At 74.9% G+C, this 42287-nt stretch carries 38 protein-coding genes and 1 pseudogene; 14 read left to right on the plus strand and 25 right to left on the minus strand.

Annotation, left to right across the window (positions count from 1 at the left end; all coding sequences use genetic code 11):
* Positions 1 to 556: NUDIX hydrolase (locus tag ACSNN9_RS12855; protein WP_436673276.1), on the minus strand; the 556-nt coding region annotated here is incomplete at its 3' end.
* 144 nt (positions 557 to 700) lie between these two features.
* On the opposite strand from ACSNN9_RS12855, the gene ACSNN9_RS12860 reads away from it, so the two are divergent.
* Complete coding sequence (locus ACSNN9_RS12860) at positions 701 to 1018, plus strand: PspC domain-containing protein (RefSeq protein WP_436673277.1); 318 nt, start codon at positions 701 to 703, stop codon at positions 1016 to 1018.
* Between the two features lie 7 nt (positions 1019 to 1025).
* Here the strand turns inward: ACSNN9_RS12860 and guaA are convergent, their stop codons facing one another.
* Positions 1026 to 2579: a glutamine-hydrolyzing GMP synthase gene (gene guaA, locus ACSNN9_RS12865; protein ID WP_436673278.1), complete on the minus strand. Its 1554-nt coding sequence runs from the start codon at positions 2577 to 2579 to the stop codon at positions 1026 to 1028.
* 149 nt (positions 2580 to 2728) lie between these two features.
* On the opposite strand from guaA, the gene ACSNN9_RS12870 reads away from it, so the two are divergent.
* Positions 2729 to 3427: a bacteriorhodopsin gene (locus tag ACSNN9_RS12870; protein ID WP_436673279.1), complete on the plus strand. Its 699-nt coding sequence runs from the start codon at positions 2729 to 2731 to the stop codon at positions 3425 to 3427.
* Positions 3405 to 4517, plus strand: coding sequence for a Brp/Blh family beta-carotene 15,15'-dioxygenase (locus ACSNN9_RS12875; protein ID WP_436673280.1), 1113 nt, complete (start codon positions 3405 to 3407; stop codon positions 4515 to 4517). The genes ACSNN9_RS12870 and ACSNN9_RS12875 overlap by 23 nt, the downstream gene beginning before the upstream one ends.
* Positions 4518 to 4533: 16 nt before the next feature.
* Here the strand turns inward: ACSNN9_RS12875 and ACSNN9_RS12880 are convergent, their stop codons facing one another.
* Positions 4534 to 6231, minus strand: a complete 1698-nt coding sequence (locus ACSNN9_RS12880) for an FAD-dependent oxidoreductase (RefSeq protein ID WP_436673281.1) — start codon at positions 6229 to 6231, stop codon at positions 4534 to 4536.
* A gap of 134 nt (positions 6232 to 6365) precedes the next feature.
* Between ACSNN9_RS12880 and ACSNN9_RS12885 the strand changes: the two genes are divergently transcribed.
* Positions 6366 to 7496: an LCP family protein gene (locus ACSNN9_RS12885; RefSeq protein WP_436673282.1), complete on the plus strand. Its 1131-nt coding sequence runs from the start codon at positions 6366 to 6368 to the stop codon at positions 7494 to 7496.
* A 66-nt stretch (positions 7497 to 7562) separates the two neighbouring features.
* Here the strand turns inward: ACSNN9_RS12885 and ACSNN9_RS12890 are convergent, their stop codons facing one another.
* From ACSNN9_RS12890 to guaB, 4 genes are all read right to left on the minus strand, one after another.
* On the minus strand, positions 7563 to 9020 hold the full coding sequence (locus tag ACSNN9_RS12890; protein WP_436673283.1) for a M1 family metallopeptidase: 1458 nt from the start codon (positions 9018 to 9020) through the stop codon (positions 7563 to 7565).
* Positions 9021 to 9185: 165 nt separating this feature from the next.
* Positions 9186 to 10595 carry a M1 family metallopeptidase gene (locus ACSNN9_RS12895; protein WP_436673284.1) on the minus strand — a complete coding sequence of 470 codons (1410 nt, stop codon included), beginning with the start codon at positions 10593 to 10595 and terminating at the stop codon, positions 9186 to 9188.
* A 49-nt stretch (positions 10596 to 10644) separates the two neighbouring features.
* On the minus strand, positions 10645 to 11763 hold the full coding sequence (locus ACSNN9_RS12900) for a GuaB3 family IMP dehydrogenase-related protein (RefSeq protein ID WP_358080843.1): 1119 nt from the start codon (positions 11761 to 11763) through the stop codon (positions 10645 to 10647).
* 30 nt (positions 11764 to 11793) lie between these two features.
* The gene (guaB, locus tag ACSNN9_RS12905) at positions 11794 to 13356 is read right to left on the minus strand and encodes an IMP dehydrogenase (protein WP_436673285.1); all 1563 of its coding nucleotides are present in this window, start codon (positions 13354 to 13356) and stop codon (positions 11794 to 11796) included.
* Positions 13357 to 13542: 186 nt separating this feature from the next.
* Here guaB and ACSNN9_RS12910 point away from each other — a divergent pair, with 186 nt between their 5' ends.
* Positions 13543 to 13953 (plus strand): DUF5319 domain-containing protein, encoded by a 411-nt coding sequence (locus ACSNN9_RS12910; RefSeq protein WP_357876117.1) that lies wholly within the window; start codon positions 13543 to 13545, stop codon positions 13951 to 13953.
* A gap of 131 nt (positions 13954 to 14084) precedes the next feature.
* Here ACSNN9_RS12910 and ACSNN9_RS12915 read toward each other — a convergent pair whose 3' ends face one another.
* On the minus strand, positions 14085 to 14909 hold the full coding sequence (locus ACSNN9_RS12915) for a response regulator transcription factor (protein ID WP_436673286.1): 825 nt from the start codon (positions 14907 to 14909) through the stop codon (positions 14085 to 14087).
* 252 nt (positions 14910 to 15161) lie between these two features.
* Between ACSNN9_RS12915 and ACSNN9_RS12920 the strand changes: the two genes are divergently transcribed.
* Positions 15162 to 15545 carry a WhiB family transcriptional regulator gene (locus tag ACSNN9_RS12920; protein ID WP_089003203.1) on the plus strand — a complete coding sequence of 128 codons (384 nt, stop codon included), beginning with the start codon at positions 15162 to 15164 and terminating at the stop codon, positions 15543 to 15545.
* Between the two features lie 105 nt (positions 15546 to 15650).
* On the opposite strand, the gene ACSNN9_RS12925 is transcribed toward ACSNN9_RS12920, so the two are convergent.
* The 3 genes from ACSNN9_RS12925 to groES form a co-directional block, all read right to left on the minus strand.
* Complete coding sequence (locus ACSNN9_RS12925) at positions 15651 to 17321, minus strand: molybdopterin-dependent oxidoreductase (protein WP_436673287.1); 1671 nt, start codon at positions 17319 to 17321, stop codon at positions 15651 to 15653.
* 78 nt (positions 17322 to 17399) lie between these two features.
* On the minus strand, positions 17400 to 19046 hold the full coding sequence (groL, locus tag ACSNN9_RS12930) for a chaperonin GroEL (protein ID WP_436673288.1): 1647 nt from the start codon (positions 19044 to 19046) through the stop codon (positions 17400 to 17402).
* A 70-nt stretch (positions 19047 to 19116) separates the two neighbouring features.
* Positions 19117 to 19431, minus strand: coding sequence for a co-chaperone GroES (gene groES, locus ACSNN9_RS12935; RefSeq protein WP_088998427.1), 315 nt, complete (start codon positions 19429 to 19431; stop codon positions 19117 to 19119).
* 249 nt (positions 19432 to 19680) lie between these two features.
* On the opposite strand from groES, the gene ACSNN9_RS12940 reads away from it, so the two are divergent.
* From ACSNN9_RS12940 to ACSNN9_RS12965, 6 genes are all read left to right on the plus strand, one after another.
* On the plus strand, positions 19681 to 20919 hold the full coding sequence (locus ACSNN9_RS12940; RefSeq protein ID WP_436673289.1) for a THUMP-like domain-containing protein: 1239 nt from the start codon (positions 19681 to 19683) through the stop codon (positions 20917 to 20919).
* A gap of 84 nt (positions 20920 to 21003) precedes the next feature.
* Complete coding sequence (gene ybaK, locus ACSNN9_RS12945; RefSeq protein WP_436673290.1) at positions 21004 to 21483, plus strand: Cys-tRNA(Pro) deacylase; 480 nt, start codon at positions 21004 to 21006, stop codon at positions 21481 to 21483.
* A gap of 193 nt (positions 21484 to 21676) precedes the next feature.
* Positions 21677 to 22774 carry a sugar ABC transporter substrate-binding protein gene (locus ACSNN9_RS12950; RefSeq protein ID WP_436673291.1) on the plus strand — a complete coding sequence of 366 codons (1098 nt, stop codon included), beginning with the start codon at positions 21677 to 21679 and terminating at the stop codon, positions 22772 to 22774.
* 107 nt (positions 22775 to 22881) lie between these two features.
* Positions 22882 to 23706 (plus strand): ATP-binding cassette domain-containing protein, encoded by an 825-nt coding sequence (locus tag ACSNN9_RS12955; RefSeq protein ID WP_436673292.1) that lies wholly within the window; start codon positions 22882 to 22884, stop codon positions 23704 to 23706.
* Complete coding sequence (locus ACSNN9_RS12960; protein WP_436673293.1) at positions 23703 to 24962, plus strand: sugar ABC transporter permease; 1260 nt, start codon at positions 23703 to 23705, stop codon at positions 24960 to 24962. The genes ACSNN9_RS12955 and ACSNN9_RS12960 overlap by 4 nt, the downstream gene beginning before the upstream one ends.
* A gap of 28 nt (positions 24963 to 24990) precedes the next feature.
* Positions 24991 to 26172: an ROK family protein gene (locus tag ACSNN9_RS12965; protein ID WP_436673294.1), complete on the plus strand. Its 1182-nt coding sequence runs from the start codon at positions 24991 to 24993 to the stop codon at positions 26170 to 26172.
* A 669-nt stretch (positions 26173 to 26841) separates the two neighbouring features.
* Here ACSNN9_RS12965 and ACSNN9_RS12970 read toward each other — a convergent pair.
* From ACSNN9_RS12970 to ACSNN9_RS13035, 14 genes are all read right to left on the minus strand, one after another.
* Positions 26842 to 28419 carry a Na+/H+ antiporter gene (locus ACSNN9_RS12970; RefSeq protein WP_436673295.1) on the minus strand — a complete coding sequence of 526 codons (1578 nt, stop codon included), beginning with the start codon at positions 28417 to 28419 and terminating at the stop codon, positions 26842 to 26844.
* A 166-nt stretch (positions 28420 to 28585) separates the two neighbouring features.
* Positions 28586 to 30370, minus strand: coding sequence for an ABC transporter ATP-binding protein (locus ACSNN9_RS12975; protein WP_436673296.1), 1785 nt, complete (start codon positions 30368 to 30370; stop codon positions 28586 to 28588).
* Positions 30370 to 32070: an ABC transporter transmembrane domain-containing protein gene (locus ACSNN9_RS12980; protein WP_436673297.1), complete on the minus strand. Its 1701-nt coding sequence runs from the start codon at positions 32068 to 32070 to the stop codon at positions 30370 to 30372. The genes ACSNN9_RS12975 and ACSNN9_RS12980 overlap by 1 nt, the downstream gene beginning before the upstream one ends.
* A 123-nt stretch (positions 32071 to 32193) precedes the next feature.
* The gene (locus ACSNN9_RS12985) at positions 32194 to 32448 is read right to left on the minus strand and encodes a hypothetical protein (protein ID WP_358093553.1); all 255 of its coding nucleotides are present in this window, start codon (positions 32446 to 32448) and stop codon (positions 32194 to 32196) included.
* 18 nt (positions 32449 to 32466) lie between these two features.
* On the minus strand, positions 32467 to 33513 hold the full coding sequence (tsaD, locus tag ACSNN9_RS12990) for a tRNA (adenosine(37)-N6)-threonylcarbamoyltransferase complex transferase subunit TsaD (protein ID WP_436673298.1): 1047 nt from the start codon (positions 33511 to 33513) through the stop codon (positions 32467 to 32469).
* Positions 33510 to 33968, minus strand: a complete 459-nt coding sequence (gene rimI / locus ACSNN9_RS12995) for a ribosomal protein S18-alanine N-acetyltransferase (protein WP_436673299.1) — start codon at positions 33966 to 33968, stop codon at positions 33510 to 33512. The genes tsaD and rimI overlap by 4 nt, the downstream gene beginning before the upstream one ends.
* 114 nt (positions 33969 to 34082) lie before the next feature.
* The gene (gene tsaB / locus ACSNN9_RS13000; protein WP_436673300.1) at positions 34083 to 34760 is read right to left on the minus strand and encodes a tRNA (adenosine(37)-N6)-threonylcarbamoyltransferase complex dimerization subunit type 1 TsaB; all 678 of its coding nucleotides are present in this window, start codon (positions 34758 to 34760) and stop codon (positions 34083 to 34085) included.
* Positions 34761 to 34958: 198 nt separating this feature from the next.
* Positions 34959 to 35810: a maleylpyruvate isomerase family mycothiol-dependent enzyme gene (locus ACSNN9_RS13005; protein ID WP_436673301.1), complete on the minus strand. Its 852-nt coding sequence runs from the start codon at positions 35808 to 35810 to the stop codon at positions 34959 to 34961.
* An 83-nt stretch (positions 35811 to 35893) separates the two neighbouring features.
* Entirely contained in the window at positions 35894 to 36595 is a 702-nt protein-coding gene (gene ung / locus ACSNN9_RS13010) for a uracil-DNA glycosylase (protein WP_436673302.1), read from the minus strand.
* Between the two features lie 60 nt (positions 36596 to 36655).
* Positions 36656 to 37138 carry a tRNA (adenosine(37)-N6)-threonylcarbamoyltransferase complex ATPase subunit type 1 TsaE gene (gene tsaE / locus ACSNN9_RS13015; RefSeq protein ID WP_436673303.1) on the minus strand — a complete coding sequence of 161 codons (483 nt, stop codon included), beginning with the start codon at positions 37136 to 37138 and terminating at the stop codon, positions 36656 to 36658.
* Positions 37135 to 38226 carry an alpha/beta fold hydrolase gene (locus ACSNN9_RS13020; protein ID WP_436673304.1) on the minus strand — a complete coding sequence of 364 codons (1092 nt, stop codon included), beginning with the start codon at positions 38224 to 38226 and terminating at the stop codon, positions 37135 to 37137. The genes tsaE and ACSNN9_RS13020 overlap by 4 nt, the downstream gene beginning before the upstream one ends.
* Positions 38223 to 39341 (minus strand): alanine racemase, encoded by a 1119-nt coding sequence (alr, locus tag ACSNN9_RS13025; RefSeq protein WP_436673305.1) that lies wholly within the window; start codon positions 39339 to 39341, stop codon positions 38223 to 38225. The genes ACSNN9_RS13020 and alr overlap by 4 nt, the downstream gene beginning before the upstream one ends.
* Before the next feature lie 83 nt (positions 39342 to 39424).
* On the minus strand, positions 39425 to 40894 hold the full coding sequence (locus tag ACSNN9_RS13030; RefSeq protein WP_436673306.1) for an NAD(P)H-hydrate dehydratase: 1470 nt from the start codon (positions 40892 to 40894) through the stop codon (positions 39425 to 39427).
* A 50-nt stretch (positions 40895 to 40944) separates the two neighbouring features.
* The gene (locus ACSNN9_RS13035; protein WP_357883942.1) at positions 40945 to 41313 is read right to left on the minus strand and encodes a holo-ACP synthase; all 369 of its coding nucleotides are present in this window, start codon (positions 41311 to 41313) and stop codon (positions 40945 to 40947) included.
* 175 nt (positions 41314 to 41488) lie between these two features.
* On the opposite strand from ACSNN9_RS13035, the gene ACSNN9_RS13040 reads away from it, so the two are divergent.
* Together ACSNN9_RS13040 and ACSNN9_RS13045 are read left to right on the plus strand one after the other, a co-directional pair.
* A complete protein-coding gene (locus tag ACSNN9_RS13040) occupies positions 41489 to 41785 on the plus strand; it encodes a type VII secretion target (RefSeq protein ID WP_436673307.1) in 297 nt (98 codons plus the stop codon).
* A pseudogene (locus ACSNN9_RS13045) lies at positions 41782 to 42287 on the plus strand (hypothetical protein); the annotation flags it as partial. The gene ACSNN9_RS13040 and the pseudogene ACSNN9_RS13045, both read left to right, overlap by 4 nt.

Consider the following 42287-nt stretch of genomic DNA (forward strand, 5'->3'; position numbering starts at 1 on the left):
CCCGCCCGTCCGGGTCGGTCACCACGGCGTACGCGGCGAAGCGCTGGGCCCGGTGCAGCCCGTCGGGGCCGGGCACGGCGTAGAAGGAGGGGAACTCCGGCGCCTCGTCCGGAACGATGTCGGCGGACGAGGCGGGCAGGCCCAGGGCCCGCGCGGTGAACGACCGCAGCGGCAGCTCGCGTGCCTCCTCCGGGGTGAACCAGCGGGCCAGGTCGGTCGGCCGGTCGACCCGGTCGGCGAGCGTCCCGCCCCGCACGGAGACCTGGAAGATCAGGCGGTCGGTGTGGATGGTGATGCCCCGCTCCGGTAGCGCCCGCATGTCGGCGAGCACGTCGTGCAGGCCGGCGACGGTGACGGAGAGGCCGGTCTCGGCGGCGGTCTCCCGGACGACGGTGTGGTGCGGGTCCTCACCGTGGTCGACCGCCCCGCCGGGCAGCGACCACGTGCCGGGGGTGCCGGAGCGCTCCGATGCGCGGACCAGCAACACCCGGCCGACTGAATCAGCACAAACTGCGTATGCCGCGATCCTGCGGAGCGGCTCCAGCATGGTGGTCACGGGGCCAAATTCTCCCCGGCCCGGGTTACCTCCATCGAAAAGAGTCAGATTCCTGACTGAAAGCTCGCGTCTCAGGGGCAGGTCAGGGTAGGGATCCGGGCGGTCACCGAGGCCGGCCCGCCGACCGGGGCGGACCGTGGAGGCATGACCTACACCACCCCTCCCCGGCCCCCGTACAAGCAGCTCCGTCGCCCCGTGACGGACCGGATGATCGCCGGGGTCGCCAGCGGCCTCGGCCGGTACTTCGCCGTCGACCCCACCCTGGTCCGGGTGGTCTTCGCGGTCTCCGGCCTGCTCACCGGCGGGCTCGCGCTGCTCGCGTACCCGATCATGTGGTTCCTGATGCCCGAGGAGCCGGCCGACGCGCCCGCCTGGCCGCACCCGGCGCAGGCCGCGCCGCCCACGGTGGCACAGCCGACCGTGGCCCAGCCCACGCCGCCGACCTACCCGCCGGCGGCGTGAGGCGGGATCACTCCCACTCGATGGTGCCCGGCGGCTTGCTCGTCACGTCCAGCACGACGCGGTTGACCTCGGCGACCTCGTTGGTGATCCGGGTGGAGATCCGCGCCACCACCTCGTAGGGCAGCCGGGACCAGTCGGCGGTCATCGCGTCCTCGCTGGAGACCGGCCGCAGCACCACGGGATGCCCGTAGCTGCGGCCGTCGCCCTGCACCCCGACGCTGCGCACGTCGGCCAGGAGCACCACCGGGAACTGCCATACGCCCCGGTCCAGGCCGGCGGCGGTGAGCTCCTCCCGGGCGATCAGGTCGGCCTGGCGCAGCAGGTCGAGCCGCTCCCGGTCGACCGCGCCGATGATCCGGATGGCCAGGCCGGGACCCGGGAACGGGTGCCGCCAGACCATCGCCTCCGGCAGGCCCAGCTCCAGGCCGAGCGCCCGGACCTCGTCCTTGAACAGCGTGCGCAGCGGCTCGACCAGCGCGAACCTCAGGTCCTCGGGCAGTCCGCCGACGTTGTGGTGGCTCTTGATGTTGGCGGTGCCGGTGCCGCCGCCGGACTCCACCACGTCCGGGTAGAGGGTGCCCTGGACGAGGAACTCGACATCGCCGTGGGCGGCGATCTCCCGCGCCGCGGCCTCGAAGACCCGGATGAACTCCCGGCCGATGATCTTGCGCTTCTGCTCCGGGTCGGTCACCCCGGCCAGGGCGCCGAGGAAGCGCTCCTGCGCGTCGACCACCTTGAGCTTGATGCCCGTGGCGGCGACGTAGTCCTTCTCCACCTGCTCGGCCTCGCCGGCGCGCAGCAGGCCGTGGTCGACGAAGACGCAGGTCAACTGGTCGCCGACGGCCTTGTGCACCAGCGCGGCGGCGACGGCCGAGTCGACCCCGCCGCTCAGGCCGCAGATGACCTCCTTGTCGCCGACCTGCTCGCGGATCCGGGCGACCTGCTCGTCGATGATGTTCTCGGGCGTCCAGGTCGGCTCGATGCCGGCGATGTCGTACAGGAAGCGGCGCAGCATCTCCTGGCCGTGCGCGGTGTGCCCGACCTCCGGGTGGAACTGCACGCCGGCCCGGCGGCCGGCCACGTCCTCGAACGCGGCGACCGGCGCGCCCGCCGACTCGGCGGTCACCGTGAAGCCCGCCGGAGCCTCGGTCACGCAGTCGCCGTGGCTCATCCAGACCGGCAGGTCGTCCGGCAGTTCGCGCAGCAGCACCCCGGCCTCCGGGCGGGCGCGCAGGGGGGTGCCGCCGTACTCGCGGTTGCCGGTGCGGGCCACCGTGCCGCCGAGCGCCTGGGCCATCGCCTGAAAGCCGTAGCAGATGCCGAAGACCGGCACCCCGGAGGAGAACATGCCGGCGTCGATCTGCGGGGCGCCCGGCGCGTAGACGCTGGACGGGCCGCCGGAGAGGATGATCGCGGCCGGGTCCTTCGCCAGCATCTCGGCGACCGGCATCGAGTGCGGCACGATCTCCGAATAGACCTTGGCCTCACGCACCCGACGCGCGATGAGCTGGGCGTACTGGGCTCCGAAGTCCACCACGAGGACGGGGCGAGGCGTGCTCATGGCAGCAAATCCTACCGACGACGCCGCCGGGCCCCCCGCCGGTCCGCCAGGTGCCGGGGATCTGCCGCGCCAGCACCCGCCGCGGCGTCATTTGGCACGTATGCAGCTTTTAGCCCATATACGGTGGGGAAGTCGGCCGAGGAGTCAGCATGACCGAATGGTGGCTGTGGATGTACGTCGCCGCCATGGCGGGTGGGGTCGTCCTGTTCACCCGGTGGCGAGCGGACCCGCGGGGAGTCCCGCGCAGCGAGTACCGGGTCGCGATCGCGATCCCGCTCTGGTCCGGCTCCTGGTACCTGATGATGGCGCTGGGCGGCGGCCGGGCGGAGGTGGCCGGTCACACGCTCTACTGGGCGCGGTACGTCGACTGGGCCGTCACCTCCCCCCTGTTGCTGGTGGCCCTGATGCTGACCGCGACGCACTCCCTGCCCGGGCGCTGCTGGGGATTGACGAACATCCTCGTCGGGACGAACCTGGTGGTCTTCCTCTGCGGGCTGACCGCCGAGATCACGACGGACACCACGATCCGCTACACCCTGTTCACGGTCGGGGTGCTGGCCCTCATCGGGCTCTACGGCCTGATCTGGGGACCGCTGCGCGCCCACGCCCACCGCCAGCCGGAAGGGATCGCGGCGGTCTACACGGAGGCCGCCCTGCTGCTCAGCGTGCTCTGGGTGGGCTACCCACTGTTCTGGATGATCGGCCCAACCGGTGTCGGCCTGGTCAGCTCCGCCACCACCAGCCTGCTCTTCGTCCTGCTGTCCATCCTCACGAAGGTGGGCTGGAGCATCCTCGATCTCGGCCGGCTACGCGCACTGTCCGACCGTGGTCACCTCACCGTCGTCTGACCCGGCCACCGGGGCCGGCGCCCGAGTGCCGGCGGCGGACGGCCGCGCACCCGCCCGGACCCGACGGCCGCCGTCGCCCACGAACGGCGCGGCGGAGGGCCCGGGGCGGCCGGACCGGCTGCTGCGGCGTGCCGGGACCGCCTCGCAGCTCGCGCTCGGCGGGCTCCTGGCGACGTCGCCGCTGATCGGCGCCGCCGGGCTGGGCGACGCGCCCGCCTTCCTGGTCGCGGGGCTGCTCCTCGGGCTCCCGCACGGCGCGGTCGACCACCTCGTGCCCGCCTGGCTGTCGGCGCGCGCCCGGCCGCCGTCGGCGCGCGTGGCGCTGCTGGTGGCCTACACCGCCCTGGCCGGCGCCGGGCTGGCGGCCTTCCGGGCCGCGCCGGGCCCGGCGCTGGTCGGGTTCCTCGTCGTGTCGGTCGTCCACTTCGGCACCGCCGACGTGGCGTTTAAGGCCGAGCGGGACCGCCGGCCGGTCCGGGCGGGGGTGGCGGCCGTGCTCGCGTACGGCGGGCCGCCCGTGGTCGTCCCGTTGGCGCTGTGGCGGGACCAGGTCGACCCGCTGCTGGCGGCGGTGGCCCCTCGGGCACCGGCGCTGCTCACCGTCGAGGTACGGACGCTGGCGCTGGCCGCCGTGTTGTGCGCGGTCGCGGTCACCGCGGTCCGGGCCGTCCGCGCCGGCCGCGCCCGCGACGCCGTCGAACCCGTCCTCCTCGCCGGGCTGTTCGGCACGGTGCCGCCGGCCCTGGCCGTGGGGGCGTACTTCGCGGGCTGGCACTCGTGTCGCCACGTCGCCCGGTTGCTGCGGCACGACCCGCGCAACACGGTTGACCTGGCGGCCGGGCGGGTCGGACCGCCGCTGCGCCGCTTCGCCCGGCAGGCGGCGGCTCCGACGGTGGCGGCCGTCGCCGCCCTGGTCGCCCTGGTCACCTGGCCCGGCCACGGGGCGGACCCGCTGTCCGCGACGTTCGCCGTGCTGGCCGCGCTGACCGTCCCGCACGCGGTGCTGGTCGCCTGGACGGACCGACGCGGGCCCGGGCCCGCCCGCCGGACGGATCGACCCCGCCGGGGTCACCCGCACCGGACCGGCTGACCCCGCCGGGCCCTGGTCACATCCGCAGGGCGCCGGGGGCGTCGGCCGGCACCGCCGGGTGGCGCGGTGGCACCGGCTCCAGCCGGCGGTACGGCTCGCCGAGCGGCGGTCTCGGGTCCTCGTCGCCCTTGTTGGGCCAGAAGGACATCGCGCGTTCCGCCTGGGCGGTGATGGTCAGCGACGGGTTCACCCCGAGGTTCGCCGAGACCGCCGCGCCGTCGACCACGTGCAGCCCCGGATGGCCGAACACCCGGTGCCACGGGTCGATCACACCGTCGGCCGGGGTGGCGCCGATCACCGCCCCGCCGAGGAGGTGCGCGGTCATCGGGATGTCGAACGGCTCGGTCAGCGCGCCGCCGGGCGTACCGCCGATCTCCTCGGCCAGCAGGCGGGCCGCCTGGTTGCCGGCCGGGATCCAGGTCGGGTTGGGCGTGCCGTGCCCCGGCCCGGAGACCAGGCGCCGGCCGAACGGGCCGCGCCGCAGCCGGGTGGTCAACGAGTTGTCCGCCGACTGCATGACCAGGGCGATCACCGTCCGCTCGGACCAGCCGCGCACCGACAGCAGCCGGGCCGCCGTGCCGGGCTGGCGCAGCAGGGTTCCCAGCCAGCGACGGACCCGGTGCGGCCCACCGTCGACCAGCAGCGACTGGAGCAGCCCCATCGCGTTCGAGCCCCGGCCGTAGCGGACCGGCTCGACGTGGGTCTGCGGGTCGGGGTGGAACGAGCTGGTGATCGCCACCCCCTCGGTGAAGTCGAGACCGTCCGCGCGGGCCCGCCGGCGGGGCACCGCGGCGCCCAGGATGGCCTCGGAGTTGGTCCGGGTCAGCTCGCCGAGGCGGGGCGAGAGCGCGGGCAGCGCCCCCTCCGCCTTCATCGTGTGCAGCAGCCGCTGGGTGCCGAGCGCGCCGGCCGCGAAGACCACCTGGTCGGCGTGGAACACCTGCCGCCGCGCGCGCAGCCAGGCCCCGGTGCGCACGGTGTGCACCGCGTACCCGCCGCCGTCGGTGGGGCGGACCGCGGTGACCGTGGTCAACGGGTGCACCCGCGCGCCGAGCCGCTCGGCCAGCCAGAGGTAGTTCTTGACCAGCGTGTTCTTCGCGCCGTGCCGGCAGCCGGTCATGCACGCGCCGCAGTGCGTGCAGCCGGTGCGCTCCGGCCCCGCGCCGCCGAAGTACGGGTCGGCGGCCCGCTGGCCGGGGCGGCCGATGAACACGCCGACCGGGGTGGCGTGGTAGGTGTGGCCCACCCCCATCCGGTCGGCCACCGCCCGCATCGCCCGGTCCGCACGCGTGACGAGCGGGTACGTGGTCGCGCCGAGCATCCGCTTCGCCTGGTCGTAGTGGCGGGCCAGCTCGTCGCGCCAGTCGGTGACGTCGCGCCACTGCGGGTCGGTGTAGAAGGCGTCCAGCGGCTCGTAGAGGGTGTTGGCGTAGACCAGCGAGCCGCCGCCGACCCCGGCGCCGGAGAGCACCAGCACCCCGCCGCCGGCCTTCCGGTCGGCCGGGCGCAGCAGGGTGAGCCGTTGGAGGCCGTAGCAGCCGAGGCGGGGCGCCCACAGGAACCGCCGCAGCCGCCAGGAGGTCTGCGGGAACTCGTCGTCGGCGAAGCGCCGCCCGGCCTCCAGCACCCCGACCGAGTAGCCCTTCTCGGCCAGCCGGAGCGCGGTGACGCTGCCGCCGAAGCCGGACCCGATGACGAGCACGTCGTACCGCATGACCGCATCATTACCGCTCGGTAGCCATCGCGCCAGCGCCCGATTTTGCGGGATCATGCTCCGGTCCGCGATCCGGAGGCGCCCGCCCGCAACTCGGCGCCCCCGTCGGGACGTTGTCATCACGGGGGTGTCGCATGACTCAGCGGACAGGGGCGCCACGCCCACGATGGGTGCTGGGGCTGGCCGCCCTCGCGGCCGTGATCCTGGTGGCCGTGGGCGCCCTGGTGGTGACCCGGCTGGTCGGCGACGACGGGCCGCCGCGCGGGGTCGGGCCGACGGGCGCCACCGGGACGCCGCAGGCGAGCCCCACCCCGAGCCCGAGTCCGAGCCCGACCGTGCCGCCGGGCGCCGGCATCACCGGCCCGCTCAACCTCCTGCTCGTCGGGGTGGACACCCGGGTCAGCGTGCCGGGCTGGGAGCCGCACGGTGACGCGGTGCTGGTGCTGCACGTGCCGAAGGGCCTCGACCGGGCGTACCTCTTCTCCCTCCCCCGCGACCTGCTGGTCGACGTCCCCGCCTTCCCGAAGGCCGGCTACCGCGGCGCGAAGACCAAGCTCACCCACGCGATGAGCTACGGCAGCCGGGTGCCCGGCAAGCCCAAGCAGCCGAGCACCGCCCAGGGGTACGAGCTGCTGCGCAGCACGGTCAGCGGCTACACCGGGCTGCGCTTCGACGCCGGCGCGGTGCTCACCTTCAACGGCTTCGACCGGCTGGTCGACTCCCTCGGCGGCGTGGACCTCTACGTCGACCAGCGGGTGGTCTCGCTGCACCGCCGTCCCGACGGTCGGCACCGGGAGCCCGCGCCGGGCGGCGGGGGCTACGTCGGGCCGCAGATGGTGTACGAGAAGGGCGAGCGGCACCTCACCGGCTGGCAGGCGCTGGACTACGCGCGGCAGCGCTACATCACCGGCGGCGGCTACGCCCGGCAGCGCCACCAGCAGCAGCTGATCAAGGCGCTGGCCACGAAGATCCTCGACGAGGACCTGGCCCGGCAGCCGGAGCGCGTCCAGCAGGTGGTCGACGCGCTCGGCGACACCCTGGTCTACGCGGGCGGGCCGCGCGTCGTGGACGTCGCGTACGCCCTCGGCGGGCTCACGCCGGAGAAGTTCGTGCTGGTCGAGCTGCCCGGCGCGGGCGTCGGCCGGGGCAGCGCCTACCGGGGCGAGCAACTCACGCCGACCGGCCGGAAGTTCCTCACCGAGCTGCGCGCGGGCCGGGCGGACGCCTACCTCGCCGCCAACCCGAAGCTGCGCCTCACGCGCTGAGCGCCGTCGGCGTCACCGCGCCGAGCGCGTCGGCGGTGCCGCAAGGGCGGGGGCGCTGAGCGCCCGTCAGAGGCGCTCGGGGCGGGCGGGGCGCTCCGTGCCGTACAGCCACGCCTCGAAGAGGTCGTCGAGCTGCGCGCCCGAGACCCGCTCGGCCAGCGCGACGAACTCGGCCGTGGTCGCGTTTCCGTCGCGCTTCTGCGCCGCCCAGGTCTTCAGGATCTCGAAGAACACCCGGTCGCCGACGGCCACCCGCAGCGCGTGCACGGTCATCCCGCCGCGCTGGTAGACCGACTCGCTGAACAGGTTCGCCGCCCCCGGCTCGCCCGGCGGCGTCCGCCACACCTGGCCGGACGAGCCGGCGTACCGGGCGTCGAACTCCTGCTGGGCGGTGCGCCCGCCGTCGTGCTCGGCCCAAAGCCACTCGGCGTACGTGGCCAGGCCCTCGTTGAGCCAGATGTCCTGCCACCTCGCCAGCGACACGCTGTTGCCGAACCACTGGTGCGCCAGCTCGTGGGCGACCACGCCGGTGTTCTCGCCGCCGGAGAAGAAGCTCGCGGAGTAGACCGGGCGGCTCTGCGTCTCCAGGGCGTACCGGATGCGGGCGTCGGAGATCACCACGCCGCCGTACGCCCCGAACGGGTACGGCCCGAACACGCTCTCCAGGTAGTCGGCCACCTCGACCGTGTCGGCGATCGACCGGTCCGCCGCGCCCTCGGGCAGGTCGGCGGTGACCGCGTGGAACACCGGCCGCCCCTTGTGCTCGCCCTCGGTGATCCGGAATTTCCCGACGACCAGCGTGCTCAGGTAGCTCGCCATCGGGCTGCGCTCGGACCACTTCCAGGTGGTCCAGTCGCCGGCCGTGCTCTTTCCCGCCGGCACCCCGTTGCTGACCGCCGTCAGTCCCTTCGGCACGGTGATCTCGAAGTCGTAGGCGGCCTTGTCCGAGGGGTGGTCGTTGACCGGGAACCACGTGCTCGCCGACTCGGGCTGGCCGAGCGCGATGGCCCCCTCGTCGGTGTGCAGGAAGCCCCCGAGGCCGAGGGCCTCGTTGCGCAGCGGCTCCGGCTCGCCCTCGTACGCGATCTCGGCGACGAAGCCGTTGCCGGCGATCAGGCCGCGGGCCGGCGTGACCACCAGTTCGTCGCCCTTGCGGCCGTGCTTCGCCGGGGCCCCGTCCACCGTCACGGACCGCACGGTCAGCCCGGCCAGGTCCAGGTTGAACGCCGACAGGTCGCTGGTCGCCGCCGCCTGCACGGTGGTGGTCCCGGTGAGCCGGTCCTCCGCCGGGTCGTACCGCACCTTCACGGTGTAGCGGCTGACGTCGTACCCGCCGTTGCCGTAGGTCGGGAAGTACTCGTCGCCGGCGCCGGCCGCACCCGCCTTGAACTGGCGGCCGGGCGAGGCGGCGGCGGGGGTCGGGCCCGCGGCCGGCTCGTCGGCCGACCCGCAGCCGGCCAGCCCGAGCGTCCCGGCCAGCAGCAGGCCGGTGCCCGCGCACAGCGTCCGCCGCGACAGCGTCATCGCCTCGTCCCCTCCCTGCGCCACCGGCTGCCCCACCGGCGACCGTGGTGGACCGCTCGCGACCGGCCGGTGCCGCCCGCCCGGGTGCGCACGGAGGCGACGGGGCGGGCGGGCGGTGCGGTGCCGCGTCCGGCCGCAGCCTACCGAGCGCCGACGGAGGCCGCGTCAGGGCAGTGCGGGGGCGCTCCCGCCGACGAGCCAGGCGTCGAAGAGCGGGCGCAGGGGCTTCCCGGCGACCCGCTCGGCCAGCGCGACCAGGTCGTCGGTGGTGGCGTTGCCGCCGCGCCGCTCGGCGGTCCAGGTCCGCAGGATGCGGAAGAAGGTGTCGTCGCCGACCGTGCGGCGCAGCGCGTGCACGGCGAGCGCGCCGCGCTTGTAGACGGCCGACCCGAACAACCGGGACCGTCCGGGGTCGACGGACGGTCGGGACCAGTCGGTCGCCGCGTACTCCGACTCGAAGTTGCGCTGCGCGGTGCGACCGCCGTCGTGCTCCTCCCACAGCCACTCCGCGTAGCTGGCGAAGCCCTCGTTGAGCCAGATGTCGCTCCACCGGCTCAGCGCCACGCTGTTGCCGAACCACTGGTGGGCCAGCTCGTGCGCGACCACGCCCAGGTTGGGCCGCCCGCTCCGGAAGAAGCCCGGCCCGTAGACCGGTCGGGACTGGGTCTCCAGCGCGTAGCCGATCCGGCCGTCGGTGACCACCACGCCGCCGTAGGAGTCGAACGGGTACGGCCCGAACCGGCTGGCCAGGAAGTCGGCGATCTCGCCGGTGCGGGCCAGCGAGGCGGCCTCCGGCCCGGTCGCCGGGAGGCTCGCCGGCACCGCCGTGACCATCGGCCTGCCGGCGTGCGTGCCGCTGTGCACCCGGTAGTCGCCGATCACCAGGGTGGTCAGGTAGCTGGCCATCGGCGCCCGCTCGGCCCAGCGCCAGGTGGTCCAGCCGTCGGTGCTGGACCTCTCCCCCGGCACCCCGTTGCTCAGCGCGGCCAGCCCGTCCGGGACGGTCACCTCGATGTCGTACGTGGCCTTGTCGGACGGGTGGTCGTTGACCGGGAACCAGGTGGCCGCCGACCAGGGCTGGCCCAGCGCGATCGCGCCGTCGTCGGTGTGCAGGAAGCCGCCGCTGCCGAGCTGCCCGTCGGCCCTCGCCGCCGGCACGCCGGAGTAGTCCACCTCGACGGTGAACCGGGCGCCCCGGGACAGGCCGTCGCGCGGGGTGACCACCAGCTCGTCGCCGTCGCGGGCGGACCCGGCCGGCCGGCCGTCGACGGCCACCCGTGACACGTCCAGCCCGGCGAGGTCCAGGTTGAACCGGGACAGCCCGGTGGTCGCGGTGGCCGTGAGCGTGGCCCGCCCGGCGAGCCGGTCGGTCGCCGGGTCGTAGCGGACGGCGAGCCGGTAGCCCGCGACGTCGTAGCCGCCGTTGCCGGCCCCCGGCACGTACGGGTCGGCCAGGTCGGCCGCCCCCGGCCGGAAGCCGCCCGGCTCGTCGCCGTCGGTGCAGGCCGCGAACGCCAGGGCCGCGACGACGGCGACGGCGAGCGCGGGGCGGAACCGACGGTGGGTACGACGCACCGGCCGAGCCTATCGGCGCGGCCGGTGCGGGTGGTGCCGCTTGCGCAGGTCAGCGGTCGAGGACCAGGCCGACCTTCTGGAACTCCTTGAGGTCGCGGTAGCCGCACTTGGCCATCGCGCGGCGCAGCCCGCCGAAGAGGTTGAGCTGGCCGTCCGGCTCGTCCGCCGGGCCGAAGAGCAGCTGCTCCATCGAGCCGAGCGGCTCGCCGGCGGTCTCGAACGCGCCCCGGGGCAGCGACGGGTGGCTGGCGGCGGAGTGCCACCAGGCGCCACCGGCCGGCGCCTCCGCGCAGAGCGACAGCGGCTCGCCGAGCATCACCGCGTCGGCGCCGCAGCCGAGGGCCTTGGCGATGTCGCCCGAGGTCTGGATGTCGCCGTCGGCGATCAGGTGCACGTAGCGGCCGCCGGTCTCGTCGAGGTAGTCCCGGCGGGCCGCCGCGGCGTCGGCGATCGCGGTCGCCATCGGCACCCGGATGCCCAGCACCGACTCGGTGGTGGACCACTCGTCGCCCCCGATGCCGACGATCACGCCCGCCGCGCCCGTGCGCATCAGGTGCAGCGCGGTCTTGTAGTCGGTGCAGCCGCCGACGACGACCGGGAGGTCCAGGTCGGCGATGAACTCCTTGAGGTTGAGCGGCTCGTCGGTGGTCGAGACGTGCTCGGCGGAGACGATGGTGCCCTGGATGACCAGGATGTCCACGCCGGCGTCGAGGATCACCGGGGCCAGCGCCAGGGTGTGCTGCGGGGAGACCCGCACCGCCACCGTGCCGCCGCCGGCGCGCAGCTCGCGGACCCGCTCGGCGATCAGGTCGGGGCGGATCGGCTCCGCGTACACCTCCTGGAGGCGCTTGGTGGTGCGGGCGTCCTCGTCGAGCCCGGACAGCTCCTCCAGGACCTTGGTCGGGTTCTCGTAGCGCGTCCACAGGCCCTCGACGTTGAGCACGCCGAGGCCGCCCAGCTGGCCGAGCCGGACGGCGGAGGCCGGGCTCATCGTCGCGTCCGAGGGGTGCCCGACGCAGGGGATGCCGAACTGGTAGGCGTCGAGCTGCCAGGTGGTGGAGACGTCGTCGACGTCCCGGGTCCGGCGGCTCGGCACGATGGCGATGTCGTCCAGGTGGTAGCCGCGCTGCGCGGTCTTGCCCAGCCCGATCTCGACCACGTCACGCATGGGGGACTCCAGTTGTCGCAGGGGGGATGGTCAGCGGGAGTGGTAGTTGGGCGCCTCGACCGTCATCTGGATGTCGTGCGGGTGGCTCTCCTTGAGCCCGGCCGCCGTGATCCGGATGAGCTGACCGCGGCGGTGCAGCTCGGGGATGCTCTCCGCGCCGACGTACCCCATCGCCGCGCGCAGCCCGCCGGTGAGCTGGTGGGCGACCGCGGACAGCGGGCCCCGGTAGGGCACCTGGCCCTCCACGCCCTCGGGGACCAGCTTGTCCTCGGCCAGCACGTCCTGCTGGAAGTAGCGGTCCTTGGAGTAGGACTTGCCCTGGCCCCGGGACTGCATCGCGCCGAGCGAGCCCATGCCCCGGTATGCCTTGTACTGCTTGCCGTTGATGAAGATCAGCTCGCCGGGGCTCTCCTCGCAGCCGGCCAGCAGGCTGCCCAGCATCACCGTGTCGGCGCCCGCGACGAGCGCCTTGGCGATGTCGCCCGAGTACTGGATGCCACCGTCGCCGATCACCGGGACGCCCGCCGGCCGCGCGGCGCGCGCGGCCTCCATGATCGCGGTGATCTGCGGTACGCCCACCCCGGCGACGATCCGGGTGGTGCAGATCGCGCCCGGCCCGACGCCGACCTTCACGCCGTCGGCGCCCGCCTCGACCAGCGCCCTGGCGCCGGCGTAGGTGGCGACGTTGCCGCCGACGATGTCGATCGTCACGTCCTTCTTGAGCTGGCGGACCATGTCCAGCACGGCCCGCTGGTGGCCGTGCGCGGTGTCCACGATCAGCACGTCGACGCCCGCGTCGACCAGCGCCCGGGCCCGCTTGTAGGCGTCGTCGCCGACCCCGACGGCGGCGGCGACCCGCAGCCGGCCGGCGTCGTCCTTGGTGGCGTTCGGGTACTGCTCGCTCTTGGTGAAGTCCTTGACCGTGATCAGCCCGCGCAGCCGGCCCGAGTCGTCGACGATGGGCAGCTTCTCGACCTTGTGCCGGCGCAGCAGGTCGAGGGCGTCGTCCTTGCGCACCCCGACCGGGGCGGTGACCAGCGGGGTGCGGGTCATGATCTGGTGGACCGGGGTGGCCGGGTCGGAGACGAACCGCATGTCGCGGTTGGTGACGATGCCGACCAGCTGACCCTCGCCGTCCACGACGGGCACGCCGGAGATGCGGTAGCGCCCGCAGAGGGCGTCGACGTCCCGCAGGGTGTCGTCGGGGCTGGCCGTCACCGGGTTGGTGATCATGCCGGACTCGGAGCGCTTCACCAGGTCGACCTGGAGCGCCTGGTCCTCCAGGGAGAGGTTGCGGTGCAGCACGCCGATGCCGCCCTGGCGGGCCATGGCGATCGCCATCCGGGCCTCGGTCACCGTGTCCATCGCGCTGGAGAGCAGCGGGATCGACAGTTCGATGTTGCGGGTCAGCTTCGTCACGGTGTTGACCCGGCTGGGCACCACGTCCGACTCGCCCGGCTGGAGCAGCACGTCGTCGAAGGTCAACCCGAGCGGGACCACCCGGGCGGAGCCGGCGGGCAGCTCCGGCAGGTGGCCGCCCAGTTCGCCGCTGTCGGCGCCGGTCGGAAGATCGGTGCTGGGCGAAAATTCCACGATTGCTCCCCTGAGCTGCTCGGACGGGCTTCAGCGAGGTGGCGCGGGCGGGCACCGGCACACGCCGGGTGACGGGCGCGTCGTCCCATCGTACCCACCGACCTGGGCCGCCCCCGGCCGGTGGCGGCCCAGGTCACCGGTGGCCGGGGGCGGACGCGGCACCGGCGTTGGGTCTACGGTGAGGGGGTGCACGACGAGCCCATCGACCCCTTCAACGGCGACCCGGCCGATCCGGCCGCCGGCCTGCACGATCCGGGCGACGACGCCCCGCTCGACCCGCTGACCGACGTCGAGCGGCAGGACGTGCTGGAGGATCTCGCCGACCTGGAGATCTACCAGGCGCTGCTGGCACCGATCGGGGTGCGCGGGCTGGTCATCGAGTGCGAGGACTGCCGGGAGCCGCACTACTTCGACTGGGACCTGCTGCGGGGCAACCTGCGTCACCTGCTCAGCTCGGGCCGCCCCCGGGTGCACGAGCCGGCCTACGACCCCGACCCGGACCACTACGTCACCTGGGACTACGCCCGCGGCTACGCCGACGGGGTGCACGACACCCTGACCGAGGGCGCCGACGAGGAGCCCGAGCCCGAACGCTGAGCCGGGCCGGGTGCGGCTCGGGCCACCCCGCCCGGCTCCGCCCGTCGGTGCCGCTCCGGGTGCGGCACGCGGTTGCCCGCCCGGCTCCGCGCGCCGAGGGCTCTCGGCGCCCGCGTCCGGAGGGGTACGGCTCAGGCCACCAGGCCGGCGCGGAAGCCGGCCGCCACGGCGTGCGCGCGGTCCCGGGCGCCGAGCTTGCGGAACAGCCGCCGGGCGTGGGTCTTCACCGTGTCCTCGGAGACGAACAGCTCCCGGCCGATCTCGGCGTTGCTCTTGCCCTCCGCCATGCCCAGCAGCACCTGGAGTTCGCGTTCGGTCAGCCCGACCTGGGACCGGCCGCCGCGCGGGCCCGACCCGCCCCGCCGCCCCGGGGGCGCGGCCTCCGCCGGCTCGTCGGCGGGCTCGGCGGGGTCGTCGCCGCGCTGCGCCGGCACCACCGTCGGGGCACCGCCCGCGCCGTCGGGGGTCGCCGTCGACCAGGTGGGACCCGGCTCGGCCGGCGACCGGCCGGCCTGGGTGGTACGGACGGGACCGCCGACCGCCGCGGTGTCCCGGGCCGGGTCGGTGATCGGGCGCCGGGCCGCCCGGCCGGGTGCGGAGAGCAGCAGCAGGGCCTTGGCGACCGCGCTGGTCAGGTCGTGGTCGACGCCCTGGATGAGACCCCGGGCGCCCGCGCTGATGGTGGCGGCGGCCGCCTCCGACTCCTCCGTGCCGAGCAGCAGCACGGAGGCCTGCGGCGCGCGGGCGAGCACCCGCCGGACGAAGCCCGCGCTGTCCGGCCGGGTGAGGGCCGTGTCCGCGAGCACCACGTCGGCCGGGCGCTCGGCCAGTCGCAGCATCACCTCGGGATCGGAGACGGCCGTCCGCACCGCGGCGGACAACCCGAGCCGTGCCGCCGCGGATGCCAGATGCTGCGCCGCGAGCGGTGTCCGAACGCACACGAGAACCGTACGCACAGTGGTCTCCTCTCCGCCCAGAAGCAGACCATGACCGGGTCGGGTCGCGAGGGGGTTCGGGCAATCCCCCGAACTTTTCCGACAAGTGGGGCATATGCCGCCACTTGCCGGAAGTTTTCGATCACAGGTGTGTGAGCGGGCGACGGCCCGGGTACGGAGGTGCCAGGCCGGAAACGGCGCGCCTGCGCGGACCGTCGCCCGGACGCCGATTCACCAGGATCTGCGCGGTGCCGCGCGGGAGGAGGGGTGCTGATGTCGAACGTACGCAGACTGCCCGGACCCATCGTCGACCTCTGGGACTGGCAGCGGCTCGGTGCCTGCCGGGGCCGGGACAGCGCGCAGTTCTTCCACCCGGACGGCGAGCGCGGCTCGTCCCGCCTGCGCCGGGAGTCCGGCGCCAAGGCCGTCTGCCGCGCCTGCCCGGTCCGGGCCGAGTGCGCCGCCCACGCCCTGGCCGTCCGCGAGCCGTACGGCGTGTGGGGCGGATTCAGCGAGTCGGAGCGGCTGCGGCTGCTCGCCGTCGGCTGGGAGGACCTCGCCGACCGCCGCCAGAGCCGGGTCGACGTGGCTCGCCTGGAGGCCCGCCTGGGCCAGCCGCACCGGTCGACCGTCCCCGCCCAGCGCAAGATCGCCTGAGCCGGCCGCCCTCGAAGACCACACCGACGCCGCGTCCCCGCCCGGGGACGCGGCGTCGCGGCGTTCCCGGGCGTGGCACCGCTCCCTGCAACGCGGTAGGGGCATTCAGCGCACCGTCACGGTGACGCGGTGCCAGCCGGTGGCGCCGTCCGGGGCGACCGCCTGCCGTCGCCCGGTCTGCGTCTCGCCGGTGGCGTCGGTCGCCCGGACGGAGAGGGTGTGCTCGCCCGGGGTGGCGTCCCACCGCCAGGACCACTGCACCCAGGTGTCCACCGAGACCACCGCGGCCAGCTCCGCCTCGCGCCACGGCCCGTCGTCGACGCGTACCTCGACGCGGCGGATGCCGCGGTGCTGCGCCCAGGCCACCCCGGCCACCGTCACGGCGCCGGCGGTGAGCCGGTTGCGCGGGCGGGGCGTGTCGATCCGCGACTGGGTCTTCACCGGCCCCTGCGCCGACCAGCCGCGCGGCACCCAGTACGCGTCGAAGTCCGCGAAGCTGGTCAGCTCCAGCTCGGTCACCCACTTGCAGGCCGACACGTACCCGTAGAGGCCGGGCACCACCATCCGCGCGGGGAAGCCGTGCTCCACGGGCAGCGGCTCGCCGTTCATCCCCACCGCCAGCAGCGCGTCCCGCCCGTCCCGGAGCACGGCGGTCGGCGTGCCGCAGGTCCACCCGTCCACCGAGCGGCCGACGACCTGGTCGGCGCCGTCCTCCGGCCCGGCCTCGTCGAGCAGCTCCCGGATCGGCACGCCCAGCCAGCGCGCGTTGCCGACGAGGTCCCCGCCCACCTCGTTGGAGACGCAGGCGAGGGTGACGTACCGCTCGACCATCGGGCGGGCGAGCAGGTCGGCGAGGCTCAGCTCGATCTCGTTGCGCACCCGGCCGTGGATGCGCAGCCGCCAGGTCTCCGGGTCCACCTGGGGCACCACCAGCGCGGTGTCGATCCGGTAGAAGCCGAAATTCGGCGTGACGTACGGGGCGAGCTGGGTCAGCGACAGGTCCGCCCCGGCCGGCACCGCCGGCGCGGGCGCCGCCGGCGCGGGCAGCACGACCGCCTCCCGGGCCGCCGACACCCCCCGCCGGCCGGCGAGCCAGCGACCGCCGAGCCCGGCCACCCCCGCCGCGCCGACCAGGAGTCCGGCCCCGGTCAGGAACCGGCGCCGCGACGCCGGGTCGCTGGACTCCAACGGCTGCGGGGTCGCTGCGACGGCCGGCGACGTGGGCGCTTCGGCGAGCGGCTGCGGCGACGCCTCGGCGACCGGCGACGTGGGCGCCTCGGCGGCCGGCGACGCGGTCCGTCGGGCGGGCGGTGGCGTGGGCGGGGTCCAGGGCCACGGGTCGAGTTCGAGCGGGCCGGCGACGAAGGCCCAGAGCACCGCCGCCCCGAGCCCGGCGCCGACCAGCGAGGGCAGCGCGTCGGTGGGGCCGGCGCCGGCCCGGGTCACGGCGGCTGCCACACCCAGGGCGGCGAAGGCCGCGATGCCGGCGAGGCCGATCGCCAACCGGCGCAGCGACAGCACGCCGAGCAGCGCGGCGAAGGCGGCGAGCAGCAGGCCCGTCCCGACCAGCAGCGCGATCTTGTCGTACGTGCCGAAGAGGGCGATGCCGAGCTTCTTGAGCGGCTCGGGCACCGTGTCGACCACGAGCCCTCCGACGGCCACCAGCGGCGCCGAACGGGGGCCGGTCAGCACCGCCACCAGTTCGGCGGAGCCGATCGCCACCGCCGCGGCGGTGACCCCGGCCAGGGCGGCGTAGCCGCGCGTCGTGCTGCTCATCGGGCCAGTGTTTCCGATGCGCCGGCCGGCCGGTAGTCGCGCCGGCGCCCGGAAAGGCGTCGGGGCGTACGGCGAGGGTCAGAAGCCCGGGCCGTGCTGGTGGCCGTGGCCGTGGCTGTGGCCGTGACCACCGGCGGCGGCCGGCTCGGCCTTCTCCGGCTTCTCCACCACGAGGCTCTCCGTGGTGAGCAGCAGGCCGGCGATCGACGCGGCGTTGGTGACCGCGTTGCGGGTCACCTTCACCGGGTCGAGGATGCCGGCCTTCGCCAGGTCGACGTACTCGCCGGTGGCGGCGTCGAGGCCGTGGCCCCACTCCTTGCCGGCGACCTTGTTCACGACGACGTAGCCGTCGTGGCCGGCGTTCTGCGCGATCCAGCGCAGCGGCTCGACCAGCGCCTTGCGCACGATCGAGACGCCGACCTTCTCGTCACCGGTGAAGCCCAGGTCGTCGTCGAGCGCCGGCAGGATCTGCACCAGGGCGGCGCCGCCGCCGGGGACGGTGCCCTCCTCGACCGCGGCCTTGGTCGCGGCGATCGCGTCCTCGATGCGGTGCTTGCGCTCCTTCATCTCGACCTCGGTCGCGGCGCCGACCTTGATGACCGCGATGCCGCCGGAGAGCTTGGCCAGCCGCTCGGCGAGCTTCTCCCGGTCCCAGTCGGAGTCCGAGGCCTCGATCTCCTTGCGGATCTGCGCGACCCGGTCGGCGACCTCGCTGGACTTGCCGCCGCCGTCGACGACCGTGGTGTTCTCCTTGTCGACCACCACGCGCCGGGCGGTGCCGAGCACCTCCAGGCCCACCTGGTCGAGCTTGTAGCCCAGCTCGGGCGCGACCAGCTCGGCGCCGGTGAGGATCGCCATGTCCTGGAGCATCGCCTTGCGCCGGTCGCCGAAGCCGGGGGCCTTCACCGCGCAGACCTTGAGGGTCTTGCGGATCGAGTTGACCACCAGCGTCGACAGCGCCTGGCCGTCGACGTCCTCGGCGATGATCAGCAGCGGCTTGCTGTTCTGGAGGACCTTCTCCAGCAGCGGCAGCAGCTCCTCGATCGCCGAGATCTTCTGGGTCGTGATCAGGATGTACGGGTCCTCCAGGACCGACTCCTGCGACTCCATGTCGGTGACGAAGTTGGGCGAGATGAAGCCCTTGTCGAACTGGAGACCCTCGGTCACGTCCAGCTCGGTGTGCAGGGCGGAGCCCTCCTCGACGGTGATGACGCCGTCGCGGCCGACCTTCTCCATCGCCTCGGCGATCAGCTCGCCGATCGTGGCGTCCTGCGCGGAGATCGTCGCGACGTGCGCGATCGACTTCTTGTCGGCGACCTCGACCGCGCGGCCGAGCAGCGCCTCGGAGACCTTGGCGGCCGCCGCGTCGATGCCCCGCTTGAGGCCGGCCGGGTTGGCGCCGGCCGTCACGTTGCGCAGGCCCTCGCGGACCATCGCCTGGGCCAGCACGGTGGCGGTGGTGGTCCCGTCGCCGGCGACGTCGTTGGTCTTGGTCGCCACCTCCTTGACCAGCTGCGCACCGAGGTTCTCGTAGGGGTTGGTGAGCTCGATCTCCTTGGCGATGGTCACGCCGTCGTTGGTGATCGTGGGCACACCGAACTTCTTGTCCAGGACGACGTTGCGCCCGCGCGGGCCGAGGGTGACCTTGACCGCGTCCGCGAGGGCGTTGACACCGTGCTCGAGCAGGTGCCGGGCGTCGTCCGAGAAGCTCAGGATCTTCGCCATGAATGTCCCTTCGAAGCGACGTCGCCCCGGCCCGGCGAGCCGGACCGGGGCCACGACACTGATCGGTTGCTTACTTCTCGATGACCGCGAGGACGTCGCGGGCGGAGAGCACCAGGTACTCCTCGCCGGCGTACTTGACCTCGGTGCCGCCGTACTTCGAGTAGAGGACGGTGTCGCCGACCTTCACGTCGACCGGCACGCGGTTGCCCTTGTCGTCGATCCGGCCCGGGCCGACAGCGAGGACGGTGCCCTCCTGCGGCTTCTCCTTGGCGGTGTCGGGGATCACGATGCCGGAGGCGGTGGTGGTCTCGGCCTCGTTCGCCTGGACCACGATGCGGTCCTCGAGCGGCTTGATCGCAACCTTGGTCGCGGTAGTCACGGGCATACCCTCCTGGGGTACTGGTTTCGTTACCGGTCGGCGAGCCGACCGGCGTCAATCTGCCACATGCCACCGGGCGGGGCCGTCGTCGCGGGTGCCGGTCCGCCTGGCGTTCAGCGCCCGGGCCACGAGGCCCGGAAGCTGGCACCCTCAGGGCGAGAGTGCTAATCGCAGGTTATTCCTCGGCTAGCACTCCGTCAAGGAGAGTGCCAACCCGCCGCCCGGCGCGTCGGGTCCGCGGACCACAATGACCGGGTGGATCTCGACCAGCTCGCCGCCCTGCGTACGCCCGAGGGGTCGGCCGCGCTCGACGCGGCCGCGCGGGTGGCCGGTGGCGACCCGCTGACCGCGGCGGCCGCGCTCCGCTCGGCCGGACTGCCGGCCGGGCTGGCGTCGGCCGCGCTCACCCAGGCCGAGCTGCGGCGCCGGGCGGTCGGCAAGTTCGGGCCGGCGGCGGCCGGGATGTTCCTCACCCGGGCCGGGCTGGAGCAGGCCACGCGCGGCGTCGTCGCGGCGCGGCGGGCCGACCGGCTGCGGGCCGCCGGGGTACGCACCCTCGCCGACCTCGGTTGTGGCCTCGGCGCGGACGCGCTCGCCGCCGCCCGCGCCGGCATCCGGGTGTACGGCGTGGAGGCCGACCCGGTGACCGCCGCGATGGCCGCCGCGAACGCCGAGGCGGCCGGGCTGGCCGAACTGTTCACGGTGGAGTGCGGCGACGCCACGGCGTTCGACGTGAGCCGGGTCGACGGGGTGTTCTGCGACCCGGCGCGCCGCAGGGCGGGCACCGGGCGGCGCATCTTCGACCCGAACGCCTACTCGCCGCCCTGGGACTTCGTGGTCGCGCTGGCCGAGCGGGTGCCGCACACCGTCGTGAAGGTGGCGCCCGGCATCGACCACGCGCTGATTCCGGCGGGTGCCGAGGCGGAGTGGGTGAGCGTCGACGGCGACCTGGTCGAGGCGGCCCTGTGGTGCGGCGAGCTGGCGCAGGTGCCCCGTCGGGCCACCGTGCTGCGGGGCAGGGAAGCGCCCCCGGGCGACGCCTCCGGCCACGCCGGGGACCCGACCGGCTCCGGCGGCTGCCATCAGTTGACCGGCTCCGGCGACGCCGAGGCCCCCGTCGGCCCGACGCGCCGCTTCCTGTACGACCCGGACCCCGCGGTGGTCCGCGCGCACCTGGTCGCGGAGCTGGCCGACACCCTGGGCGCGACGCTGGCCGACCCGAGCATCGCCTACCTCCACGCGGACGCCCCCGTGCCGACGCCGTTCGCCCGTTGCCTGGAGGTCACCGACGTGCTGCCGTTCTCGCTCAAGCGGCTGCGGGCGCTGCTGCGGGAGCGCCGCGTCGGGCGGGTGGAGATCCTCAAGCGCGGGTCCGCGCTGGAGCCGGAGCAGCTCCGGCGGGACCTGCGGCTGGCCGGGGGCGAGGCGGCCAGCCTGGTGCTGACCCGGGTCGCCGGGGCGCCGACGGTGCTGCTCTGCCGACCCCTCGGGTAGCGCGCGGGACCGTTGCGCGCCGGCGTCGGCCGTCCGGCCCTTTTCGCCTCGCGGGTCGCGCGGGGCCGGGTTAGCTTGACGGTCATGGCGGGACAGGGCACTCCGGCGACCGCGCTGCTGACGAAGCGGAAGATCGCCCACAGCACCCATCCGTACGACGTCTCCCCGGACGCGCCGAACTACGGCGCGCTGGTCGCGGCGGCGCTGGGGGTGCCGCCGGAGCGGGTGTTCAAGTCGCTGGTCGCCGAGGTCGACGGCGCGCTGACGGTGGCGGTCGTGCCGGTCACCGGCGAGCTGGACCTCAAGGCGCTCGCCGCGGCGGTCGGCGGCAAGCGGGCCGCGATGGCCGACCGGGCGGCGGCCGAGCGGGCGACCGGGTACGTGCGCGGCGGGATCAGCCCGCTGGGCCAACGTCGGCGGCTGCCCACCGTGCTCGACTCGTCGGCGCTCGGCCATCCCACCGTCTACGTCTCGGCGGGGCGGCGCGGCCTCCAGCTCCAGCTCGCCCCACAGGATCTGGTGACGCTCACCGGGGCGGCCACGGCCCCGCTCTCCGCCCGCTGAGCTGCACCGCTCCCGCCCACGCCCAGAGAGCGCTCCCTCGCGGCCGACGGCCGGGTGTCAGGGACGTTGCTGAATTGTTACTGCCGACAACAAACTCGCGACCTCGGCGCTCTTGTGCCCACGGCGCGAAGCGGAATACGTTGCCGGACACAACAAACCAACATCATCCCCCACCCCCGAAAGGACCCTGCTGATGCGCAAGGGCTTCCTCACCTTCGCCGCCGTGGGCCTGCTGGCCACCGGCGGCCTGACCGCCTGCGGCGACGACTCCGGTTCCGAGGCCGGCGGCTCCACCGAGAAGAAGCCGAAGATCGGCGTGATCCTGCCGGACAGCAAGTCCTCCGCCCGCTGGGAGGGCGCGGACCGCAAGTTCCTGGAGGAGGCGTTCAAGGCCGCCGGCGTCGACTACGACATCCAGAACGCCCAGGGCGACAAGACGGCGTTCCAGACCATCGCCGACCAGATGATCACCAAGGGCGTCACCGCCCTGATGATCGTCAACCTGGACTCCGGCACCGGCAAGGCCGTGCTCGACAAGGCCAAGTCCCAGGGTGTGGCGACCATCGACTACGACCGGCTCACGCTGGGCGGCTCGGCCACCTACTACGTCAGCTTCGACAACGAGGTCGTCGGCAAGCTCCAGGGCGAGGGCCTGAGCAAGTGCCTGACCGACAAGGGCGCCAAGAACCCGGTCGTGGCCTACCTCAACGGCTCCCCGACCGACAACAACGCCACGCTGTTCAAGAACGGGTACGACTCGGTGCTCAAGCCGAAGTTCGACTCGAAGGAGTACACCAAGGGCCCGGACCAGAACGTTCCGGAGTGGGACAACACCCAGGCCGCCACGATCTTCGAACAGATGCTGACCCAGACCGGCGGCAAGATCGACGGCGTGCTCGCCGCCAACGACGGCCTCGGCAACGCGGCCATCTCGGTGCTGAAGAAGAACAAGCTCAACGGCAAGGTCCCGGTGACCGGCCAGGACGCCACCCCGCAGGGCCTGCAGAACATCCTCGCCGGTGACCAGTGCATGACCGTCTACAAGGCGATCAAGGAGGAGGCGAAGGCCGCCTCGGACCTGGCCATCGCGGTGGCCAAGGGCGAGAAGAAGGAGACCGGTCAGACGGTCAAGGACCCGCAGAACGGCCGGGACGTCCCGGCGGTGCTGCTGACCCCGAAGCTGATCTTCAAGGAGAACGTCAAGGACGTCATCGCCGACGGCTTCGTCACCAAGGACGAGGTCTGCGCCGGGGCGTACGCCAAGCTCTGCGCCGACGCCGGCATCAGCTGACCCGTACCCGATTCCACGCGCACGCCGCCCGGCACGGACCCTGTGCCGGGCGGCGGTTCGCGCCGGACGGGATCCGAGACCTCCCCTCCACCTGAAGGAGACCCCCCGTGTCCGCAACCCCCCTGCTGGAACTACGCGGGATCGACAAGAGCTTCGGTCCCGTCCAGGTCCTGCGCGACGTCGCCTTCTCCGCCCACCCGGGCGAGGTGACCGCGCTGGTCGGCGACAACGGCGCCGGCAAGTCGACCCTCGTCAAGTGCATCAGCGGCATCTACCCCACCGACGCCGGCGAGTTCCGCTTCGACGGCCGGCCGGTGACCATCAACAGCCCCCGCGACGCCGCCGCGCTCGGCATCGAGGTCGTCTACCAGGACCTCGCGCTCTGCGACAACCTCGACATCGTGCAGAACATGTTCCTCGGCCGGGAGAAGCGCAGCGGCATCGTGCTCGACGAGCCGACCATGGAGCAGATGGCCGCCGACACCCTCGCCGGGCTGAGCGTGCGGACCGTGAAGTCGCTGCGGCAGCACGTCTCCAGCCTCTCCGGCGGCCAGCGCCAGACCGTGGCGATCGCCAAGGCCGTGCTCTGGAACAGCAGGCTCGTCATCCTCGACGAGCCGACCGCCGCGCTCGGCGTCGCGCAGACCGCCCAGGTGCTCGAACTGGTCCGCCGGCTCGCCGACAACGGCCTCGCCGTGGTGCTCATCTCGCACAACATGAACGACGTCTTCGCCGTCTCCGACCGGATCGCCGCTCTCTACCTCGGCCAGATGGTCGCCCAGGTGAAGACCACCGACATCACCCACTCGCAGGTGGTCGAGCTGATCACCGCCGGCCGCTCCGGCGGGCTCGGGCTCGCCACCGAGCCGGCCAACGGCGGCAACGGGCACGGCGCGGAGCCGGCCGACAGCAACTCAGGAGGCGTCCGATGATCACCACCGTCGTGCACAAGGACGGCCCGGCGGCCGTCACACCGCCGCCCACCCTCGGCAGTCACGTCCGCAACTACGTCAGCCGGGTCCGCGGCGGCGACATCGGGGCGCTGCCCGCCGTGCTCGGTCTGGTCGTGCTCTGCACGGTCTTCTCGATCATGCAGCCGACGTTCCTCAGCGCCGGCAACTTCGCCAACCTCTTCACCCAGGGCGCCGCGGTCACGCTTATCGCGATGGGGCTGGTATTCGTCCTGCTGCTCGGCGAGATCGACCTCTCCGCCGGCTTCGCCAGCGGCGTCTGCGCCGCCATCCTCGCCAACGTCGTCACCGTCCTCGGCTACCCGTGGTACGTGGCCGTGCTCGCCGCGATCGTCACCGGCATGGTGATCGGCACCACTCTCGGCTTCCTGGTCGCGAAGATCGGCATCCCGTCCTTCGTGGTGACCCTCGCCGGGTTCCTCGCCTTCCAGGGCATCGTGCTGATGCTGATGGAGGAGGGCGCCAACATCCCGGTCCGCGACGAGGTGCTGGTGGCCATCGCCAACCGCAACCTCCCGCCCGTCCTGGGTTGGCTGCTGACCGCGGTGGCGGTCGCCGGTTACGCGGCCGTGCAACTGCTCCGGCACCGTACGCGGGCCGCCCGGGGCCTGGTGACCGACCCGATCGCGGTGGTCCTCGCCCGCATCGGCGGGCTGGCGCTCGTCCTCGGCCTCGCGGTCTTCATCCTCAACCTGGAGCGCAGCCGCAACGTCGTGGTCAGTTCGCTCAAGGGCGTGCCGATCGTGGTGCCGATCATCGCGGCGCTGCTGGTCTTCTGGACCTTCGTGCTCCAGCGCACCACCTACGGCCGGCACGTCTACGCTGTGGGCGGCAACAAGGAGGCGGCGCGCCGGGCCGGCATCAACGTGGACCGCATCCGCATCTCGGTCTTCGTCATCTGCTCCTCGATGGCGGCCGTCGGTGGCATCGTCGCCGCCAGCCGGGCCAACTCGGTGGACCCCAACACGGGCGGCAGTGACGTACTGCTCTACGCGGTCGGCGCGGCGGTCATCGGGGGCACCAGCCTCTTCGGCGGCAAGGGCCGGGTGCTCGACGCCGTCCTCGGTGGCGCGGTCGTCGCGGTCATCGACAACGGGATGGGCCTGATGGAATACAGCTCGGGGGTGAAGTACGTGGTCACCGGCGTGGTGCTGCTGCTCGCCGCGAGCGTGGACGCGTTCTCCCGCCGGCGTTCCACCTCCACCGGCAACCGTTGACCGCGCGGCACCGGAAGTGACGACAGCGATGCGCACAGGACCCAGCCAGGACGAGATCCGTCGGCAGAACCTGGGCGCGTTGCTGCGCTACGTGCACCTGCACGGGGCGACCACCCGTGCCGAGCTCACCACCACGCTGGGCCTCAACCGCAGCACCATCGGCGCGCTGACCGCCGACCTGGCCGGCGCCGGGCTGGTCAGCGAGGGGACGCCGAAGGAGACCGGCCGGGCCGGGCGACCGTCGCTGGTCGTCCGGCCCGAGTCGGACCGGGTGCACGCGTACGCGTACAGCATCGAGGTGGACCGGCTGCGGGCCGCGCGGGTCGGTCTCGGCGGGGCGGTGCTCGACCGCCGGGAGCTGGACCGCCCCCGGGGCCTGACCGCCGCGGAGGCCGCCCCGCTGCTGGCCGGGGCGGTCAAGGAGATGCAGCAGAGCGCGCCGACCGACGCCGTCTGCGTCGGCGCGGGCGTCGCGGTCTGCGGCATGGTCCGGCGCGCCGACGGGCTGGTCCGGCTGGGCCCGACCACCGGGTGGGTCGACGAGCCGATCGGCGCGGCGCTCGGCGCCGAGCTGGGCTGCGGCGTGCCGGTCACGGTCGGCAACGTGGCCGACGTGGCGGCCTTCGCCGAGCACGCCCGGGGCGCGGCGGCCGGCTGCGACAACGTCATCTACCTGTACGGGGACGTGGGCGTCGGCGCCGGCATCATCGCCGGCGGGCGCCGGCTGACCGGGCACGGCGGCTACGGCGGCGAGGTCGGCCACATGGTGGTCGTCCGGGACGGCGCGCCCTGCGAGTGCGGCTCCCGGGGCTGCTGGGAGACCGAGATCGGCGAGTACGCGCTGCTGCGCGCGGCCGGCCGCTCCGACGCGCGGGGCCGCGACGCGCTGCTGGCCGTCTTCGACGCCGCCGACCGGGGCGACCTGCGGGCGCAGACGGCGGTACGCCAGGCCGGCGACTGGCTCGGCTTCGGGGTGGCCAACCTGGTCAACATCTTCAACCCGGAGATGGTCATCTTCGGCGGCGGCATGCGGGACCTCTACCTCGCGGCGGCGGCCCAGGTGCGCAGCCGGCTCAACTCGGTCGCCCTGCCGGCGTGCCTGGAGCACGTGCGGCTGCGTACCCCGAAACTCGGCGACGACGCGGCGCTGATCGGCGCCGCCGAGCTGGCCTTCGAACGCCTGCTCGCCGACCCCCTCGACGCCGGCTGACCGGTCCCGCCCTCGTCGGGCGCCGACCGTGGGCAGGCGCGGGGACCGGGCCGCTGAGCCGATCGGTGGGCGGCTCACGGTCGGGCCGCCCACCGCCCGCCGCCTGCGGCCCGCCGTCGGTCGTCGGTCGTCGGTCGTCGGTCGTCGGCGTGACTCTGGGTGATAATCGAGGGCTGTCAGCCACCGCCACCGGTCACTCGTCTCGGCCCCTTTGCTCTGCAGCCATCCACGCACCGGCTACGGACGGTGGCTGGTGCGTCGGCGGCTGCAGAGCAAAGTGCCGGGGAGGAGAATCCGCTGGCCCAGCGACCGCGAGACGAAACCGCTGGTCAGCCGGCTTGGCGCTGAAAACGAGGGCGACGCCGGCGGAAAGCCGGACAGACATGACTACCGTGTGTGACGCCGCCGCTTTCCCGCCAGCATCGTCACCGAGAGTATCGGCGGCGGGCGTTTGTTCAGCGATCGCCCCGAGTCCCGGCAGCCCTCGGCACGCCGGCACACGCGGCACGGCCGCCCGTACGCCCGCCCCGCGCACCGGCCACGTCCGGCCGCCCGCGCACGCCCGGCACGTCCGTCCGCCCGCACACGCGGCACGGCCGGCCGCCCGCCCGGCACGGCCGCCCGCCCGCACGGCTGACCCCCGCGCGCCCGGCACGGCGGCCGGGGCCGTCACTCGTTGAGTTCCGGGCCCAGCAGCCGGATCTCCTCGATGTCGAGGACGGCCTGCAACTCCCGCAGGACGATGTCGTCGATCTCGTTCGTGTCCCGCAGCCTGGTGATCTCGCGGCGCTTGTGTTCGAGCACGGCGAGCCGCAGCCGCCGGTCGAGTTCCCGGGCCCGCTCCGCCGACCGGCCCTCGTCGGTGGAGCGGACGTCGTCGAGGTGCTGCTCGTAGTCCGCCCGGATCCGGTCCACCGCCTCCGGCGCGGCGCCGATCCGTTCGGCGACCTCGGGCAGCACCGCCAGCGCGGCCTCGGTGGCGCGCATCCGGGCCAGCCGCAGCTCGCCGACCCGCCGGGTGTCGCCGACCAGGCCCGCCCACCCGACGACGGCGGGCAGCGTGGTGCCCTGGATCAGCATCGTCAGCAGGATGACCACGGCGGTGGCGAAGATGATCAGGTCACGCTCGCGCACGGGGGTGCCGGTGGGCGTGGTCACGGGCACCGCGAGGGCCGCCGCGAGGGAGACGGCGCCCCGGAACCCCGCCCACCCGGCCGCCGTCCGCACCCGCCAGTTGACCCGCTCGTCCTGCTGCGCCGCCCGGCGGTCGACGACCAGGAAGGCGAACGCCGCCAGGTGGATCCAGAGCATCCGGGTCAGCACGACCACGCCGGTCACCACCACCGCGATGACCACCGCCCGCATCACCGACAGGCTGGTCACCCCGCGCAGGGCGCGCGGGATCTGCATCCCGAGGAGCACGAAGAGCCCGCCGTTGATCAGGAACGTGGCGAGGTCCCAGAAGCCGTACGCCAGCACCCGGGAGCGGGCCCGGATGACCCGGGGGGCGGCGTACGACAGCATGAGGCCCGCGACCACCACCGCCAGGACGCCGCTGGCGTGCACCAGCTCGGCGAGAAGGAAGGCGACGAACGGCGTGAGGACGCTCAACGCGCCCTCGCGCAGCGGGTCGTCGAGCCGTCGCCGGACCAGGATCACCGCCCCGCCGACCAGCAGGCCGGCGGCGACGCCGCCGACCGACGCGAGGACGAACCGCTCGCTCAGCCCGAGCAACCCCGGCTCGGTGCCGCCCACGATCAGGCCCACCCCGACGGAGAAGAGCACCAGCGCGGTGCCGTCGTTGATCAGGCTCTCCGCGTGCAGGGTGGTCAGGATCCGGCGCGGCATCCGCTTCGCCAGGCCGGCGACCGCCGCGGCGTCGGTCGGCGCGAGCACCGCGCCGAGCACCCAGGCGGCGGCCGGGTCGACGCCGAACCGCTGCACGACGAGTGACACCGCGACCATCGTCGCCACCACCAGCCCCACCGCGAGCAGCGCGATCGCGAGAAGGTTGGTGCGGATCTCGCGCAGGCTGGTGGTGATGCTCTCCTTGTAGAGGATCGCCGGCAGGAACAGCAGCAGCACCACGTCGGGCTCCAGCACCACGTGGGACAGCGGCGGCAGGAGCGCGAGCAGCGCGCCCATCGTGATCAGCAGGACCGGGGGCGCCACGCTGTACCGTCCGCCGAGGGTGGTGCCGACCAGCACCGTGACGCCCAGCACCACGATCAGTTCGAGACCGCCCACGCCGCACCCCCGTCACCGGCCGGCGCCGCGGTGACGGGCACGCCGGTCGCCTGCCGCCCCACCATCGTGGTACGGCGGTCGGACGCGGCAGCCTCGAACCCGGAAACAGGCACCCCTGCCCGCCAGCGTCCGACGGCAAGCCCTCAGGGCGACGCCGCGCGGCGGGTCAGGAGCCGGCGGTGCCGTGCCAGGAGCGCCAGAGGGCGGCGTAGGAGCCGTCGGCCGCGACCAGCTCGTCGTGCGAACCGATCTCGGAGATCCGTCCGTCCTCCACCACCGCCACCCGGTCGGCGTCGTGCGCCGAGAAGAGGCGGTGCGCGATGGCCACGACCGTACGGCCCTGGAGGACGGCCGCGAGGGACCGTTCCAGGTGCCGGGCGGCGCGGGGGTCGATCAGCGAGGTGGCCTCGTCCAGCACCAGGGTGTGCGGATCGGCCAGCACCAGCCGGGCCAGCGCCAGCTGCTGCGCCTGGGCGGGCGACAGCGGGTGCCCGCCGGCGCCGACCACCGTGTCCAGCCCGTCCGGCAGCCCGTCGGCCCAGTCCAGCGCGTCGACGGCGGCCAGCGCAGCCCGGACGGCCGACTCGTCGGCACCCGGTCGCACCATCGCCACGTTCTCCCGCAGCGTGCCGATGAAGACGTGGTGCTCCTGGGTGACCAGGGCGACGTGCGTCCGCAGCTCCGCCAGGGGCAGCTCGTCGAGCCGCCGACCGCCCACGGTGACCGAACCGGTGCGGGGCGCGTGCACCCCGGCGAGCAGCCGGCCGAGGGTGGACTTGCCGGCGCCCGAGGGGCCCACCATGGCCAGCTTCTCCCCCGGCTCCGGCACCAGGGTCACCCCGTGCAGCACGTCCCGGCCCTCCCGGTAGGCGTACCGGACGTCCCGGGCGGCGAGCCGACGGTCCCCTGCGGCCGCAGGATCGGCCGGGCCCTGGGCGCCCGCGGCGGGCGGGGTCGGGGCTCCGGCCGGCGGGCCGGCGTCGGCCACCCCGAGCAGGCGGGCCATCGAGGCCCCGCCGACCTGCAGCTCGTCCAGCCAGGAGAGCAGCCGGTCGACCGGATCGATCAACTGCTGCACGTAGAGCGTGGCGGCGGTGACCTCGCCGAGGCTCACCCAGCCCTTCAGGTAGAACCAGCCGCCGATGATCAGCGTCGCCACCACCGGCAGCACGTAGCCGATCTCGGCGATCGGGAAGAACACCGTGCGCAGCCGCAGGGTGTAGCGCTCGGCCGCGTACGACCGGCGGATGTCGGCGTCGGTGCGGGCCCGGCGGCGCGCCTGCTGCCGCAGCGCCTCCGTGGTCCGCGAACCCTCGACGGTCTCGCTGATGCCGTCGGTGATGTCGGAGTAGGCGGCGTTCTCCCGCAGGTAGCCGTCCGGGGCGCGGCGCAGGTACCAGCGGGTGCCGGCCCACAGCAGCGGCACCGCGAGCAGGCAGGGCAGCGCGAAGAGCGGGTCGACCAGGAGCAGCGCGCCGACGATGAAGCAGCCGGTGACGACCGCGATCAGCGTCTCCGGCACCGCGAACCGGACCGTCCGCGACAGCGCGGAGACGTCCCGGGACGTCCTGGTGAGCAGGTCGCCCGTGCCGGCCCGCTCCACGGTGGCCAGCGGCAGCGCCAGGATCCGGTCGACGAACTCCTCGCGCAGCTCGGCCAGCACCCGCTCGCCGAGCCGGGCCGAGGCCAGGTGGGCGAACCGGACCAGCACCGACTGCACCAGCACGAACCCGGCGATCAGCAGGGCGATCCGGTCGACGGTGACGCCGGACGTGCCGCGGGAGATCCCCTCGACCAGGTCGCCGAGCAGCCACGGCGCGACCAGGCCGGCCGCGGCGGCCAGCGCGTGCAGGCCGAGCGCCACCCCGAGCGCCCTCGGGTGCCGGCGGGCCAGCCTGCGGGCGTAGCGGCGCACCTGGCGCCCGTCGGCGACCGGCAGGGCGGTGGCCATCAGTCCTCCCCCCGGCTGACGGTCGCCCGGTAGCGCGGCTCGCCGTCGAGCAGTGCGGTGTGCGATCCCTCGGCCACCACCTTGCCGTCCTCCACGAAGATCACGTGGTCGGCGCGGTGCAGCACGAGCGGGCTGGTGGTGCAGACCAGGGTGGTGCGGCCCCGCCGGGCCGCGCCGAGGCGGTCCGCGATGCGGGCCTCGGTGTGCGCGTCCACGGCGCTGGTCGGCTCGACCAACAGCAGGATCTCCGGGTCGGCGACCAGCGCCCGGGCCAGCCGCAGCCGCTGCTGCTGGCCGCCGGAGAACTCCCGACCGCGCTCGGCGACCGCGCTGTCCAGCCCTTCCGGCAGGGCCTCGACGATGTCGGTCGCGCTCGCCGCCGTCAGCGCCGCCGTGATCGTCGCGTCGTCGGCCCGGTCGTGCGGGTCCAGCTCCGCGCGCAGCGGGCCGGTGAAGAGGTGCGCGTCGTTGTCGGCCACCAGGATCCGCTCCCGCACCGTCGCCAGCGCCGCCTCCCGCAGCGGTACGCCGTGCAGCGTCGCGTCCGAGTCGACGTACCGGCCGAGGCGGTCCACGATCGCCGCCGCGTCCTCGGGCGCGGTCGCGGCGAGCGCGGTGAACCGGCCCGGTCGCACCGTCACGCCGGAGGCCGCGTCGGCCAGCTCGCCGGGGCCGTTCGGCAGGGTGGCCGGGCGGGCCGGGTCGAGCAGTTCCGGGGTGAGCCGCAGCAGCCGCACCACCCGCCGGGCGGCGACGTGCCCCCGGGTCAGCTTGTCCACCGCCTCGGTGAGCTGCCGCAGCGGGCTGACCAGGAACGCGGTGTAGCCGTAGAACGCCACGAGCTGACCGGCGCTGATCTCGCCGCGCAGCGCGAACCGGGCGCCGAGCCAGGTCACCAGCACCAGGAACGCCCCCGGGAGCAGCACCTGGGCCGCCTCCAGCAGCGACTCGATCCGGGCCACCCGCAGGCCGTCGGCGCGCAGGGCCTGCGACCGCGTCCGGTAGCGGGCGGAGAGCACCGGCTCGCCGCCGACGCCGCGCAGCACCCGCAGCCCGGAGACGATGTCACCGGCCCGGGCGGTCAGGGCCCCCTCCGAGTCCCGGTACGCCTGCTGCTGCCGGTGCAGGGGCCGGATGAGCAGCCCGACGACCGCCATCAGCAGCGGCACGCCGAGCACCACGACCAGCCCGAGCGGCACCGAGGCGCCGAGCAGGATCACCCCGACGGTCACGATCGCCACGACCGCGCCGGCGCCCCGGGCGGTGATGTCGATGGCCGAGCCGATCTGGCTGATGTCGGCCGTACCGATGCTCACCACCTCGCCGGCGGAGACCCGGCGGGGCAGCGCGGCGCCGAGCCGGTTGGCCGCGCCCACGGTCAGCTGCACGGTGCGGTACGCCCCGCCGAGGAAGTTGTGCAGCGCGCACCGGTGCCGCAGGATCCCCGCGACGGCCTGGAGCACGCCCAGCCCGAGCAGCGCCAGCCCCCAGGTGAGCAGCGCGTCCTCGTCCCGGCGCGTGAGCCCGTCGACGGCCCGGCCGACGGCCGCCGGCACCAGCGCCTGGGCGACCATCCACACGACGCCCAGCAGGATGCCGGCGGTGAGCAGCGCCTTGTGCCGCCCGGCCAGCCACACGAGGTAGCGGGTCGCCGAGCGGACGTCGGGTACGCCGGGGTCCCCGGCCGGTGGGAAGCGCATGGCCCACCGACGCTAGGTGGCGGGCCGACCGTTCCGCCAACCAATTACCGCCGCGGCGTGCCGCAGCTCACGTCCCCGCCCGCCGAAGGGCCCCTGGCGCGGCAGCCGCCGCCCGCCCCGGCCTCAGCGGTCGACCTGGGTGAAGTCCCAGGAGTGCGGCGGGCGGGCCAGCAGCATCGCCGGCGGCTCCGGCAGCGGGCGCGGGTTGCTACGCCACTTGGAGATGACCACCACCCGGTGGTCGGTGGAGGAGAACACCTCGCTGGACAGGTGCATCGGATCGTGTTCGAACTCCGGCAGCGCGGTGTCGCAGACCCAGGTGATGAGGTCCGCGGCGCCGTACGGCTCCGCCCGCGCCTCCCACATCCGCACGATCACGTCAGCCGTCCTCGGGGTTCACACGCTGACCGTGGTCAGCGGCATGGCGGAATCGGCGGGCAGGTCCAGCCGGCTCGGCGCGACTCCCGAGGCGACCAGGTGCGAGCCGAGGGCGGCGACCATCGCGCCGTTGTCCGTGCAGAGGCCGGGCCGGGGCACCCGGACCCGGATGCCGTGCGCGGCGGCCCGGTCCTCGGCCATCGCCCGCAGCCGGGAGTTGGCCGCCACGCCCCCGCCGATCACCAGCGTCCCGACGCCGTTGGTCCGGCAGGCGTCCAGCGCCTTGCGTACCAGCACGTCGCAGACCGCCTCCTGGAAGGACGCGGCCACGTCGGCGACCGGCACCGGCTCGCCGGCGCGCTGCCGCGCCTCGACCCACCGGGCCACCGCCGTCTTCAACCCGGAGAAGGAGAAGTCGTAGCGGTGCGCGGCGAGGTCCTTGGCGGCGGTCAGGCCGCGCGGGAAACCGATGGCGCCCGGATCGCCGGCCCGGGCCTCCCGGTCGATGTACGGGCCGCCGGGAAACGGCAGCCCGAGCAGCCGGGCCACCTTGTCGAACGCCTCGCCGGCCGCGTCGTCGATGGTGGCGCCGAGCGGGGTGACGCCCCGCGCCAGGTCGTCGACGCGCAGCAGGGAGGAGTGCCCGCCGGAGACCAGCAGGGCGATCGCCGGCTCGGGCAGCGGGCCGTGCTCCAGGGTGTCCACGGCGACGTGCGCGGCCAGGTGGTTGACCCCGTACACCGGCTTCTCGGCGGCGATCGCGTAGCCCTTCGCGGCGGCCACCCCGACCAGCAGCGCGCCGGCCAGCCCTGGGCCGGAGGTGACCGCGATCGCGTCGATGTCGGCGAGCGTCACCCCCGCCTCCTTCAGGGCCCGCTCCATGGTCGGCACGATGGCCTCCAGGTGGGCCCGGCTGGCCACCTCGGGCACCACGCCGCCGAAGCGGGCGTGCTGCTCGACGCTGGAGGCGAGCGCGTCGGCCAGCAGGGTGTGCCCGCGCACGATGCCGACCCCGGTCTCGTCGCAGGAGGTCTCGATGCCGAGGATCAGGGGTTCGTCAGTCATCGCTCACATCCCGCGTTGCGCTGCATGACCAGCGCGTCGGTGTTGCTCGGTTGGTAGTAGCCGCGCCGCACGCCGATCGGCTCGAAGCCGTACGCCGCGTAGAGCTTCTGGGCGGGGGCATTGTCCGCCGCGACCTCCAGCAGGGCGCTGCGGGCGCCGAGCCGGGCGGCCTCGGCCAGCAGCGCCTCCAGCAGGAGCCGGCCGACGCCGCGCCGCTGGGCGTCCCGGCGCACCGCGACGTTCTGCACCCAGGCCTCGTCGGGTGGGGCCACGGCGAGCCCGGCGTAGCCGAGCACGGCGCCGTCGTCGTCGGTGGCGACCAGGTAGAAGTGCCCGTTGGCCAGCTCGTTCCAGAACATCGCCGCCGACCACTGCTCGGCGCCGAACAGGTCCGCCTCGATCGGCAGCACCTCGTCGACGTGCCACCACCGGAACCGCCCCAGGTGGACACTCATGGCGTCACCTCGGTTCGCGACCGCGGGGCTCGCAAGACCGGCTCACTCCTCGCGCTCACGGCGTCACCTCGGTTCGCGACTGCGGGGCTCGCAAGACCGGCTCACTCCTCGCGCTCACGGCAGGACCGGCTTGCGGGCGGTCGCCGCCACGGCGTCCGGGCGGCGCAGGTAGAGCGGGGTGAGCGCCTCGGAGGGGGCGCCGGCCCGGATGCGCTCGGCGGCCAGGGTCGCCAGCACGCCCGCGTCCGGGTAGCGGGGCTCGTCCCGCACGGGCAGGGCGAGCGCGTCCGCGTACCGGTGCGCGCCGTCGCCGACCGCGGCCGTGACCGCCAGGTCGCGGGCGCGCTCGGCGGCGACCGCCGGCACGGACACCTCCGGCCCGACGATCCGCTGGCCCGCGCCGTCGTAGACCGCCCAGTAGATCTCCCGGCGGCGCGCGTCGCTCGCCGCCAGCACCGGCTCGCCGGCGGCCGCCGGGTGGCCGATGGCGTCCAGCGAGCAGACACCGTACGTGGGGACGCCCAGCACCTGGCCGATGGTGGCGGCGGTGACCAGCCCCACCCGCAGCCCGGTGAACGGGCCGGGGCCGAGCCCGGCGACGATCGCGCCCACATCGGCCGGGCGCGCACCGGCCTCGGCGAGCACGGCGTCGACCTGCGGCGCGAGCAGCTCGCCGTGGGCGCGGGCGTCGACCGTGCAGCGGTGCGCGCGGGTCACCACGCCGTCCGCCGCGACCTCCACCAGCGCCGCGGTCACCGCGGGGGTCGAGCTGTCCACCACCAGTACGAGCACGGTAAGCCAGCCTAGTCGCCCCCGTCGTCACCCCCGGTCACGCCCCGGCCGGCGGCCGACGGGGCCGGCGGCCGACGGGGCCGGCGGCCGACGGGGCCTGCGGCCGGCGGAGGGCTACGGCCGACGGGGTCCGCGGCCGCCGGGATTACGGCGACGGGTCCGCCGCCGGCAGGGCGGTGGCCGGCAGGCAGGCGGGGGTCAGCTCGGCGTGCGGAACTTCCGCAGGAAGGCCGGCAGCAGCCAGGGACGCCGCCCGCTGACGCGCACCTTGCCGGTGAGCACCGCCCGGGCCCGGCTGACCCGGCCGAACATCATCAGGTTGAGCGTGCCGGGGTCGTGGTCGATCCGGGCGTCGGGCCGGGCGTCGGGGTCGGCGAACGTCATCCGCCCACGGTGCAGCAGGAGCCGGACCGGGTCCGCGTACGCCGAGCGGAACTCGACCACGACCGGGCGTTCGCTCGGCGGCGCGCCGCCGTCGATCAGCCGCCCGTAGCCGTGCCGGACCACCCCGGCCAGGAACAGCTCCATGAACAGCGCGGCGTCCCGGCCGGGGAGCGACCACGGCCGCCCGGTGGCGCGGGCGACGTCGTGACCGTGGATGAGCAGCTCGTTGACCAGGTGCGCGCAGAGGCCGGCGAGGGGCACCCGGGCCCCGCCGAGCCAGGGCACCGTCTCGTCGGGGCGCCGGTCCTCGCAGGCGAGCAGGAGCTGCCCGACGTCGGCCCGCAGCCGGTCGGCCAGGGCCTGCGGCTCGCGCTCGGTGAGGTGCCGGAGCAGCACGTCGTTGAAGTCCGCCACCGTGTCGACGGTGATGTCGGGGAGCTGCCGGTGCAGGCCCGGCACCGGCAGGGGTGGATGCTCCGGGTCCACCAGGCACACGTAGTACCACGCGAGGGAGCCCACGTGGGCCAGCGTGTCGGCCACCGACCAGTGGGCGGTGGCCATCGTCTCCGGCGGGGTGGCGCGGACCAGGTCGAGGAAGCGGTCCGTCTGGTCCGCCAACGCCGTCCGCGCCACCCGCCACCGATGTTCGCTGACCGTCGCCGCCATCGTCGCCTCCCGGCTCGCCGACCGCTCGAGGCACAGGCTACAACGGACGGTCACCACGCGATGACCGCGAAAGTGCGGAGCTGTCAGCCGGCGGAGCGCTCCCAGTCGACCGTGGGCAGGCCGGCGTCGGCGAGCGCCTTGTTGGCCGCGCTGAACGGGCGGCTGCCCAGGAAGCCGCGCGGGTTCATCGGGCTGGGGTGCCCGGCCTCCAGCACCACGTGCCGGGGGTTGGTGACCAGGGCGGCCTTCTTGCGCGCGTAGCCGCCCCAGAGCAGGAAGACCACCCGGGAGTCCATCGCGTCGAGCGCGCGGATGGTGGCGTCGGTGAACTCCTCCCAGCCGCGGTTGGCGTGCGAGCCGGGCGTGGCCTCGCGGACGGTGAGGACGGAGTTGAGCAGCAGCACGCCCTGCGCCGCCCAGCCGCTGAGGTTGCCGCCGCGCGGCTTCGGCACGCCGAGGTCCTCGCCCAGCTCCTTGAAGACGTTGCGCAGCGAGGGCGGCACGCTCACGCCCTCCCGCACGCTGAAGCTGAGCCCGTGCGCCTGCCCCGCCTTGTGGTAGGGGTCCTGCCCGAGGATCAGCACCCGGCAGTCGGCCGGCGCGCAGAGCCGGTAGGCCGAGAAGAGGTCCTCGACCGGCGGGAAGACGGTGTGGGTCGCGTACTCCCCCGCGACGAACTCGGCCAGCGCGGCGGTGCGGGCCGGGTCGAGGTGCGGGGTGAGCACGGCACGCCAGTCCTCCGGCAGCAGCGCCAGCAGGTCCAGGGTGGGGGCGTCGTCGGGCATCGGCAACCTTTCGCCTGTCGGGTCCGTCCCGCGAACTCTAGGCAGCCGGTACGACAGCGCTCACCCGAGGGCCGCCAGGCGCCCCTCCCAGTCGCCGCCGACCGGCTCCAGCTCGACCACCCGGGTGTCGTCGTCGCGCCGGTCGACGCGTACCCGCAGGTGGGCGTCGACCAGCTGCTCGACCAGGCCCTCGCCCCACTCCACCACGGTCACCGACTCGTCCACCGAGGCGTCCAGGTCGAGGTCGTCGATCTCGGCGCGCGGGTCGGCGGCGTCCCCCAGCCGGTACGCGTCGGCGTGCACCAGCGCCACCGTGCCGCCCCGGGCGGGGTCGGGCCGGTGCACCCGGGCGATCACGAAGGTGGGCGAGGTGACGGCCCCGAGCACCCCGAGCCCGGCCCCGATGCCCCGGGTCAGCGCGGTCTTGCCGGCGCCGAGCGGCCCGGTCAGCAGCAGCAGGTCGCCGGCGCGCAGCAGCCCGGCCAGCCGCCGCCCGAACTCGTGGGTGTCGTCGACCGTCGGCAGCTTCACGACGTGGCTCACAACGCCTCCAGGAAGCGGACCAGCGCCTCGTTGACCTCGTCGGCGTGCTCCAGCATCACCACGTGCCCGCTGTCGGTGATCTTGACGAACTCGGCGTGCGGCAGCCGCCGGACGATCTCCTCGGAGTGCGTCACGGGGGTGATCATGTCCTTGTCGCCGACGACCACCAGCACGGGGGTGTCCGCCAGCGCGGCGAGCGCCGGGAACCGGGAGTGCGTGGCCAGCGTCCGCAGGTAGCGCGTCACCGTGTCGGCCGAGGTGCGGGAGTTCATCGTCTCGACGTACGACACCAGGGCCGGGCTGGGATGGCGGGTGCCGAAGCCGTACTTGCGGGTGAGCAGCCAGGCCACGTTGGTGGTGGACCGGCGCGCCCGGTCGATCACCGGGCCGCCGTAGCGGGTGACGTTGCCGACCATGTGCAGCACCGGCGCGCCGACCCGGCCGAGCAGGGCGGGCGCGACCAGCTTGGTCTCGGCGATCAGGCCGCCCGAGGTGGCCATCAGCACGGTGCCCACGACCCGGTCGCCGAAGAGTTCCGGGAACAACTCGGCGAAGGCCATGATGGTCATCCCGCCCATCGAGTGGCCGACCAGCACCAGCGGCCCCTCCGGGGCGGTCCGGTCGATCACCTCGCGCAGCGTCCGGCCGAGCGCGGTGAGGTCGTACTCGCCGGTCTCCAGCCGCCCCGACCGGCCGTGCCCGGGCTGGTCGTACGCGACGACCCGGTGTTCGCCCCGCTCGGCGAGCAGCTTGCGCTGGAAGTGGAAGGTGCCCATGTCGAGGCAGAAGCCGTGCACCAGCACCACGGTCGGGTTGCCGGGTCGGGGCCGCGTCGGCTCCACCACCTCGACGTGGATGTCGGTCCCGTCGGGCATCTCCAGCCGGAAGGACTCGTCGTACCGCTGTTCGCCGAAGACCTCCCCGGCGTACCGGTCGGTCGGGTCGGCCTTGAGCTTGCGGACCAGGGCGCGTTCGGTGGCGACGCCGGCCGCGAGCCCGACGGCGGCGACCCCGACGGCGGCCAACGCGCCGACGGCCGCCCTGGCGTGCCCGGTACGCGGCAGCGGGATGCGGGGACGCGTCGTCACGGTCGCCCGCCGACGTGGACGCGGGGCACCCGGGTGCTGCCGAACCGGGTGACGATCTCGTAGTTGATGGTGCCGACCGCCTCGGCCCAGTCGTCGGCGGTGGGCTCGCCGTCGGCGCCGCTGCCGAAGAGGGTCACCACGTCGCCGGCGGCCACCGGGTCGTCGCCGCAGTCGAGCACGAACTGGTCCATGCAGACCCGCCCCGAGATCGTCCGGCGCTTGCCGCCGAGCTGCACCGGGCCGCTGTTCGAGGCGTGCCGGGGCACCCCGTCGGCGTAGCCGAGCGGCACCACCGCGAGGTTCGCGTCCCGCTCGGTGGTGTAGGTGTGCCCGTACGAGACGCCGGAGCCGGCGGGGACGCGCTTGGCGAGCATCACCCGGGCCCGGGCGGTCATCGCCGGGCGCAGCCCGTAGCTCTCGCCGGTGACCGGGGAGAGGCCGTAGACGGCCAGCCCGGGGCGGACCAGGTCGAAGTGGGTGTCCGGCCGGGTCAGGGTGGCCGCCGAGTTGGCCAGGTGCCGGTAGGGCGGCCGCAGGCCGGCCTGCTCGGCCATGCCCAGCCCTTCGTGGAAGACGGCGAGCTGGCGGTCGATGGTCGGATGGCCGGGCGAGTCCGCGTACACGAAGTGGCTCCACACCCCGACCACCTCGACCAGGCCGTCGGCCTGCGCCTTGGCGGCGGCGTCGAGCAGGGCCGGCCAGTCGGCGACGGTCGCGCCGCCCCGGGCCAACCCGGTGTCGATCTTGAGGTGCAGCCGGGCCGGCCGGCCGGCGATGCGGCCCGCCGCGACCATCTCGTCGAGCTGGGGCAGGCTCGCCACGCCGAGGTCGACCCCGGCGGCGACGCCCTCGTGCAGCGGCAGCCCGGGCGCGAGGAGCCAGGCCAGCACCGGCACGGTGATCCCGGCCCGGCGCAGCGTGAGCGCCTCGTCCAGCGTGCAGACCCCCAGCCAGTCCGCCCCGGCGTCGAGGGCGGCGCGGGCGGCCGGCACCATGCCGTGGCCGTAGCCGTCGGCCTTCACCACCGCCATCAGCTCGGCGGCGGTGCCGGATCTCAGCCGGCTCACGTTCTCGCGGATCGCGTCCAGGTCCACGCGCACCTCGGCCTGCCACATGCCCCCAGCCTACTTTCCGCGCCGATCTCGCCGGCCGAGGCCGCCCCAGCCGGTGCGCCCTGGCGTGGGAGGTGGGGCCCGGGTCAGGCGAGGCGGGCGAGGACCGGGCGGAGGGCGTCGGCCACGTCGGGCGCCGTCACCGGCCCGCCCCGGGCCGCCTCCCGGCCGGCCAGCCCGTGCAGGTACGCGGCGGCGGCCGCCGCCCGCTCCGGGGCCAGCCCGGCCGCGAGCAGCGCGCCGAGCAGCCCGGCCAGCACGTCGCCGGTGCCCCCGGTGGCCAGCGCGGGGGTGCCGGTCGGGTTGACGTACGCCCGGCCGTCCGGCGTGCCGATCACCGTGCGGTCGCCCTTGAGCAGCACCACCGCGTTCATCCAGGCGGCCAGCCGCAGCGTGGCGCCCACCCGGTCGGCGCCCGGTTCCTCCCCGCAGAGCCGGGCGAACTCCCGGTCGTGCGGGGTGACCACGATCGGGGCGTCCCGCTTGCGCAGCCGGTCGGCGAGCGAGCCGTCGACCAGCAGGGTCAGCGCGTCGGCGTCGAGCACCACCGGCACCGGGGCGGCGAGCACCGCCCGCAGCTCCCTGGCCGCCTCCTCGCCGGTGCCCAGGCCGGAGCCGCAGACCCACGCCTGCACCCGCCCGGCGTCGGCGACCCGACCGGTCGCGATCACCGACGGGTGCCGGCGCAGCACGTCGGCCCGGGCCGAGCCGGCGTAGCGGACCAGGCCGGTCGGGCCGGCCAGCGCCCCCGCGACGGAGAGCACGGCCGCGCCGGGATAGGTCGCCGAGCCGGTGGCGACACCGACCACGCCCCGGGTGTACTTCTCCGAGGCCGGGCCGAGCCGCGGCCACCAGTCGACGACGTCCGACCACTCGGTCACGCCCAGCGCCGGGCTGCCCCGCAGCCACGGCCCCAGCCCGATGTCGACCAGCTCCACCGCGCCGGCGAGCGCGGCGGCCGGGCCCACCACCAGGGCGGGCTTCAGCCCGCCGAACGTCACGGTCACGTCGGCGCGTACCGCGCTGGGGCGGCCCGAGGCGGTCAGCGGCACTCCCCCGGTGTCGACCGAGACCCCGCTGGGCACGTCCACGGCGACCACGGCGGCCGGGGCGCCGTCGCGCCCGCGGTGCCGCACGAGGCTGGCGGCGAGCTGGTCGGCGGTCTCCCGCAGCCCGCCGCGCCCGCCGATCCCGACGATGCCGTCCAGCACCAGGTCGACGGTCCCCGGCGGCCGGTCGACCACCCGCCCGCCCGCGGCCCGCAGCGCGGCCAGCCCCTCCGCGTGCGCGCGGCCGGGGCTCAGCAGCAGCGCCGACACGGCCGCGCCCCGCCGGGCCAGGTGCGCGCCGGCGAGGAGCGTGTCGCCGCCGTTGTCGCCGGAGCCGACCAGCAGCAGCACCCGCGCGGCGTAGACGCCACCCCGGTCGGCGAGCAGCAGCGCGCAGCGGCGGGCCAGCCCGGCGGCCGCCCGCCTCATCACCGTCCCGGGCGGGAGCGTGGCCATCAGCCCCGCCTCCGCCGCGCGTACGTCCGCGACCCGCCACACCGGTCTCATGCCACCCCGTCCCGTCCGGTTCCCGGCGCGCCGGGAACCGGCGCCCCCGATCACTGTTCCGCGACCACCATGGCCGAGGCGATCCCGCCGTCGTGGGACAACGAGAGATGCCAGCGGTTGACCCCGCGCTCGGTGGCCGCCGCCGCCACCGTGCCCGAGACGGTCAGCCAGGGGCGGCCGTCCGGGTCCGGCACGATCTCGCAGTCGTGCCAGCTCAGGCCGGCCGGGGCGCCGAGCGCCTTGGCGACCGCCTCCTTGGCCGCGAAGCGGGCGGCCAGGGACTCGGGCGAGCGCGGGTTGCCGGAGCGGGTGCAACGCTCGGCCTCGGTGAAGAGCCGGTCGGCGAGCAGCGGTGTCCGGGCCAGGGCCTTGGCGAACCGTTCGACGAGGACGACGTCGATGCCGACAGCGACGATCACCCGCTCACCCTACCGGCGCGGGCGGCCGCACATTAGCCGCCGCTTCCTTGCGGGGCAACGCCTGTGGACGACCGGCCGTCCGCCGGGAGGGCCGTCGTCCACAGGCCGGGCGCGGGGGTGTGGACGACGCCTAGCGTCGCGGCCGTCGACGTTTTCGCGAGGCGGGGGGCCGAGGATGACCGAGGAGCCGTTGACCGTACGACCCGACGCGCTGCGCCGGGCCGCGCGCGGGCTCGACGACGACGCGTACCGGCTGGGGCGCGGGCTGGGCGGGGCGTCCGGGCTGGTGGTGCCGGCCCCCGAGTGGTCGGCCGGGGCGGCGTTGGCCGGGCTGGAGTCGGCCGTGCACGCCTGGTTCGGCGGGCTCGGCGCCCGGGTGGCCACCACTGCCGGGGCGGTCCGGGCCGCCGCCGAGGCGTACGAGGCGGTGGACGACCGGGCAGCCGGCCGGCTCACCGCGCTGCCCCGGTGACCGCGCCAGCGGGTCGGGCCGCGCCGGGCCGGCGCGCGGCCGGTCGGACGACTGCGACGCACCCGGCCGGGCGGCCGGCGCACCCCGCAGACGGCGCGGCGGGCGTCGACTACCGGCAGCTGTGGGCGGCCGATCCCGGCGCGTGGCGGGCCGCCGGGGTGGCCTGGCGGGGGCTGACCGAACCGGTGGCGCGCCGGGCCGGCGAGCTGGCCGCCGGCGCGGCGGTGCTGCGCGGCGGCTGGTCGGGCGGGGCCGCCGACGCCGCCGACGCCCGGCTCGCGGCGCTGCGCGCCGAGCTGACCGGGGTCTCCCCCGCCCTGATCGAGGCCGACCAGGTGCTGGCCGAGTTCGCCGGCCGGCTGGGCGCGGCCAGGGCCCGGCTCGCCGCCGCGGTGGCCCGCGCGGACGCGGCCGGGCTGCTGGTCGACCGGCGGGGGCGGGTCACCGCCGACCCCACCCGCGCGCCGGCGACCGGCCGGTCCGGGGCGGGCGCGGCCGGGGC

The organism is Micromonospora sp. URMC 107 (assembly GCF_051386315.1).
Classification (GTDB): Bacteria; Actinomycetota; Actinomycetes; order Mycobacteriales; family Micromonosporaceae; genus Micromonospora.

Excerpts from the sequence above, each read along its gene's own strand:
- ACSNN9_RS12860 (WP_436673277.1), top strand. The coding sequence starts at position 701 with ATGACCTACACCACCCCTCCCCGGCCCCCGTACAAGCAGCTCCGTCGC.
- guaA (WP_436673278.1), bottom strand. The coding sequence starts at position 2,579 with ATGAGCACGCCTCGCCCCGTCCTCGTGGTGGACTTCGGAGCCCAGTAC.
- ACSNN9_RS12870 (WP_436673279.1), top strand. The coding sequence starts at position 2,729 with ATGACCGAATGGTGGCTGTGGATGTACGTCGCCGCCATGGCGGGTGGG.
- ACSNN9_RS12880 (WP_436673281.1), bottom strand. The coding sequence starts at position 6,231 with ATGCGGTACGACGTGCTCGTCATCGGGTCCGGCTTCGGCGGCAGCGTC.
- ACSNN9_RS12885 (WP_436673282.1), top strand. The coding sequence starts at position 6,366 with ATGACTCAGCGGACAGGGGCGCCACGCCCACGATGGGTGCTGGGGCTG.
- ACSNN9_RS12890 (WP_436673283.1), bottom strand. The coding sequence starts at position 9,020 with ATGACGCTGTCGCGGCGGACGCTGTGCGCGGGCACCGGCCTGCTGCTG.
- ACSNN9_RS12900 (WP_358080843.1), bottom strand. The coding sequence starts at position 11,763 with ATGCGTGACGTGGTCGAGATCGGGCTGGGCAAGACCGCGCAGCGCGGC.
- ACSNN9_RS12920 (WP_089003203.1), top strand. The coding sequence starts at position 15,162 with ATGTCGAACGTACGCAGACTGCCCGGACCCATCGTCGACCTCTGGGAC.
- ACSNN9_RS12925 (WP_436673287.1), bottom strand. The coding sequence starts at position 17,321 with ATGAGCAGCACGACGCGCGGCTACGCCGCCCTGGCCGGGGTCACCGCC.
- groL (WP_436673288.1), bottom strand. The coding sequence starts at position 19,046 with ATGGCGAAGATCCTGAGCTTCTCGGACGACGCCCGGCACCTGCTCGAG.
- groES (WP_088998427.1), bottom strand. The coding sequence starts at position 19,431 with ATGCCCGTGACTACCGCGACCAAGGTTGCGATCAAGCCGCTCGAGGAC.
- ybaK (WP_436673290.1), top strand. The coding sequence starts at position 21,004 with ATGGCGGGACAGGGCACTCCGGCGACCGCGCTGCTGACGAAGCGGAAG.
- ACSNN9_RS12950 (WP_436673291.1), top strand. The coding sequence starts at position 21,677 with ATGCGCAAGGGCTTCCTCACCTTCGCCGCCGTGGGCCTGCTGGCCACC.
- ACSNN9_RS12960 (WP_436673293.1), top strand. The coding sequence starts at position 23,703 with ATGATCACCACCGTCGTGCACAAGGACGGCCCGGCGGCCGTCACACCG.
- ACSNN9_RS12965 (WP_436673294.1), top strand. The coding sequence starts at position 24,991 with ATGCGCACAGGACCCAGCCAGGACGAGATCCGTCGGCAGAACCTGGGC.
- ACSNN9_RS12975 (WP_436673296.1), bottom strand. The coding sequence starts at position 30,370 with ATGGCCACCGCCCTGCCGGTCGCCGACGGGCGCCAGGTGCGCCGCTAC.
- ACSNN9_RS12980 (WP_436673297.1), bottom strand. The coding sequence starts at position 32,070 with ATGCGCTTCCCACCGGCCGGGGACCCCGGCGTACCCGACGTCCGCTCG.
- tsaD (WP_436673298.1), bottom strand. The coding sequence starts at position 33,513 with ATGACTGACGAACCCCTGATCCTCGGCATCGAGACCTCCTGCGACGAG.
- rimI (WP_436673299.1), bottom strand. The coding sequence starts at position 33,968 with ATGAGTGTCCACCTGGGGCGGTTCCGGTGGTGGCACGTCGACGAGGTG.
- ACSNN9_RS13005 (WP_436673301.1), bottom strand. The coding sequence starts at position 35,810 with ATGGCGGCGACGGTCAGCGAACATCGGTGGCGGGTGGCGCGGACGGCG.
- ung (WP_436673302.1), bottom strand. The coding sequence starts at position 36,595 with ATGCCCGACGACGCCCCCACCCTGGACCTGCTGGCGCTGCTGCCGGAG.
- alr (WP_436673305.1), bottom strand. The coding sequence starts at position 39,341 with ATGTGGCAGGCCGAGGTGCGCGTGGACCTGGACGCGATCCGCGAGAAC.
- ACSNN9_RS13030 (WP_436673306.1), bottom strand. The coding sequence starts at position 40,894 with ATGAGACCGGTGTGGCGGGTCGCGGACGTACGCGCGGCGGAGGCGGGG.
- ACSNN9_RS13040 (WP_436673307.1), top strand. The coding sequence starts at position 41,489 with ATGACCGAGGAGCCGTTGACCGTACGACCCGACGCGCTGCGCCGGGCC.